The organism is Streptomyces sp. NBC_01013 (assembly GCF_045162765.1).
In the GTDB taxonomy this organism is placed as follows: domain Bacteria; phylum Actinomycetota; class Actinomycetes; order Streptomycetales; family Streptomycetaceae; genus Streptomyces.
In genome coordinates, this window is the sequence record NZ_CP108687.1 from 403,701 (window position 1) to 460,519 (window position 56,819).

50 protein-coding genes, 2 pseudogenes and 1 riboswitch (1 of these 53 only partly in view) are annotated in these 56,819 nt (G+C 70.4%); of the genes and pseudogenes, 19 read left to right on the plus strand and 33 right to left on the minus strand.

What is annotated here, in order from left to right; translation table 11 throughout:
* The 6 genes from OG538_RS01730 to OG538_RS01755 all read right to left on the minus strand — a co-directional run.
* Positions 1-973, minus strand: partial view of an alpha-galactosidase gene (locus OG538_RS01730; protein WP_406089399.1) — the 5' portion only. Its footprint begins 1,217 nt before the window's first position; only the first 973 of its 2,190 coding nucleotides appear in the window; it begins with the start codon at positions 971-973; its stop codon lies beyond the left edge, outside the window.
* A 57-nt stretch (positions 974-1,030) separates the two neighbouring features.
* Positions 1,031-1,798: an NPP1 family protein gene (locus OG538_RS01735; RefSeq protein ID WP_406089401.1), complete on the minus strand. Its 768-nt coding sequence runs from the start codon at positions 1,796-1,798 to the stop codon at positions 1,031-1,033.
* 319 nt (positions 1,799-2,117) lie between these two features.
* Positions 2,118-3,248: an XdhC family protein gene (locus tag OG538_RS01740; RefSeq protein ID WP_406089403.1), complete on the minus strand. Its 1,131-nt coding sequence runs from the start codon at positions 3,246-3,248 to the stop codon at positions 2,118-2,120.
* Positions 3,241-5,379, minus strand: a complete 2,139-nt coding sequence (locus OG538_RS01745; RefSeq protein ID WP_406089404.1) for a xanthine dehydrogenase family protein molybdopterin-binding subunit — start codon at positions 5,377-5,379, stop codon at positions 3,241-3,243. Before OG538_RS01745 ends, OG538_RS01740 begins: the two co-directional genes overlap by 8 nt.
* Positions 5,376-6,368, minus strand: a complete 993-nt coding sequence (locus OG538_RS01750; RefSeq protein ID WP_406089406.1) for an FAD binding domain-containing protein — start codon at positions 6,366-6,368, stop codon at positions 5,376-5,378. Before OG538_RS01750 ends, OG538_RS01745 begins: the two co-directional genes overlap by 4 nt.
* Entirely contained in the window at positions 6,365-6,922 is a 558-nt protein-coding gene (locus tag OG538_RS01755) for a (2Fe-2S)-binding protein (protein ID WP_406089408.1), read from the minus strand. Before OG538_RS01755 ends, OG538_RS01750 begins: the two co-directional genes overlap by 4 nt.
* Before the next feature lie 232 nt (positions 6,923-7,154).
* Between OG538_RS01755 and OG538_RS01760 the strand changes: the two genes are divergently transcribed.
* Positions 7,155-7,766: a TetR/AcrR family transcriptional regulator gene (locus OG538_RS01760; protein WP_406089410.1), complete on the plus strand. Its 612-nt coding sequence runs from the start codon at positions 7,155-7,157 to the stop codon at positions 7,764-7,766.
* Between the two features lie 241 nt (positions 7,767-8,007).
* Here OG538_RS01760 and OG538_RS01765 read toward each other — a convergent pair whose 3' ends face one another.
* The 9 genes from OG538_RS01765 to OG538_RS01805 all read right to left on the minus strand — a co-directional run bounded on the left by OG538_RS01765 (position 8,008) and on the right by OG538_RS01805 (position 17,414).
* Positions 8,008-8,535 (minus strand): GNAT family N-acetyltransferase, encoded by a 528-nt coding sequence (locus OG538_RS01765; RefSeq protein ID WP_406089412.1) that lies wholly within the window; start codon positions 8,533-8,535, stop codon positions 8,008-8,010.
* Between the two features lie 79 nt (positions 8,536-8,614).
* Positions 8,615-10,066, minus strand: a complete 1,452-nt coding sequence (locus tag OG538_RS01770) for a hypothetical protein (RefSeq protein WP_406089414.1) — start codon at positions 10,064-10,066, stop codon at positions 8,615-8,617.
* A gap of 136 nt (positions 10,067-10,202) precedes the next feature.
* A complete protein-coding gene (locus OG538_RS01775; RefSeq protein ID WP_406089416.1) occupies positions 10,203-11,606 on the minus strand; it encodes an NtaA/DmoA family FMN-dependent monooxygenase in 1,404 nt (467 codons plus the stop codon).
* Positions 11,607-11,624: 18 nt separating this feature from the next.
* Positions 11,625-12,851, minus strand: coding sequence for an LLM class flavin-dependent oxidoreductase (locus OG538_RS01780; RefSeq protein WP_406089418.1), 1,227 nt, complete (start codon positions 12,849-12,851; stop codon positions 11,625-11,627).
* Between the two features lie 73 nt (positions 12,852-12,924).
* On the minus strand, positions 12,925-13,041 hold the full coding sequence (locus OG538_RS01785; RefSeq protein ID WP_406089420.1) for a putative leader peptide: 117 nt from the start codon (positions 13,039-13,041) through the stop codon (positions 12,925-12,927).
* Positions 13,042-13,081: 40 nt separating this feature from the next.
* Positions 13,082-13,188, minus strand: a riboswitch (SAM riboswitch).
* A gap of 243 nt (positions 13,189-13,431) precedes the next feature.
* Entirely contained in the window at positions 13,432-14,703 is a 1,272-nt protein-coding gene (locus OG538_RS01790; RefSeq protein ID WP_406089422.1) for a sugar ABC transporter permease, read from the minus strand.
* Complete coding sequence (locus OG538_RS01795; RefSeq protein WP_406089424.1) at positions 14,700-15,479, minus strand: ATP-binding cassette domain-containing protein; 780 nt, start codon at positions 15,477-15,479, stop codon at positions 14,700-14,702. The genes OG538_RS01790 and OG538_RS01795 overlap by 4 nt, the downstream gene beginning before the upstream one ends.
* A gap of 100 nt (positions 15,480-15,579) precedes the next feature.
* A complete protein-coding gene (locus tag OG538_RS01800; RefSeq protein ID WP_406089426.1) occupies positions 15,580-16,668 on the minus strand; it encodes a substrate-binding domain-containing protein in 1,089 nt (362 codons plus the stop codon).
* A gap of 293 nt (positions 16,669-16,961) precedes the next feature.
* Positions 16,962-17,414, minus strand: coding sequence for a flavodoxin family protein (locus OG538_RS01805; RefSeq protein WP_406089428.1), 453 nt, complete (start codon positions 17,412-17,414; stop codon positions 16,962-16,964).
* Positions 17,415-17,774: 360 nt separating this feature from the next.
* On the opposite strand from OG538_RS01805, the gene OG538_RS01810 reads away from it, so the two are divergent.
* The gene (locus tag OG538_RS01810; RefSeq protein ID WP_406089430.1) at positions 17,775-18,962 is read left to right on the plus strand and encodes a four-carbon acid sugar kinase family protein; all 1,188 of its coding nucleotides are present in this window, start codon (positions 17,775-17,777) and stop codon (positions 18,960-18,962) included.
* 144 nt (positions 18,963-19,106) lie between these two features.
* Here OG538_RS01810 and OG538_RS01815 read toward each other — a convergent pair whose 3' ends face one another.
* The 4 genes from OG538_RS01815 to OG538_RS01830 form a co-directional block, all read right to left on the minus strand.
* The gene (locus tag OG538_RS01815) at positions 19,107-19,550 is read right to left on the minus strand and encodes an ester cyclase (protein ID WP_406089432.1); all 444 of its coding nucleotides are present in this window, start codon (positions 19,548-19,550) and stop codon (positions 19,107-19,109) included.
* Between the two features lie 16 nt (positions 19,551-19,566).
* Entirely contained in the window at positions 19,567-20,127 is a 561-nt protein-coding gene (locus OG538_RS01820; protein ID WP_406089434.1) for a YceI family protein, read from the minus strand.
* 74 nt (positions 20,128-20,201) lie between these two features.
* A complete protein-coding gene (locus tag OG538_RS01825; protein ID WP_406099947.1) occupies positions 20,202-21,365 on the minus strand; it encodes an RNA polymerase sigma factor in 1,164 nt (387 codons plus the stop codon).
* Positions 21,362-21,733, minus strand: coding sequence for a YciI family protein (locus tag OG538_RS01830; protein WP_406089436.1), 372 nt, complete (start codon positions 21,731-21,733; stop codon positions 21,362-21,364). The genes OG538_RS01825 and OG538_RS01830 overlap by 4 nt, the downstream gene beginning before the upstream one ends.
* A gap of 185 nt (positions 21,734-21,918) precedes the next feature.
* Between OG538_RS01830 and OG538_RS01835 the strand changes: the two genes are divergently transcribed.
* The 3 genes from OG538_RS01835 to OG538_RS01845 all read left to right on the plus strand — a co-directional run bounded on the left by OG538_RS01835 (position 21,919) and on the right by OG538_RS01845 (position 25,829).
* The gene (locus tag OG538_RS01835) at positions 21,919-23,370 is read left to right on the plus strand and encodes a Gfo/Idh/MocA family protein (protein WP_406089438.1); all 1,452 of its coding nucleotides are present in this window, start codon (positions 21,919-21,921) and stop codon (positions 23,368-23,370) included.
* Positions 23,371-23,396: 26 nt separating this feature from the next.
* A complete protein-coding gene (locus tag OG538_RS01840) occupies positions 23,397-24,398 on the plus strand; it encodes an NEW3 domain-containing protein (RefSeq protein WP_406089440.1) in 1,002 nt (333 codons plus the stop codon).
* Positions 24,399-24,629: 231 nt separating this feature from the next.
* Positions 24,630-25,829, plus strand: coding sequence for a cytochrome P450 (locus OG538_RS01845; RefSeq protein WP_406099949.1), 1,200 nt, complete (start codon positions 24,630-24,632; stop codon positions 25,827-25,829).
* A 55-nt stretch (positions 25,830-25,884) separates the two neighbouring features.
* On the opposite strand, the gene gap is transcribed toward OG538_RS01845, so the two are convergent.
* From gap to OG538_RS01860, 3 genes are all read right to left on the minus strand, one after another.
* A complete protein-coding gene (gap, locus tag OG538_RS01850; protein WP_406089442.1) occupies positions 25,885-26,883 on the minus strand; it encodes a type I glyceraldehyde-3-phosphate dehydrogenase in 999 nt (332 codons plus the stop codon).
* A gap of 112 nt (positions 26,884-26,995) precedes the next feature.
* Positions 26,996-27,952 (minus strand): GlxA family transcriptional regulator, encoded by a 957-nt coding sequence (locus tag OG538_RS01855; RefSeq protein WP_406089444.1) that lies wholly within the window; start codon positions 27,950-27,952, stop codon positions 26,996-26,998.
* A gap of 71 nt (positions 27,953-28,023) precedes the next feature.
* Positions 28,024-29,436, minus strand: a complete 1,413-nt coding sequence (locus tag OG538_RS01860) for an aminopeptidase P family protein (protein WP_406089446.1) — start codon at positions 29,434-29,436, stop codon at positions 28,024-28,026.
* A 199-nt stretch (positions 29,437-29,635) separates the two neighbouring features.
* Between OG538_RS01860 and OG538_RS01865 the strand changes: the two genes are divergently transcribed.
* Positions 29,636-30,619 (plus strand): LuxR family transcriptional regulator, encoded by a 984-nt coding sequence (locus OG538_RS01865; RefSeq protein WP_406089448.1) that lies wholly within the window; start codon positions 29,636-29,638, stop codon positions 30,617-30,619.
* 36 nt (positions 30,620-30,655) lie between these two features.
* On the opposite strand, the gene OG538_RS01870 is transcribed toward OG538_RS01865, so the two are convergent.
* Positions 30,656-32,470 carry an ABC transporter ATP-binding protein gene (locus OG538_RS01870; RefSeq protein ID WP_406089450.1) on the minus strand — a complete coding sequence of 605 codons (1,815 nt, stop codon included), beginning with the start codon at positions 32,468-32,470 and terminating at the stop codon, positions 30,656-30,658.
* A 491-nt stretch (positions 32,471-32,961) separates the two neighbouring features.
* Here OG538_RS01870 and OG538_RS01875 point away from each other — a divergent pair, with 491 nt between their 5' ends.
* Entirely contained in the window at positions 32,962-33,249 is a 288-nt protein-coding gene (locus tag OG538_RS01875) for a DUF1905 domain-containing protein (RefSeq protein ID WP_406089452.1), read from the plus strand.
* A gap of 249 nt (positions 33,250-33,498) precedes the next feature.
* Here the strand turns inward: OG538_RS01875 and OG538_RS01880 are convergent, their stop codons facing one another.
* Both OG538_RS01880 and OG538_RS01885 read right to left on the minus strand, forming a co-directional pair.
* The gene (locus OG538_RS01880; RefSeq protein ID WP_406099951.1) at positions 33,499-34,947 is read right to left on the minus strand and encodes an MFS transporter; all 1,449 of its coding nucleotides are present in this window, start codon (positions 34,945-34,947) and stop codon (positions 33,499-33,501) included.
* A 50-nt stretch (positions 34,948-34,997) separates the two neighbouring features.
* Positions 34,998-35,639 carry a TetR/AcrR family transcriptional regulator gene (locus tag OG538_RS01885; protein ID WP_406089454.1) on the minus strand — a complete coding sequence of 214 codons (642 nt, stop codon included), beginning with the start codon at positions 35,637-35,639 and terminating at the stop codon, positions 34,998-35,000.
* Positions 35,640-35,766: 127 nt separating this feature from the next.
* Between OG538_RS01885 and OG538_RS01890 the strand changes: the two genes are divergently transcribed.
* On the plus strand, positions 35,767-36,333 hold the full coding sequence (locus OG538_RS01890) for a DinB family protein (RefSeq protein ID WP_406089456.1): 567 nt from the start codon (positions 35,767-35,769) through the stop codon (positions 36,331-36,333).
* Between the two features lie 132 nt (positions 36,334-36,465).
* Here the strand turns inward: OG538_RS01890 and OG538_RS01895 are convergent, their stop codons facing one another.
* Both OG538_RS01895 and OG538_RS01900 read right to left on the minus strand, forming a co-directional pair.
* Entirely contained in the window at positions 36,466-36,732 is a 267-nt protein-coding gene (locus OG538_RS01895) for a CDGSH iron-sulfur domain-containing protein (RefSeq protein ID WP_406089458.1), read from the minus strand.
* The gene (locus OG538_RS01900; protein WP_406089459.1) at positions 36,716-37,396 is read right to left on the minus strand and encodes a HemK2/MTQ2 family protein methyltransferase; all 681 of its coding nucleotides are present in this window, start codon (positions 37,394-37,396) and stop codon (positions 36,716-36,718) included. The genes OG538_RS01895 and OG538_RS01900 overlap by 17 nt, the downstream gene beginning before the upstream one ends.
* A gap of 380 nt (positions 37,397-37,776) precedes the next feature.
* Between OG538_RS01900 and OG538_RS01905 the strand changes: the two genes are divergently transcribed.
* Together OG538_RS01905 and OG538_RS01910 are read left to right on the plus strand one after the other, a co-directional pair.
* On the plus strand, positions 37,777-38,382 hold the full coding sequence (locus OG538_RS01905; protein WP_406089461.1) for a flavodoxin family protein: 606 nt from the start codon (positions 37,777-37,779) through the stop codon (positions 38,380-38,382).
* 407 nt (positions 38,383-38,789) lie between these two features.
* Positions 38,790-39,617, plus strand: coding sequence for an MBL fold metallo-hydrolase (locus OG538_RS01910; protein ID WP_406089463.1), 828 nt, complete (start codon positions 38,790-38,792; stop codon positions 39,615-39,617).
* 279 nt (positions 39,618-39,896) lie between these two features.
* Here OG538_RS01910 and OG538_RS01915 read toward each other — a convergent pair whose 3' ends face one another.
* The gene (locus tag OG538_RS01915; RefSeq protein ID WP_406089465.1) at positions 39,897-40,193 is read right to left on the minus strand and encodes a winged helix-turn-helix transcriptional regulator; all 297 of its coding nucleotides are present in this window, start codon (positions 40,191-40,193) and stop codon (positions 39,897-39,899) included.
* A gap of 211 nt (positions 40,194-40,404) precedes the next feature.
* Here OG538_RS01915 and OG538_RS01920 point away from each other — a divergent pair, with 211 nt between their 5' ends.
* The gene (locus OG538_RS01920; protein WP_406089467.1) at positions 40,405-40,716 is read left to right on the plus strand and encodes an EthD family reductase; all 312 of its coding nucleotides are present in this window, start codon (positions 40,405-40,407) and stop codon (positions 40,714-40,716) included.
* A 109-nt stretch (positions 40,717-40,825) separates the two neighbouring features.
* Positions 40,826-41,713: a PhzF family phenazine biosynthesis protein gene (locus OG538_RS01925; RefSeq protein WP_406089469.1), complete on the plus strand. Its 888-nt coding sequence runs from the start codon at positions 40,826-40,828 to the stop codon at positions 41,711-41,713.
* 88 nt (positions 41,714-41,801) lie between these two features.
* On the opposite strand, the pseudogene OG538_RS01930 reads toward OG538_RS01925, so the two are convergent.
* Together OG538_RS01930 and OG538_RS01935 are read right to left on the minus strand one after the other, a co-directional pair.
* Positions 41,802-42,104, minus strand: a pseudogene (locus OG538_RS01930) (recombinase family protein); the annotation flags it as partial.
* Positions 42,105-42,197: 93 nt separating this feature from the next.
* Positions 42,198-43,082: an alpha/beta fold hydrolase gene (locus OG538_RS01935; RefSeq protein ID WP_406089471.1), complete on the minus strand. Its 885-nt coding sequence runs from the start codon at positions 43,080-43,082 to the stop codon at positions 42,198-42,200.
* Between the two features lie 107 nt (positions 43,083-43,189).
* On the opposite strand from OG538_RS01935, the gene OG538_RS01940 reads away from it, so the two are divergent.
* On the plus strand, positions 43,190-43,597 hold the full coding sequence (locus OG538_RS01940) for a winged helix-turn-helix transcriptional regulator (protein ID WP_406099952.1): 408 nt from the start codon (positions 43,190-43,192) through the stop codon (positions 43,595-43,597).
* 358 nt (positions 43,598-43,955) lie between these two features.
* Here OG538_RS01940 and OG538_RS01945 read toward each other — a convergent pair whose 3' ends face one another.
* Positions 43,956-45,332 carry a cellulase family glycosylhydrolase gene (locus OG538_RS01945; RefSeq protein ID WP_406089473.1) on the minus strand — a complete coding sequence of 459 codons (1,377 nt, stop codon included), beginning with the start codon at positions 45,330-45,332 and terminating at the stop codon, positions 43,956-43,958.
* Positions 45,333-45,855: 523 nt separating this feature from the next.
* On the opposite strand from OG538_RS01945, the gene OG538_RS01950 reads away from it, so the two are divergent.
* The 4 genes from OG538_RS01950 (at position 45,856) to OG538_RS01965 (ending at position 52,489) form a co-directional block, all read left to right on the plus strand.
* Positions 45,856-46,878: a LacI family DNA-binding transcriptional regulator gene (locus OG538_RS01950; protein ID WP_406089475.1), complete on the plus strand. Its 1,023-nt coding sequence runs from the start codon at positions 45,856-45,858 to the stop codon at positions 46,876-46,878.
* A gap of 855 nt (positions 46,879-47,733) precedes the next feature.
* A complete protein-coding gene (locus OG538_RS01955) occupies positions 47,734-48,822 on the plus strand; it encodes a lytic polysaccharide monooxygenase (RefSeq protein ID WP_406089476.1) in 1,089 nt (362 codons plus the stop codon).
* 548 nt (positions 48,823-49,370) lie between these two features.
* The gene (locus tag OG538_RS01960; protein ID WP_406089478.1) at positions 49,371-50,276 is read left to right on the plus strand and encodes an aldo/keto reductase; all 906 of its coding nucleotides are present in this window, start codon (positions 49,371-49,373) and stop codon (positions 50,274-50,276) included.
* A gap of 1,136 nt (positions 50,277-51,412) precedes the next feature.
* Complete coding sequence (locus OG538_RS01965) at positions 51,413-52,489, plus strand: hypothetical protein (protein WP_406089480.1); 1,077 nt, start codon at positions 51,413-51,415, stop codon at positions 52,487-52,489.
* 6 nt (positions 52,490-52,495) lie between these two features.
* Here OG538_RS01965 and OG538_RS01970 read toward each other — a convergent pair.
* Positions 52,496-52,928, minus strand: a pseudogene (locus tag OG538_RS01970) (transposase family protein); the annotation flags it as partial.
* Positions 52,929-53,084: 156 nt separating this feature from the next.
* On the opposite strand from OG538_RS01970, the gene OG538_RS01975 reads away from it, so the two are divergent.
* The gene (locus tag OG538_RS01975) at positions 53,085-53,522 is read left to right on the plus strand and encodes a VOC family protein (protein WP_406089481.1); all 438 of its coding nucleotides are present in this window, start codon (positions 53,085-53,087) and stop codon (positions 53,520-53,522) included.
* A gap of 294 nt (positions 53,523-53,816) precedes the next feature.
* Positions 53,817-54,401: a hypothetical protein gene (locus OG538_RS01980; protein WP_406089483.1), complete on the plus strand. Its 585-nt coding sequence runs from the start codon at positions 53,817-53,819 to the stop codon at positions 54,399-54,401.
* Between the two features lie 211 nt (positions 54,402-54,612).
* Here OG538_RS01980 and OG538_RS01985 read toward each other — a convergent pair whose 3' ends face one another.
* The gene (locus OG538_RS01985) at positions 54,613-56,574 is read right to left on the minus strand and encodes a sigma factor-like helix-turn-helix DNA-binding protein (protein ID WP_406089485.1); all 1,962 of its coding nucleotides are present in this window, start codon (positions 56,572-56,574) and stop codon (positions 54,613-54,615) included.
* Positions 56,575-56,819: the final 245 nt, after the last annotated feature.

Below are 56,819 nucleotides of genomic sequence, written 5' to 3' on the forward strand. Positions count from 1 at the left end.
GCCGTTCGGGGCGGTGGTCGAAGTAGACCGCCTCCCAGGTGTTCAGCGTCAGCGGACGCGGTGACGAGGGGTGCCCGGGGCGGGAGCGGAGCAGGGTGTGGAAGCGGCCCGCGAGACCGTCCAGGCCGTCTGCGGACCAGGCGAAGTAGCACTCGGGCGAGGTGTAGCTGTCGCCGGGGGCGAGCCGGATCTCGCCGGGCGTGAGCAGTTCGCCGCCGCCGAGGACGCCGCCGTGCACCCCGGCGCCCTCCGGCAGCCGCTCGGCGAGCCAGCGCTGGTTGCCGCTCCAGCCGACGTGCAGGGCCCAGACCTCTCCTGTACGGAATCCGAATCCGGGTACGCCGACCGTCAGCAGATGGGGTGCGTCCAGTCCGGGGCGTCCCCTGCGGATCTCGCGGACGTGGCCGGCGAAGGCGAGGCGGCCTCGCTGCGGGGAGCGTTCGCGGCACCACTTGCCGGTGAAGTCCAGGATCTCCTGGGCCCGGTTGGGCAACGGGAGCAGCGTGGTGGTCGCGGCGAGGTCGTACGGGGCGGGGCCCGGGGCATCGGCCGGGGAGGACATCCGGGTGCGCACGCACAGGACGCCGGACGGGTCGAGCCGGTAGGTGAGGGTGAGGTCGAGGCCGCCGTCGGCGTCCCGGAGCGCGATGACGAGCGCGTCCGGGCTCACCTCCGCGCCGGTCAGCGTGACGCGGGGCGTGGTGGCCGTCCCGGCCCGGTGCCCCTCCTGGGCGGGGGTGCCCGACCAGCCATCCGCCTGGGTGGGCCACAGGGTGAACTGGCGTGGCTCGTCGAGCGCGCAGTGGAGGGAGGCGGCGTCCGCCGTCAGTGCGAGGGCCGCGACACCGTCGTCGGTCAGCTCCCCGAGATCCTCGCCCCAGTGCAGGACGCGGGGCAACGGAGTGCGGAGCTCGACGACGAAACTCACTCCGGCCGCGCGCAGGTGTGCGATGCGGGTGGTGCTGCGGGGCATGCGTGTCCTCTCGGAACCGGTGGGGCGGCGCTCGACTCCGCCGCCCGTTCGCGGCTGTCAGGCGTATGGGTCGAAGGGGATGCCGGCGGGCTTGGCCTTGGCGAGGTGGCCGGCGAAGTTGCCGTCCTTCAGGCCGAAGACGGCACTGCCGAAGTCGGCCTGGACCAGCTTCTCCCGGATGCCGGCGGAGTAGCCGTTCCAGCCGACCAGGTCGGGGAACTGCCACTGGTGGTAGTGGTTCTCCGGTGGCTCGTCGCCGCTGGTCGCGCGGCGGAAGCAGTGGGTCCCGATTCCGTCCTTGTGGTAGACGACCTTGGGATGCGTCCCGTCCCACAGCATCCCGTCCCGGCCGTACACGTTGAAGTCGCCGTGGGCGGAGGTGGACACGTACTTCGCCTCGTTGTCCTGTACCCACACCACGACGTGCTCCCAGTCGTGCCGGTGCCCGCCGAGACCGCTTCCGGCCACGGCTTGGTCCTTCTCGAAGTAGAGGCCGTACATGATGGCGCACCAGCCGTTGTTGCAGAGGGAGCGCGCGTATCCGTTGGTGTTGTCGAGGTCCCATGCGTCGTGGCAGCTGCCGTTGACGGCGCCCGTGGTCTTCAGCCCGGGCGCCACTCCCCCGTCGGCACCGATGGCCGGTGTCGGATAGCAGCCGTCGCCGTCGTAGTCGAAGGCGGGCTGGAACGTCTGCTCCAGCCCGTCCGCGTTCGCGGGCAGGGCGCCCGGCACGCCGGCGAAGGCGCTGCCGGACGCTGCGACGACCAGCACCGCGGCCGCGGCGAGGGTGAGTGTTGTCCTACGGAGTCGTCCTGTGTTCCGCACTGCGTCCTCCTGGTTCACGCCTGCCGGACCCGGCCATGTCATGGCATGCCCATGTCCAAGCGTGCGGAACCCCGCGATACCCGGCTTCGCCCGCCGTCAGGCGTCCGTCACGCGTAGCCGGGAAAGCAGTGGGCCGCTGTTCGGCTGGTGGGACGGCGGAGCCGAAGATTTGTGAGCAGCGACGAACTCGCCCGAACACCGTCCCGTCCGGCGCGTCCAGGAGGACGGCCGGACGGGGTGCGGACGGCGGGGGGCGGGGCCGAGCACGGGACGGAGGCGGGCCGGGCATGACCAGCAGTCAGTCCCGGCCCGCTGGCAGTCAGGGCAGCGCCTGAAGGGTCCCGGCGACGTCATGGTGGATGGGCGTCCGCGATCCGGTCAACGGACCACCCGTGCCGCCCCGGCGCTCGGCCACGATCTCCGCGGCGATGGACAGGGCGGTCTCCTCCGGCGTACGGGCGCCGAGATCGAGGCCTATCGGCGAGCGCAGACGGCCCAACTCGGCCTCGCTCACCCCGGCTTCGCGCAGCTTGTGGTTACGTTCCGCGTGGGTGCGGCGCGAACCCATGGCCCCGACGTACGCGACCGGCAGCCGCAATGCCGTCTCCAGCAGGGGGATATCGAACCTGGCGTCATGGGTGAGCACGCACAGGACGGTCCGTTCGTCGGTGGTGGTGCTGCCCAGGTACCGGTGCGGCCAGTCGACCACCACCTCGTCCGCCTCGGGGAAGCGGGCGCGGGTGGCGAAGACGGGCCGGGCGTCGCACACCGTCACATGGTGGCCGAGGAACTTGCCCACCCTCACCAGCGCCGTGGCGAAGTCCACCGCGCCGAACACGATCATCCGGGGCGGCGGCACACTCGACTCGACGAAGAGCGTCAGACCGCCCGGGCAACTGGTCCCGTCCTCCGCGATCTCCACCGTGCCGGTGCGCCCGGCGTCCAGTAGTGCTTGGGCTTCGGCTGCCGCCCTCCGGTCCAGGGACGGACGTCCGTCGAGGCTGCCCTCGTACGATCCGTCCCCCCGGACCAGCAGCGGCCGGCCGAGCAGTCCGCCCGGCCCCCGGACCACCCGGGTGAGCGCTGCCGGCTCGTCGCGGCCGGCCGCGGACAACGCCGCCCGGAGCACCGGCTCTTCGGAGCGCACCGGCACGACGAGGACGTCGATGACGCCACCGCAGGTGAGCCCCACGGCGAAGGCGTCCTCGTCGCTGTACCCGAACCGCTCCCGCACCGCCCGGCCGTCCTGGAGGGCCTGGACGCACAGCTCGTACACGGCACCCTCCACGCATCCGCCGGAGACCGAACCGATGGCTGTGCCTTCGCTGTCGACGGCCAAGGCCGCGCCCGGGGCCCTTGGTGCGCTGCCGTCGACCGCGACCACGGTGGCGACGGCGAAGTCGCGCCCCTCCTCGGACCAGCGGTGCAGGGCCTCGGCGATGTCAAGCACCCCGGGCTTCCTCCGCAGCCGTGAGGACGCGGTCGGGACGGATCGGCAGGCGCCGGTGACGAACACCGGTCGCGTGCCACACCGCGTTGGCGATCGCGGCGGCAACACCCACGATGCCGATCTCACCGATGCCCTTGATCCCGACCGGGTCGTCGGGGTCGTGGTCGTCCACCCAGTCCGCCTCGATGTGCGGCACGTCGGCGTGTGCGGCGACGTGATAGCCGGCCAGGTCGGCGTTGACGTAGCCGCCGGACGCCGCGTCGCGGACCGCTTCCTCGTGCAGAGCCATGGACAGCCCCCAGGTCATGCCGCCGACGAGCTGGCTGCGGGCGGTGAGCGGGTTGACGATGGTCCCGGCTGCGAAGATGCCCAGCAGTCTGCGTACGCGCACCTCTCCGGTGCTGGTGTCCACGGCGGCCTCGGCGAACTGCGCCCCGTAGGCGTGCCGTTCCTTCTGCGCGAGGGCGCCGATGGCCTCGGTGGTGTCCGACCGGGTGGTGAGGCCCTCCGGCGGGACGGAACTGCCGAGCGCGAGCAGTTCGCGCAGCTCGTCCGCCGCCATCCGCACCGCCCAGGCCCAGGAACGGGTGCCCATGGACCCGCCGGCGATCCATGCCGGGCCGAGGTCGCTGTCCCCGAGGCGTACCCGGATCCGGGCCGGGTCCACCCGCAGCGCGTCCGCGGCGACGGAGAGCATGGCGGTCCTCGCCCCGGTCCCGATGTCCGCGGCGTTGATCCGTACGGTGAAGCTTCCGTCCTCCTGCGCGGTGACGGCCGCCGTGGACGGGCCGACACCCGCGGGGAAGGACGCCGCCGCCATGCCGGTCCCGATGAGCCAGCGCCCGTCGCGGCGGAGCCCGGGACGGGGGTCCCGGCCGGCCCAGCCGAAGCGGCGCGCGCCTTCCTCGAAGCAGGCGAGCTGATTGCGGCGGCTGAAGGGCAGCCCCGACACGGGGCCCACCGTGGGCTGGTTGCGCGTTCGCAGCTCGACCGGGTCCAGACCGCACTTCTCGGCCAGTTCGTCGATGGCCGATTCGAGGGCGAAGGATCCCGGCGTCTCACCCGGCGCCCGCATCCAGGTCGGGGTCGGCACATCGAGCCGTACCAACCGGTGCCCGGTGCGATGAGCGTCGGCGTCGTACATGGTGCGTCCCACGTTGGCGCCCGGTTCGACGAACTCGTGCACGGTCGACGTGAGACTCAGCGACTGGTGGTCGAAGGCCCGCAGACGGCCGCCGGCGTCGGCTCCGAGCGTGACCCGCTGAGAGGTGGGGCTGCGGAAGCCGACCAGCGAGAACATCTGGCGGCGCGTCAGTACGACGCGGACAGGGCGGTGGAGAAGGGTGGTCGCCATCACGGCGGCCACCTGGTGCGGGGACAGGCCCTTCGATCCGAAGCCGCCACCGACGTGCTCGGACCGCACCCGGACGGAGGCCGGGTCGAGGGAGAAGATCGAGGCGAGTTCGCTCGCCACCCAGGTGGTGCCCTGATTGGAGTCGAGGACATCCAGCCGGCCCCCCTCCCAACGGGCCGTAGCGGCGTGCGGCTCCATGGAGTTGTGGTGCTCCTCCGGGGTGGAGTACTCCTCGTCCACGACGAAGGCCGCCTCCCGGAGCCGGGCCTCCAGGTCCCCCTTCTGCGTCTGGGCCTGGGCCATCGTTCGGGGGCCGGGGGTGTACGCACCGGAGTGGCCGGCGAAGAAGCCCACGTCGTGCGGCTCCTCGTCGTAGCGCACCACCAGCGCCTCGGCGGCCTCCCGAGCCTGCTCGGACGTCTCGGCGACGACCAGCGCCACGGGCCAGCCCATGAAGGGCACCCGGTCGTGCTGGAAGATACCGACGACCGGATTGGGCGGTCCCAGCATGCCCATGTACGCGGTGTCGACCCGTGGCGCGTTCTCGTGGTGGAGCACGGTGAGCACCCCGGGCATGGCCCGGACGGGGGCGTCCTCCACGGACCGGATCCGTCCGCGGGCGACGGTCGACAGCACCAGCCAGCCGTGGGCGAGTTCGGCGAAGGGGATCTCGCCGGCGTAGCGGGCCGCGCCGGTGACCTTGTCCCTGCCCTCCACACGGGTACGGGCGGTGCCGACCGCTCCCGTCACGTTGCTGTTCTCGGTCGTGGTGGTCATCGGGCGGACTCCTCGGCGAGTTCGGTGAGCACGGTCGTGACGAGGTTGCGCATCAAGGTCACCTTGTATCCGTTCTCCGCAAGGGGCTCGGCCGCCGCCAGCTCGGCGTCCGCGGCGGCGGCGAAGGCCGCCGCGTTCGCGGGGCCGCCGGTCAGGGCCTGTTCGGCCGCGCGGGCCCGCCAGGGCCTGGACGCCACCGCTCCGAAGGCCAGGCGCACTTCGCGTACGACACCGTCCTCGACGTCGAGCGCGGCGGCAACGGAGCCGATCGCGAACGCGAAGGAGGCGCGTTCGCGCACCTTCCGGTAGCGGGAATGCGCGGCGACGGCGGCCGGCGGCACGGTGACGCCGGTGATCAGCGCCCCGGAGGGAAGGGCTGTTTCCAGGTGCGGGGTCTCCCCCACCGGCAGATAGAAGTCGGCGATCGGCAACTCACCCGGTCCGTCGGCCGTTTCGTACGAGATGACGGCGTCGAAGGCCGCGAGCGCGACCCCCATGTCCGAGGGATGCGTCGCCACGCAGTGCTCGGAGGCGCCGAGGATCGCATGGTTGTGGTGCTCGCCCACCCGTGCGGGGCAACCGCTGCCGGGGGTGCGCTTGTTGCACGGCTTGGCGATGTCGCCGAAGTAGCCGCAGCGGGTTCGCTGGAGCAGGTTTCCGCCGACGGTCGCCATGTTGCGCAGCTGCCCGGAGGCGCCGGCCAGAAGGGCTTGCGAGAGGGCCGGGTAGTGCCTGCGGACTTCGGCATGGGCGGCGAGATCGCTGTTGGTGACTGTCGCACCGATGCGGAGCCCGCCACCGGGCGTGAACTCGACTGTGCCGAGGGGGAGCTCCTGGACGTCGACGAGGAGCGTCGGCCGTTCCACCCCGGTCTTCATCAGGTCGACGAGATTGGTGCCGCCGCCGAGGAGACGCGCTCCGGGGTCCTCCGCGAGCAGGGCCACGGCTCCGGAGACGTCAAGAGCGCGTTCGTATCGGAATTCCCTCATGCCACGGTCTCCTTGATGTCGGCCGCGGGCACCTCGGCCGCGCGCGCCACGGCCTGCACGATCGACATGTAGGCCCCGCAGCGGCAGAGGTTGCCGCTCATCCGCTCACGGATCTCCTCCGCGGTGAGAGCGGGTGCCCCGGCTTCCGGCCGGACGTCCTCGGTCACGGCGCTCGGCCAGCCCGCCGCGTGTTCCTCGATCACCGCGATCGCCGAACAGATCTGACCGGGGGTGCAGTAGCCGCACTGGTAGCCGTCGAGGTCGAGGAAGGCCTGCTGCACCGGATGCAGCCGGTCGCCGTCGGCGACGCCCTCGATGGTGGTGATCGCGCGCCCCTCGGCCGCGACCGCGAGCTGCAGACAGGAGACGGTCCGCCGCCCGTCGAGCAGCACCGTGCAGGCACCGCACTGCCCCTGGTCGCAGCCCTTCTTGGTACCGGTCAGATCAAGGCGCTCGCGCAGGGCGTCGAGCAGGGTGGTGCGGTGGTCCACGGGCAACGTGTATTTTTCGCCATTGATGTTCAGGGTGATGGCACTGGACGTCGATGGGGCCATGATCAGCCTTCTTTCGCATTGCTTATGCGCGTCGAACGAGACGAACCCGGCAGCCGTACCGGGAGGGAGAGAGCGGATGCGGGCAGGCAACTGGGCGCACTGGTCGGCCACGATGGCCGGATCTACCGCTATGGTGGAGCCAAGCGGACAGGTGTCCGCTTATCTGTCGAACCTAGCGGACAACTGTCCGCCCAGCAAGGTCGACTTGGCCGTGATTCCGGAAGGATGAGGCGTGGACGACGAGAAGAACGCGCCCCAACGTCCGGACGCGCAACGCAATCGCGAGCGCATCCTGGCTGTCGCACTTGAGGAACTGACGCGGTCCGCGGACGCCCCGGTGAGCACCATCGCCAAGAAGGCGGGTGTCGGCCAGGGCACGTTCTACCGCAACTTCCCCAACCGTGAGGCCCTAGTCCTGGAGGTGTACCGCTACGAGATGCAGCAGGTCGCCGACACCGCGGCCCAGCTGCTCAGGACCCGGACGCCCGACCGGGCCCTGCGGGAGTGGATGGACCGGCTGGCGCAGTACGCCATGGCGAAGGCCGGACTGGCCGACGCGCTGCGCACGACCGCCAGCAGGTGCGGCAGCCTGGCCCAGTTGGGCCACGACCCGGTGACCCGCGGCATCACGCTCCTGCTGAACGCGAACGAGGAGGCGGGCACCATTCGCCCGGGGGTGACCCCCGACGACTTCGTGCTCGCCATCGCCGGCCTGTGGCAGCTCGACCCGCACAGCGACTGGCAGCCGAGGGCCGCCCGGCTGCTCGACCTCGTGATGGATGGGCTGCGGGCGGGGGCGACCGGCGCGGGAGGCCCGGCGCCGGGCCAGGGCCTCGCGCGGTGAACGTCAATGCCCGCGGCAGCGCATGCCCCGCCGGTCGGCGACGGTCCCCCGACGAGCAGGCCCGGCTCACCGCCGACACCGGAGACGAGAAGTGGGTGACGGACGCGAGGACGGGGCACGCGCCGTCGCTCGTGAGCTTCGCAGCACAGGTGTTGAGACCTCGGCCGGCAACGGGCCGCGGGCAGGTGAGCCCGCACCGGCTGCCGCCGTGGATCAGTGACGGGCGCTGAAGACCTGCCCTTCAGTCGCCGAGGATCCGCTCCCACAGCAGCCCGTCACGCCAGCTCCCGTCGAGAAGGATCGAGGAGTGCGCGACGCCGTACGGGCTGAACCCGTTGCGGCGCAGTACCCGCTGCGACGGGAGATTCTCCAGATTGGTCGACGCCTCGGCGCGGTGCAGACCGAGCTCGTCCGTCATCGTCCGGAGCACAAGCCCGACGGCGCGCCCGGCGTGTCCCTGGTTCTGGGCGGCACCGGTGATCCAGTATCCGACGGAGCCGCGGCGCAGGTGCGGCTGCGGCAGGATGCCCCCGACGGTGATCTGCCCGATCACCTGGTCGTCGGCGAGCACCACGCCCGGCCAGACCGCGCCCGCCCGGTAGCCGGCCAGCAGGCTGTCGATCCGCTCGGCCTGGCCCTCCGGGGTGAAGTAGTCGGCCGGCTGAGCCGGTTCCCACGGCCGGAAGGCCTCGACGTCGCGCACCCGGTGCGCGGCGATCGGGGCGGCATCGACGGGGTCGATCAGGCGGATCCTGGTGCTGCTGCCCATGGGCTGATCCCCGTCACGCCGTGCGTCGAATGGAACGGCCATCCTAAGGGCTGTCCCCCGCACAGCCGGGCTGTCCCCCTCACAGCCCGGCCATGGCCCGTTTCGCCCGGGTGGACAGCGGGCTGAGCGCCTTGGCCGACTCCTTGGCGATCGTGTCCAGCAGGGCCTTCGCGTGCACCATGGTCGCGCGCGCGAGTGCCGTGTCGCCCGTCCCGGCCGCCGCGAGTACCAGTTCCAGGTGCTGTTCCGTGATGAGCCGGCCGAGCCCCCGCCTGTGCCACCCGGCCACGTCATCGTCCGGCACGGGACCGCCGAGGCCGACCGCCGCCCTCGCCCGCTCCAGAGCCCGGCCGGCAGCATCGAGGTCGCCCTTGCCGCGCTCCAGACGGGCGAGGACGTACGCCTCCGAGGCCCGTTCCCGTGCCGAGTCCTGGAGCGACAGCAGGTTGAACTGGGCCCGGGCCGCCTGCGCGTGATCGCCGATGCGTTCCAGTGCGCGGCTCAGCTCCCGGAGCCGCGCCGCGTCCGGTCCGGTGTCGTCCAGCATCCGGATGAGCGCCACCCGGGCGTGCTCGACGCGCCCTTGCCGGTGCGCCAGGTCGGTCCAGGTGAACTCGCTCTCGGACGCGATGTCCCGCCCGTACCGCCGCGCCTCCTCGGCGCGGGCCCACTCGACGGCTCCGGCGCTGTCGGTGACCACACCGGAAGTGGCCGACCGCAGCAGGGGGACGTCCTCGTCCTGCCCCCGCAGGGCGACGAGCACCGCGGCCAGCCGCCGCTCTTCGAACCGCTCGGTCCGCACGGCACATTCGGCCTCCAGCAGCAGCCGCAGCAGCGGCAGGTCTTCCTCACGGCGGTCGAACTGCGCAGCCCTCAGGACTCCCGCCCGCAGCACCGCATCCGCTGCCGCCTCCTCCCGCGCTCCGAGCTCGTCGGAGCGCATCCGCCGCAGCGCCTCCCGCCCCGGAACGAGGACGACGTCGCGCAGACACATCCGGTAGGAGTCGTGCAGCCGGTACGCGCACAACTCCGCCGAATTGAGCAGGAGATGGTCTGGTTCGGTGCGCCGGCCGGCCGACTCCGCCATCGCGAAGAGTTCGACCAGCGGCCGCTCCGGAAGACCCAGGCCACTGATCAACGCTGCCCGCTGTGCGTCCAGTTCGGGCGCGTAGTCCTCGCGTGCCTCGTCGTCGGACGCGCGCACCGCGGCACGCATCGCCTCCTCGTCCAGCTCCGCCGTGAGGTCCTCGCACCACTCGGGCAGCCGGATCTGCATCTCCAACGCCTCGCCGACGCTGTCGGCGATGAGCACCACGTCCCCTTCGGACGAGGCGTACAGCACGGCTGCCCCTCCGGAGAGGAAGAACGTGCCTCCGGTGTCGTCGCCGGCGATCGGCTCCAGCGACGCACCGGAGGCAAGGTGCACTTCCTCGACGTGAGAGGCCCGGCTCACATCGAAGTTGAAGGGGAAGGCCGCCGTCTCGGCCAGCTCGGGGCGGGTGCGCAGGAGTTCCAGGAAGCGGTCGGTCATACGGCCGAAGCCTAACGACCTCAGCCGGGAGGGAGCGCTCCTCGGCTGATCGTCGGGGCGGATGCCGGGCGCCGCACGCTCACCGGCACCGAAGCGGGCTCGGCAGGCACCGGGAGGGCGTCGGGCCGGAGGGACGTCACGATGCCGCCCGCTCGGCCACCACGTCGCCGGGGTGGGCCAGGCCGAGGTGGTCGCGCAGGGTCGTGCCCTCGTACTCCGTGCGGAACACACCGCGCTCCTGGAGGAGCGGAACCACCGTGTCGGCGAATGCGTCCAGCCCGCCGGGTGTGATGTGCGGGACGAGGATGAAACCGTCGGCGGCATCGGCCTGTACGAAGTCATCGATGGTCGCCGCGACGGTGGCCGCGGAGCCGACGAAGGCCTGGCGGTTGCCGGTCTCGATGACGAGGTCGCGGATCGACCAGTTCTTCGCAGCCGCGAGTTCACGCCACTCCCGGGCCGTGGTCAGCGGGTCCCGGTACATGCGCACTTGGGCGCGTCCGCGGGCGACCGTGTGTTCGCCGAGGTCGGGGTCGATCTCGGGAAGCGGGCCCTCGGGGTCGTACGAGGAGAGGTCGCGGTTCCAGACGAACTCGAGGTGCTTGATCGCGGTGGCACCGCTGACCTGCTGTCTGCGGACCTCGCGGGACAGTTCCTGCGCCTCGGCGTCCGTGTCGCCGAGGACGAAGGTCGCCGCGGGCAGGATCAGCAGCTGGTCAGGGGTGCGGCCGTGACGGGCGAGACGGCGCTTGACGTCCGTGTAGAACGCCTGTCCCTCCTTGAGGGTGCTGTAGCGGCTGAAGATCGCGTCGGCCCCCTCCGCCGCGAACTCGCGTCCGTCGTCGGAGTCCCCGGCCTGGAAGATCACCGGTCGGCCCTGCGGGCTGCGCGGGACGTTGAACTGCCCCTCGATGTCGAAGTGCTGCCCCCTGTGCACGAAGGACCCGGCGCGCGCGTCCCGGAGGAAGGTGCCGGTCCCCTGATCGGCCACGATCTCGTCGCCCCGCCATGAGTCGAACAGCTCGTTGGCGGTGGCGAGGAACTCCTTGGCCCGGGAGTACCGCTCCTCCTGCGGAAGGAATCCACCGCGCCGGAAGTTCTCGCCCGTGAAGGCGTCCCACGAGGTGACGACGTTCCACGCCGCCCGCCCGCCGGAGAGGTGATCGAGGCTGGCGAACTGCCGGGCCACCTCGTAGGGCTCGTTGAACGTGGAGTTGATCGTGCCGGTGAGGCCGAGGTGTTCGGTGACGGCGGCGAGTGCGGACAGCACGGTGAAGGTGTCGGGGCGACCCACGACATCCAAGTCATATATCTTGCCGCCCTGTTCGCGCAGGCGGAGCCCTTCGGCGAGGAACAGGAAGTCGAACTTGGCGCGTTCGGCGGTGCGGGCGAAGTGCGCGAACGAGCTGAACTCGACGTGACTTCCGGCCGCGGGATCGCTCCACACGGTGGTGTTGTTGACGCCTGGGAAGTGGGCGGCGAGATGGATCTGCTTGCTCGGCTTGCCGGTGTCGCGGCCGGCGCCAGTGCTGGTGCTCATGTCGGTGGTCCCTCCGGCTCAGACGGTTGCGTAGCGGTTGGCGGGGCGGGCGAGTCCGAGCAGCCCGCGCAAGGTGTCGGCTTCGTAGGCGGTCCGGAAGGCACCGCGGCGCTGCAGTTCGGGCACCAGCCGACGGGTGATCGCCGGGAGGTCGTGGCCGATCACGGCGGGGCGCAGCCGGAAACCGGAGAGCCCGGCCTCTTGCCAGTCCAGGAGCAGGTCCGCCAATTGCCCGGGGGTGCCGGTGAACACCTTCGCGTCGCTGGAGTAGGGGTGTCCCGCGAGGCCGTCGAGACGGTCGCGCCGGGCCGCCGCGGCCGCGGGGTCGTCGTCGAGGAAGACCACGAGGTCCCCGAAGACGTGGAGGGGGTCCGCCGCGCGTCCCGCCGCCGCCTGTTCGGCGCGTATCTCCTCGACGACGGTGCGGGCGTGGCCGGTGTCGTGCGGGGTGACGTATCCGATGTCCGTGGAACGGGCCACCAGCCGGAAGGGCACGCTCCGGTGCGCCAGCGCGCTCACGACCGGCTGCCCCTGCGGGGGCCGGGGTGTGATCGAGGGACCCTTGACGCTGAAGTGCCGCCCCGCGAAGTCGATGTAGTGCAGCTTGTCGCGGTCGATGAAGCGCCCCGTGGCCGCGTCGCGGATCTCCGCACCGTCCTCCCAGCTGTCCCACAGACGGCGCACCGCCTCGATGTAGTCTCCGGCTTCCTCGAAGAGTTCGGCGGTCAGCGCTTGCACGGCCGGGGTGTCCAGTTCGTCGACGCCGAAGCGCGGGAACGTACGGCGGCCGAAGTGGGCGGCTTCGTGCTGCCGGGCCGACACCTGGACGCGCACGCCTGCCCGGCCGGAGCTCACGTAGTCGAGGGTGGCGATCGCCTTGGAGAGGTGGAACGGCTCGGTGTGCGTGACGACCACGGTGGGGACGAGCCCGATGTGCCGGGTCAGCGGGGCCACCCGGGCGGCGATGAGCACCGCGTCGAGGCGCCCGCGCTCCTGGTCGGTACGGCCGTCGGGCTCGGTGGACAGCGAGGACTGGAGACCGAGCGCGTCCTCGATCGTCACGAAGTCGAGCAGACCCCGTTCGGCTTCGGTGACCGTGTCGGTCCAGTAGGCGGCGGTGAGCAGCTCGCCGGGCCGGGCCACCGGCTCACGCCAGGCGGCGGGGTGCCAGCCCGCGCCGTTGAGAGCGACGGCGAGGTGGAGGGAGGCGGGCAGGGGAGAGTGCGGGGATGACGATGCGGACACGAAAGGGTGCCTTCCTGATCGACCGTAGGTGGTCGCCGGGCCTCGTCGGGAGGTTCGGCGTCGCGGGTACGGGTCAGGAACAACAGAGCGCGCCGGCCACTCGCTGGAGGTCGATGTGGGGCCGGGAGTAGAGGTGGACGCGGCGCCGGGGGGCGAGCACCCTGACGAGCGGGCAGGACGTTCCTGGCATGACCCCCGCCTCCGCTCTTCCGGCTCGGCGGGGCCCGGAGGCCTCGCGCCTGCGGAACCCGGACGGGCCCCGCCTCGTCGTCATGCGGACCCCCGCGTGCGAGGGTTTCCGGTCAGCCCGACAGGACTTGACGCCGACGCATATCCACCGCGAACGCTACGCGCGACGGCCGCGCCGCGCAATGCCCCGTGGATCATGCTCCCGCTCGCCGCGCCGTGCTTCACGACGAGGCGGCTGCGCCGTCTGTTCCGCCCGGCGCCGCCTGTCACAGCACCCCGCCGACGACGCCCCGGCAGAAAAGCAACCCGCCTGCGCCCGCGCCATGGACCGACCGGAGGGGCTGCGGCGCCCCTGGGCTCCGGGTACGGCCCGGCCCGGGCGCGTACGGGATCACGCGCGTCCCGCGGCCTTCTGGCTCCGGCGGGAGACGGAGTCGACGACGACGGCCGCCAGCAGGACGGATCCCGTGATCATGAACTGGATCGCGTTGCTGACACCCATGATGTTCATCCCGGACTGGATCGACCCGATCACCAGGGCGCCCAGCAGGGCCGACCAGACCGAACCGCGCCCGCCGAACAGGCTCGTGCCGCCGATGACGGCGGCTGCGATGACGTTCATCAGCAGGTTGCCGCCTCCCGAGGTCTGGCTCGCCGACTGGATCTGCCCGGCGAGGAACAGGCCCCCGACCGCCGACATGGTGCCGGCGATCGAGAAGACGGTCATCCGGACGAACGGCACGCTGATGCCGGCGCGTCGCGCACCCTCGGAGTTGCCGCCGACCGCGAAGACCTTCCGGCCGTACGTGGTGCGACGGAGCACGAAGTCCAGAACCACCAGCACGATCAGGAAGATCAGGAGGGCCAGCGGGAGGCCCTGGTAGCGGTTGAGGATGTACGCGGTGACGAAGGCGATCGCGGCGATGACGACGGTACGCAGCACGATCTCGGCGATCGGTCGGGAGGGCACCCTGGCCGCCCTGCGACGCGCGGCGTCCAGGAGCGACGCCGTGAGGAAGAGCCCGACCCCGGCCGCCGCGGCCCCGTAGGCGGCGGCCTGACTGTGGTAGATGGTCGAGTAGAGCTCGGCCACGATGCTGTCGCCCGGGATGTTGACCGTGCCGCTGGACCCGAGCACCTGAAGCATCAATCCGTTCCAGGCGAGGTTGCCCGCAAGGGTGACCACGAAGGCGGGCACGCCGACCTTCGCGAAGAAGAAGCCCTGGATGAGGCCGACCGCCGCTCCGCCCAGGAGGGCGACCAGGAGCGCCAGCCATTCGTTCATGCCGTTCATGACGTTGAGAACGGCGAAGATCGCGGCGCACAGACCGCTCACGGATCCGACGGACAGGTCGATCTCGCCGAGGAGCAGCACGAAGACGATGCCGATGGCGATCATGCCGGTGCCGACGATCTGCTGGCTGAGGTCGGAGAGGTTCTGGGCCGAGAGGAACGTGCTGTTCAGGCTGCCGAACACCGTCCAGATGATGATCACGGCGATGACGACGGGCAGGGAGCCGAGTTCCCCGCTGCGCATCTTGCGCCAGAACTCCCTGGCGTAGCCGCGGATACCCTCCTCGCGCACGAGCAGGCGGGTGTCGATGGCGGGCATGGCGTCGTGTGCGGGCTCCTGGACATCGTCGCTTTCGGGTTCCCGGCTCATCGCTCCTCCTCCCGCTTACGGGCCTGACGTCGGGTGACCGCGCTGTCGGAGGCCCCGGTGATGGCGGAGATGATCTCCTCGGTGGTGGTGGAACGCCGGTCGAAGAAGCCGTTGTTGCGCCCCAGGCGCATCACCGCGATCCGGTCCGCGACCGCCATCACGTCCACCATGTTGTGGCTGACCAGGATGGTCCCGAGGCCGCGTTCCCTGAGCCGCTCGACCAGGTCGAGGACCTCCGCCGTCTGCTCCACGCCCAGCGCCGCGGTGGGCTCGTCGAGGATGACGACCTTCGGATCGCCGATCAGGGACCGGGCGATCGCCACCGTCTGGCGCTGTCCGCCGGAGAGCGAGGCGACGGGGATGCGGACGCTCGGGATGCGGATGGACAGGGTGTCGAGCAGTTCGCGCGAGCGCTGGTCCATGCGGACCTCGTCGAGCACGCCGAAGCGGCGCAGTTCGCGGCCGAGGAACAGGTTGCCGACCACGTCGAGGTTGTCGCACAGGGCCAGGTCCTGGTAGACGGTCGCGATGCCGAGGTTCTGGGCGTCGTGGGGCCTGCCGATGGCAACCCGCCGGCCCTGCCATTCGATGACACCCTGGTCCGGCGGGTTGACTCCCGCAATCGCCTTGACCGCGGTGGACTTGCCGGCACCGTTGTCGCCGACGAGCGCGACGACTTCACCGGGGTGGACCTCCAGGTCGAAGCCCGACAGTGCCTGGACGGCGCCGAAGCGCTTGGAGATGCCCCGCAGAGTGAGCACAGGTGCTTCCGGCAAAGGAACCGCCTCCTGAGTTGTCCGCGCGCACGGGCGGACGGTCTCGGCCCCCGCCGGACGAGCCGCTCGGGGCGGCTCGTCCGGATTCGTGGAGTCAGGACTACTGGAGGCCGGCCTTCTCACAGGCGTCGGAGTAGGCGGGAGTACAGATCTCCTCGATCGAGTACAGGCCGTCCTTGACCACCGTGTCCTTGATGTTGCCCTTGTCGACCACGACCGGTGTCAGCAGCTTGGCCGGGACCTTCTCGCCACTGCCGCTGGTGACGGTGGTCGGCGTCAGCGACTTGGGGACGTCCTTGCCCTGCGCGAGGTCGACCGCGATGGCGGCCGCGGTGTCCGCCTCCGGCTTGTACGGCTTCTCGACGGTGATGGTCTGGGTGCCGAGCAGAATCCTCTGGATCGCGTCGAGTTGGGCGTCCTGGCCCGTCAACGGCACGTTGATGCCCGCTGCCTTGAGGGCCGTGGCGATGCCGGCGGCCAGGCCGTCGTTGGCCGAGTAGACGCCGATGATCTTGTCCTTGCCGAGTGCGCTGATAGCACCCGACATCTGCTGGTTGGCGTTGTTCGGGTCCCAGTTCGGAGTGTCGTACTCCTTGCCGATCTTCACCTTCCCGTCGAGGACGGAGTGTGCGCCGGCCTTGAACTCGGCGGCGTTCGGGTCGGTCGGCGAACCGTTGTGCATCACGATCTCGCCGCTGCCGGCCTTGTTGCCCAGAGCGGCCAGCAGTGCCTTGCCCTGCAACTCGCCGACCTTGCGGTTGTCGTACGAGACGTACGCGTCGACGGGCCCTTGCGCGAGCCGGTCGTACGCCACGACCTTCACGCCCGCGTCCCGCGCCTTCTGCACGGAGGACTGGATCGACTTGGCGTCCACGGCGTCCAGGATGAGCACCTGGTCGCCCTTGGCGAGCGCCGTGTTCACCTGTTGCTGCTGAGTGGTGGCGCTCTCGGCGGCGTTGTAGTAGTCGATCTGGGCGCCCGGCGCCAGTTCCTTGATCTTGTCCTCGATGTACGGCCGGTCGAACTTCTCGTACCGCGTGGTCTTGCTCTCGGGCAGCAGCAGACCGATCTTCACCTGGTCGGCCGCGCGGCCCGTTCCCTGTGCCGCCGCACCGCTGGTCGCCACCGCGCCCATGGACAGGGCTGCCGCTCCAGCCAGAGCTATCGCACTCCGAAACGTACGGGTCATGGGAGGCTCCTTCTCGTACGGCGCCGCCCTTCCACCAGGAGAGCGCGCAGAAGAAAATGCACATTTGGCCTACATATCGACATTAGCGGTAACCCCCGGACCGGCAAGCGGGTGACATCACCGCACCTCAGAGCCCCGCAACGGGGCCTTCGTCCGTCTCGGAGCGGCGTTCGGTTTTCCGGGCGGCCGGACGGCGGGGCCGGGCGTTCGGGCTCTCCGGCAGCCCGAACGCGGAGCCGGGGAGAAGGGTGGCGGCGCTGTGCGACCCGGGCGCCGGGGCGCCCGGCGGCGGGTCAGTCCGTCAGTCCGACGGCGAGGGTCGCCCCCAGCTCCCAGCACGCCTGGATGTCGTCCTTGGACGGCTCCCCCGTCACCGTCACGGCTTCCGCCGCGCGCCGCCATCCCAGGCCCGTGGTGATCGACTCGATGGCCCGCACGGCCCCCGTGACGTCATTTCCTCCGTGCACGTAGTACCCGAAGGGACGGCCTCGCGTGGCGTCGAGGCAGGGGTAGTAGACCTGATCGAAGAAGTGCTTGAGGGCGCCCGACATGTAGCCGAGGTTCGCGGGTGTTCCGAGAAGAACGCCGTCGGCGGCGAGCACGTCGGACGACGCCGCGGCGAGCGCCGCGCGGCGCACGACCTGGACGCCCTCGATCTCGTCCGTCGTCGCACCGGCAACGACGGCTTCGAACAGTGCCTGGCAGTTCGGCGAGGGCGTGTGATGCACGATCAGCAAAGTGGCCACACCCCGGAACCCTGCCGTGCCCGCCCCTCGGCTGCAAGCGGGGCACACCGCACGCAGCTCGCGCTCCACACCCCCGATCAGGCACGGAGGGCTCCCTCCGCGGGCGCAACCGACGGACTGACGGACCCACTTGCTCCTGCGCAGAGCCCGGCGATCGCGCCTGGCCGGGATTAGTATCGGCTGTCCCGCAGGGGCGACGAGTGGCCCGGCGCCAGGTCGTCCGGGACGTGTGCGTACGGGACGGTCTCGGCCTTGACGGCGGCGGCCCAGGCCCTTCCCCGGGCGCACGCGCCCTGCACCGAAGGCGGTCACCGACCGGTGATGCGGTCGGGCTTGAGCTGATGGACGGAGAGGTGGGACATGAATTCCCGCGCGGCCGCGGGGCCGGCTGTAGGCATCCTGGCGGATGACCTGACCAGCGCCGGCGACGGGGCAGCACCGTTCCGCCGGGCCGGTCACGAGGCACGCATTCTCCTGTCCACCCCGGCGACGGCACCCCCGCACTTCCAGGGGGTGACCGCAGTCGACCTCGGGACCCGGCTGCTGCACGCGGAAGCCGCCGCCGCGCGCACACGGCAGGCAGCAGGTCTCTTCGCCGGCTCCGCGATCCTGCTCAAGACGGTGGACTCGACCTTGCGCGGCCATGTCGCGGCAGAGGTCCGGGCCGCGTGGGCCGGATCGCGTCGGCGTGCCGTCATCATCGCGCCCGCCTTTCCCGCGGAGGGCCGGGTCACGGTGGACGCAGTGCAGTACGTGCGCGGCGTCGCGGTCCACGAGAGTGACTTCGCCCACGATCCCGTACACCCCGTGGGGTGCTCGGACCTGGCGTCGTTGTTCCCGGACGCCGTCGCGGCCGGGCCCGACCGGACTGCCCACCTGCCCGGCCTGGTCGGCCGAGGCGGCCTGCTCGTCTGCTCCGCGGCTACGGACGGCGACCTCGACCGTCTGGTGGCAGCGATCCCGCGCCTCGACGACGTGCTGTGGGTGGGCTCCCCGGGGCTGGCTACCGCCCTGGCCCGGCGGTGCGCACGCGCCGATGGACGTGCAGCGCACACACCGGCCCGCCGACCGCTGGTCGTCGTCGGCAGTGCCAACCCGGTGACCCGGCGACAGCTGACCGTGCTCCGGGCGCAGCTGGACGTCCAGGGCATCACCGTCGGCGACGATCCCGCCTCGGCAGTGGCGGCGGTACGCGGCCTGAAGGCCCCGGTCCTCACCCTGCAGACACCTGATGAACGCCATGCGCCGGACTCGGTGCGGGGCTTCGCCCACTCCTTGGCCGCGGTCGTACGTGCGGTAACCGAAGAACACCTGGCCGACGCTCTCGTCGTCACCGGTGGGGAGACCGCCGCGACCGTGCTCCACTCCCTCGGCATCCAAGGCATCGACCTGCTCGACGAACCCGAGCCCGGCGTCGCCCGCGGCACGCCCCTCGGGCGCCCGGCATTCCCCGTACTGATCAAAGCCGGTGGCTTCGGCGACGACGAGATGCTCCTGCGTCTGTGTCACCTGATCCGGCATCCCGGCGGCCGGAGAGACCTCGTGTGACCACGGTCGTGGTCGCTCTGCCGCGGCCGTCGGGACGTGGACGAAGTCCTCTGCCTGGCAGGGCAGTTGGGCTGGTGCCCTGGGCGGATGAGGCTGGCGACATGCCCCGTCCACCCACCGGGCTCGTCCGGTCCGCGGTCGCCGTCACGGACCGTGTCCGGGGATCATGCCGAGCTGGCGCAGCTGCGCGAAGACGTCGACGACTCCCCAGATCTCCGCGATGCGGCCGTTGTCGAAGCGGACGACGAAGATCTCGTCGTACCTGACGGACCTGCCGGTCGGCGGGTGGCCCCGGTACTCGCCGAGGTGGGTCCCCGTGACGGTCTGCCTGCTGACGAGCTTGTCTCCCTCCGCGATCACGTCCTCGACCGCGACACGAATGTCCGGGAACGCGCGCAGCAGCCCCGCCCACACTCCCTTGAGCGCCCCCACCCCCGTCTCGCCGCTCGGAACGGGTGCGTGGAACAGCACATCCGGGGCGACGACCTCGTCGACCGTTCTGGAGACGACGTCCAGGTCGCTGCTGTTCATCGCGTCGTGGAAGCGGCCGAACGCGGCTCTGTTGCGGGATTCCTGCTCTGTCGACATGGTGCTTCTCCTCGGGTCAGTGGTGGAGGACGGCTTGGATCGCCAGGCTGATCGACACCTTGTTGCCGACCAGGACACCGCCGCCGTCCGTCCTGGCGGTGATCCCGAAGTCGCGCCGGTCGATCTGCGCGGTCGCGGTGAAGGCGGCCCGCCGGCCGCCGGCCGGGCCCGGGCCAAAGCCGTTCACGTCGACGGCCAGGGACACCTTCCGGGTGACGCCGTGCAGGCTCAGCTCGCCGTCCACGGTCCATCCGCCGTCATCGCGCGGGCGGATGCCGGTGGAGCGATAGCCCATCGCCGGGTGGCTCTCCGCGTCGAGGTAGTCGGCGGAGCGCAGATGGGTGTCCCGCTTGTCGTTGCCGGTGTCGATGGACGCGACGTCGATCGACGCGGTCAGCGCCGAACCCTGCGGTTCCTCGCTCGTGGCGAGCGTGATGGAGCAGCCGGTGAACCGGCCGTGCACCGTGCCGACCGTGAGGAAGCGGACAGAGAAGGCGACCTCGCAGTCCTCCGGGCCGGCCTTCCAGGTACCGGCCTGATAGCCGGGAATCGTTGCGGTCGCTGGGGCGGAGCTCATGACGTCCTCCATGGATCGGGGTGGTCCCTCACACCCGGACGACGAATGGGACTCCGCCCGGGGGACAACCCGGATCAGGATTCTTCGAGCCGCCGGTTCAGGAAGCGGCGCTCAGGTGTCGAGGTGGCCAGTTCGGCGGCCCGGCGGTAGGCGGCCCGGGCCTCGTCCGTCCGGCCGAGGCGCCGCAGCAGTTCGCCACGCGTCGAGTGGTAGTAGAGGTAGCCGTCGAGGTCGAGGCCGTCGACGGCGCGCAGTGCCGCGTCGGGGTGGCCGGCCTGGGCGAGTGCTGCGGCGTGGTTGAGCTCGACGACCGGGGACCCGGTGAGTGCCACGAGCAGGCGGTAGAGTGCGGCGATCCGTGGCCAGTCGACCGGCTGCCGTGTCTGCATCGACGCGATCACCGCCTGTACGACATAGGCGCCTCGCCCGCCGAGTGCGAAGGCCCGATCGAGCACCGCCCGGCCGGCGGCGATCTGCCGCATGTCCCACAACGACCGGTCCTGGTCGTCGAGCAGCACCAGATCCTCGCCGGCGAAGCGGGCGTCCCGCCGGGCGTGGTGGATCATCATCAGCGCCAGCAGCCCGTGCGCCTCCGGCTCGTCCGGCATGAGACCGCAGAGCACCCGCCCCAGGCGGATGGCTTCGGCGCCGAGGTCGACCCGGCCCCGGTAGCCCTCGTTGTAGATCAGGTAGAGGACGGCCAGGACAGCATCGAGCCGGTCGGGCAACAGATGCGCTCCGGGCACGGCGAACGGGATTCCGGTCGCCTTGATCTTCGCCTTGGCGCGTGACAGACGCCGCTTCATGGTCTCCTCGGAGACCACGAAGGCCCGGGCGATCTCGGCGGTCTCCAGACCTCCGAGGGCCCGCAGGGTGAGCGCGACCTGTCCCTCCGGCGGCAGCGCCGGATGGCAGCAGGTGAAGATCAGCTCCAGGCGTTCGTCCTTGATCAGGGTGTCGTCGAACTCGTCCACGGCGGCCTCCGGTGCGGGCAGGAGGTGGATCTTCTCGGCCAGGGTGCGCTCCCGGCGGATGCGGTCGATCGCCCGGTTGCGGGCCGTCGTCACCAGCCAGGCGCCCGGCCTGTCCGGCATGCCGGACGTCGGCCAGCGCTCGGCCGCGATCGTGAAGGCCTCCTGGGTGGCGTCCTCGGCCTTGTCGAAGTCACCGAGATACCCGACGAGTGCGGCGAGCACCCGGCCCCACTCCTCCCGGAAGACCTCCTCCAGCGCGCTCAGTGCCGTCCCACCGGCCGGATCTCCACCATGCCGCCGTACCGGGCGGCCGGAATGCGCGACGCCACCTCGATCGCCTCGTCCAGATCCGCCGCCTCGATCAGGCAGACACCGCCGAGCACCTCCTTGGTGTCCGCGAAGGGGCCGTCCGTCACCAGCGTCCGGCCACCGGCGACGCGTACACCCGTCGTCATGTGGACGGGCTGCAACTGCGCCGCCGCGACGCACCGCGTGTCCTCGGCGAGCGTCAGGTACTCGGCATAGGCCGCCTCGCGTTCCGCGTCCGACAGCGCTTCCTCCTGGTCGGGCGCCGCGTAGATCAGCAGGGCGTACTGCATCGCATCCTCCGGGGTGAGTGGGCTCTCACCCACACGACGAACGAGCAGCAGCGTAGGGGACAGGGCTCGTGCATGCGCGCGGAACGTCCGGCGACGCACCCGTGCTCGCTCATGCTCGAAAACTGGCAGTCTTGAACAACTCTTGACATGCCATCGTCACTCCCGCGAGAGTCGTCCTCGCCCGTGATGCCCGGTCGCGCAGCAAGGAGTGTTGTCGCATGCCTGAAATCCCCGCAGTCTCACGCCGTCTGGTCCTGGGAGGAACGCTGGCAACGGGGGCGCTCGCCGTCGGGATCGGATCGGCCGCACCCGCTTCGGCATCCCCCGGTTCCACCGCAGCCTCCACACTCACCTCGGCAGCCGCTCCCCGGCGGCGAGCGGGGCAGAAATCAATGGTCAACGTTCCCTTCGAGCCTCACACGACGGTCCGGGTCGGTGTGATCGGGCTCGGCAACCGGGGCTCCGGGATGACCACGGGCTGGTCGGTCATCCCCGGCTGCGTCGTGACCGCGGTCTGCGACATCCGCGCCGACCGCGCCAAGCGCACCGCCGACCGGCTGGTGACGGCCGGAAAGCCGCGCCCCGCGGAGTTCGGCGGTTCCGCCGACAGCTATGCCGAGATGCTCAAGCGCGACGACATCGACCTGGTCTACATAGCGACGCCCTGGGAGTTCCATTACGAGCAGGGCAAGGCCTCGCTCCTGGCCGGCAAGCACGTGGTCGTCGAGCTGCCCATCGCGACCGAGCTCGACGAGCTCTGGGACCTCGTGGACACCTCGGAGCGAACCCGCAAGAACCTGATGCTGTCCGAGAACTGCAGTTACGGCCGCAATGAGCTGGCCATGCTCAAGATGGGCCACGAGGGCGTGTTCGGCGACCTCACCAACGGTCACGGCGGCTACCTCCACGACCTGCGCTCCCTGCTGTTCTCCGACACCTACTACACCGACTCCTGGCGCCGTCTGTGGCACACCCGCTCCACCGCGTCCTTCTACGCCATGCACGGTCTGGCCCCCATCGCCGCCGCGATGGACATCAACCGCGGCGACCGGATGACCACGCTGACGGCCACCGCGACGGCGCCCAAGGGGCTCGCGGACTACCGCGAGCGCTTCATGCCGAAGTCGCACCCGTCCTGGAACGAGACGTACATCAACGGCGACCTCGTCACCTGCCAGATACGAACGGCGAACGGCCGGACGATCCGGGCCGAACACGCGGTGAGCGCGCCCCGCCCGTACAGCCGGATCAACTCGCTCGTCGGCAGCCGCGGCATCTTCGAGGACTACGCCGGAACCTCGTCGACCGACGCACGCGTCTACTTCGAGCCGGACCACAGCGGTGACACCTGGCGGGACTTCGAGACGTATCGCAAGGAGTTCGACCACTGGCTGTGGAAGAAGATCGGTGACGACGCCGAGAACAACGGCGGTCACGGCGGCATGGACTACGTCCTGCAGTGGCGCACCGTCCAGCTGATGCGGGCCGGGCTGGTCCCCGACATCGACGTGTACGACTCCGCCTCGTGGTGCGCGCCGGTCCCGCTGAGCGTCATGTCCCTCGCCGCCAAGGGGCGTCCGGTGGAGATCCCGGACTTCACCCGTGGCTCCTGGGTCAACCTGCGCATGGGACTCGACTCGCGCACCACCGAGATGCCCCCCGTCGCCTGATGACCTCCCTCTCCAAGGAGCACGCCATGAGATCGGCCCGACTGATCAACCCGCTCAGAGCCGCCGCCGTGGCGGCAGTGGTCCTGCTCGTTCCCGCGCAGGCCGCCTCGGCAGCACCCGCACCTCCGGCCGCGGCCGCCGAATCGCAGACCGCGGTGACCGTCTCGCCCGTGGACCTCGACGGGCCGGTCATCTCGACGGTGGAGGTCACGGTGAAGAACTCCGCGCCGCAGCGCCTGCGTTCACTCAAGGTGTCCTTCGCCGGGCCCGTCGGGTGGGCGGTACAGCCTTCCGTCCAGAGCGTTTCCGGTTCCTTCGCGACAGGCACCTCGGCCTCCGCGACGTTCCGGATCCAGGTGCCGGAGAAGCGGTCCGGCTTCGTGGTCCGTACGTTCACGGCGATCGCGACGTACCAGGGAGGCGACGGCCTCGGCACGGCCACCGGCACCCGGACCGACCGCTCCGGATCGCCGCAGGCGAACCTCGCGGCGGCGTACAACGGGGTGGCGATCACCGACGAGTCCGCGACCACGGCCGGAGACTACGACGGCGAGGGCAACAGCTTCTCGGCGCAGAAGCTCGCCGCGGTCGGTTTGACTCCCGGAGCGAAGGTCGACGCGCTGGGCGCCACCCTGACGTGGCCGGACGTGCCGGCGGGCACGAAGGACAACGTGGCGAGTGCCGGGCAGGCCGTCACACTGAGCGGCAAGGGGTCCAAGCTGGTGTTCCTCGGCTCCGGAGTCGGCAGCGGCGCCACGGGCAAGGCCACCGTGTTCTACACCGACGGTACGTCCGCCACGGGGTCGTTCGGCTTCCCCAACTGGTCGTTCGACCCTGCCGACGCCCATGGCGCGACGCTGGTCAGGTCGACGGACGGCCGCAACCGTCCCGACGGGTACGGCAACGCCACAGTGCAGTACCGCGTGTTCGCCCACTCGATCCCGCTGGATCCGTCCAGGACCGTGGACTTCGTGGTCCTGCCGGCGAACGGGAACGTCCACCTCTTCGACATGGCGATCGCTTCCTGACTCCCCACGCCGTCCGGCATCTCTCCCGGGCCCGTCGCCCTGTGCGGCGGGCCCGGTCATGTTTTCCGCCGGTCCCGTCGACCACGCCTCTGCATACTCTGTCTGTCGCAAGGAAGTTCGGCGTGCCCCGCAGGCTCCTCCTCCGTGGCTCCGCGCATCATCCACCCGACCGACTGGAGAACCCTGTTGAACACACCACCGGTGGACTCCGCAGCAGGTGCACCGCACCGCATGGACCCGGCAGGCGGCTGCCCGCACGCGGCCAATGCCAGGCTGCTGACCCGGGGGGCCGTCACCTCGGTGATCCTCCCGGGCGAGGTGGAGGGCATGGCGGTCCTGGGTCATGACGCGCTGAAGGAATTCCTCTCGCACCCCGATGTCGCCAAGAACGCCCGTCACTTCACGGCGCTCCGGACGGGCACGATCGCCGACGGCTGGCCATTGAAGACGTTCGCCACGGTGCCGGGGATGACCACCGCCGACGGGGCCGACCACCGGCGCCTGCGGTCCCTGATGAGCAAGGCGTTCACGGCGCGGCGGGTCGAGGAACTCCGGCCACGCGTCCTGGCGTTGACGACATCGCTCCTGGACGGCCTCGAAGACGCGGCTGTCGACGGTGTCGTCGATCTGCGTGCGCGCTTCGCGCTGCCGTTGCCGATGGGCGTCATCTGCGAACTGCTGGGCGTGGATGAGGAGCAGCAGGACCGGCTGCACCAGCTGTCCAACCGGATCGTCTCGACGGACATCGCCCCCGCCGAGGCGATGGCGGCCAACAAGGAGATGGTGGAGGTGCTGGGCACGCTCGCCGCCACCCGGGCGGAGTGTCCCGGGGACGATCTCACCAGCGCGCTGACAGCGGCCCGTGAGGAGGACGGTGACCGGCTCGGCCCGCACGAACTGATCGGCACCCTGATGCTCACGATCATCGCCGGGCACGAGACGACGCTCAACCTGATCACCAACGCGGTCCGTGCCCTGTGCGCCCACCGGGACCAACTCGCCCTGGTCCGATCGGGCGGAGCGACCTGGGCGGACGTGGTCGAGGAGACGCTCCGCTGGGACAGCCCGGTGAGCTACTTCCCGTTCCGCTACCCGACCGCCGACCTGACGCTCGACGGGACGGTGATCCCCAAGGGGACTCCGGTGCTTGCGGGCTATTCCGCGGCAGGCCGCGACACAAAGGCCCACGGCCCCGACGCCGAACGCTTCGACATCACCCGCGAAGGCGGCGCCCGGCACCTCTCGCTCGGACACGGCGCGCACTACTGCATGGGCGCGCCACTGGCCCGGATGGAAGCCACTCTCGCGCTCGAGCAGTTGTTCGCGCGCTTCCCCGGCCTCGATCTCGCCGTCCCGGAAGCCGACTTGCCACGACACGCCTCCTTCATCGGCAATGGCGTGGACAGGCTGCCCGTGCGACTGCACGGCTGAGGCAGGGTCACCCGGGGGCGGCACTCGGCAGCCGCCCCCGTGGGCCCGCGGCCGGTCAGCCGTTGGCGAGGAGCTGGAGCGTGTCGATGACACGGTTCGAGAAGCCCCACTCGTTGTCGTACCAGGCGACGACCTTGATGTGCCGGCCCTCGACCCGCGTCAGCTCCGAGTCGAAGATCGACGAGGCCGGGTTGCCCGTGATGTCGGACGAGACGAGTGCGTCCTCGGAGTACTCCAGGACCCCGGCGAGCGGCCCGTCCGCCGCGGCGCGGTAGGCCGCCAGCACGTCCTCACGCGAGACGTCGCGGGCCACGGTGGTGTTGAGCTCGACGATCGAGCCCACCGGCACGGGCACGCGGATCGAGTCGCCCGACAGCTTGCCTGCGAGGTTGGGCAGCACCAGGCCGATCGCCTTGGCGGCGCCGGTCGTGGTCGGCACGATGTTCACACCTGCGGCGCGGGCGCGGCGGGCGTCACGGTGCGGGCCGTCCTGCAGGTTCTGCTCCTGCGTGTAGGCGTGCACCGTCGTCATGAAACCGTGCTCGATACCGGCGAGTTCGTCGAGCACCTGGGCCAGCGGCGCAAGGGCGTTGGTCGTGCACGAGGCGTTCGAGACGATCGTGTGCAGGGCCGGGTCGTACGCGTCGGTGTTGACGCCGAACGCGAGCGTGACGTCGGCGCCGTCGGACGGCGCACTGACGAGCACCTTCTTCGCGCCCGCGTCGATGTGGGCGCGGGCGGCCTTCGCCGACGTGAAGCGGCCGGTGGCCTCCAGCACGATGTCGACCTCCAGCTCGGCCCACGGCAGTTTCGCCGGCTCGCGCTCGGCGACCACCTTGATACGGCGGCCGTCGACGACGAGGACGTCTCCGTCGAGTGTCACCGGGCGGCCCAGCCGGCCGGAGGTCGAGTCGAAGGCGAGCAGCCGCGCCAGAGCGGCGGGCTCGGTGAGGTCGTTGACGGCGACGACCTCGAGGCCGCTGTCGCGCTCCAGCAGTGCGCGCAGCACGTTGCGTCCGATGCGGCCGAATCCGTTGATGGCGATGCGAGTCATGTGGTGTCCCTTCGTCCCTGCGGTACGCCACCAAGGTTCGCTCGCCGCACCCCCGTCGTGGCAGCGGCGTGAGCGCCACGGTTCGAAAGGATCGCGCCACCGGATGCCCGGGCTACTCGGCTCTGGCGAAGGTGCGCCGGTACTCGCTCGGTGTGGTGCCGAGAATGCGCTGGAAGTGGAGCCGCAGATTGGTCCCCGTACCGAGCCCCGTCTCGGCTGCGATCTGCTCGATGCTCTGCTCCGACCGCTCCAGCAGCTCACGGGCCACATCGATGCGGGCCCGCATGACCCACTGCATCGGGGTGTAGCCGGTGTCCTCGACGAAGCGCCGCGACAGTGTGCGCGGTGAGACCGCCGCGTGCCGGGCGAGCGCGTCGAGGGTGAGCGGCTCACCGAGGCGGTGCAGCGCCCACTCGCGGGTGGCGGCGAACCGTTCGCCGAGCGGTTCGGGCACGCTGCGCGGCACGTACTGCGCCTGACCGCCACTGCGGTAGGGCGCCGCCACCAGCCGCCTGGCGGCGTGGTTGGCCGCCGCCACGCCGAGGTCGCCGCGCAGGACGTGCAGGCACAGGTCGATGCCGGAGGCGGCCCCTGCCGAGGTCAGGACGCTGCCCTCGTCCACGAACAGCACGTTCTCGTCGACCCGGACGAGAGGGTGCTTGGCCGCGAGTGCCCGCGCGTAGTGCCAGTGCGTCGTCGCACGCCTGCCGTCGAGCAGGCCCGTGGCGGCGAGCGCGAAGGCCCCGGTGGAGATGGCCGCGAGCCGGGCGCCCCGGTCGTGAGCGGCGACGAGCGCGTCGACGACGGCCTGCGGCGGGTCGTCGCGGTCCGGGAAGCGGTAGCCGGGGATGAAGACGATGTCGGCCCACTCCAGTGCGTCGAGGCCGTCGGCGACGTGGTAGGACAGCCCGTCACCACCCGTCACGAGGCCGGGAGCCGCGCCGCACACCCGTACCTCGTACGGCATGCTCGCGCGGGTCGTGAACACCTGCGCGGGGATCCCGACATCGAGCGGTTTCGCGCCCTCCAGGACGAGGACGGCGGTGCGGTGAAGACGGGAGGCTGACACGGGACACAGGGTACGAGGGGCCCGGCCGCTCCGGGGAACAGCTCCGTCGGAGCAGCCGGGTCGTGCCGTGCTCAGCCCGCGAACCGGGCCATCCACGCCTCGACGTCGTCGCCCGAGCGCGGCAGGCCCGCCGACAGGTTCTCGTGACCGTCGTCGGTCACGAGCAGGTCGTCCTCGATCCGGACACCGATGCCGCGCCACTCCTCGGGGACGGTGAGGTCGTCGGGCTGGAAGTACAGACCGGGCTCGACGGTGAGCACCATGCCCGGCTCCAGGGTGCCGCCCACGTACTCCTCATGCCGTGCCAGCGCACAGTCATGGACGTCCAGACCGAGCATGTGGCCGGTCCCCGCCATGGTGAAGCGGCGCTGCAGACCGAGTTCGTACGCACGGTCGGCCGGGCCCTCGATGAAGCCCCACTCGACGAGCCTGACGGCGAGGTGGCGTTGCGCCGCCTCGTGGAAGTCGCGGTACGCGGCGCCCGGCTTCACGGCGGCCATGCCGGCCTCCTGGGCCTCGTACACGGCGTCGTAGACCTTGCGCTGCACGGGAGTGAACGTACCGCTGATCGGCAGCGTGCGGGTGACGTCGGCGGTGTAGAGGGTGTGCGTCTCCACGCCGGCATCGAACAGGAGGAGTTCGCCGGGGCGCACCGGGCCGTCGTTGTCCGTCCAGTGCATGATCGTGGCGTGGTCGCCCGCGGCGCAGATGGTGCCGTAGCCCACGGAGTTGCCCTCCAGACGCGCGCGCCGCAGGAACGTGCCCTCGATCCAGCGCTCGGACGACGCGACCGCTCCGGAGAGCTCGCCGACCGCGTCGGTGAACCCGCGCACGGTGGAGTCGACCGCCTTGCGGAGTTCGCCGATCTCCCAGTCGTCCTTGACGAGGCGGAGGTCGCCGAGCGCTTCTTCGAGGTCGCTGTCGCGCTCCTCGTCGGTGCTGACGGCGGCCTCCAGGGACGGGTCGACACCGCGCACGATCCGGGTCGGCACGCCGGCTGCGGCCGCCAGGTCCACGGCTGCCGTGCGGACGTCGCGGCAGGGCAGTCCGAGCACGCGTTCCGACTCGGCGAGGGAAGGGCGCCGGCCCATCCAGAGCTCCGCCGTCGGACCGGTCCAGAACTCGTCGTTGTCCCTGCTGTCCCGGGGCAGCTGGAAGCAGTAGGCGTCGTGACCGCCGTCCGGGCGCGGTTCGAGGACGAGTGCGCCGTCCCGGGCCCGGTCGCCCGTCATGTGTACGTACCCGGAGTACGGACGGAAGGGATAGGTGTCGTCGTTCGACCGGACCTTGAGGTTGCCTGAGGGGATCACGAGGCGTTCGCCGGGGAAGCGCGCGGAGAGCGCGTCGCGGCGGCGGGCCGCGTACGGCGCCTGCTCGTCGGGCGGCAGATCATGCTGCTCGGTGTCGGCCCACCCGGTCCGCATCAGGGCGGACAGTTCCTCGGAGATCCCTGAGTAGAGACCGTTCTTTCGGCCTTTCGCCACGTCATGCTCCTTCTTGGGGTACTTCGGGAGGGTTCCTTGGTGGCGGGAGCCGGAGGGAGACCTCCGGACGCGCGCCCTCGCCGCCGCCGGCCGCCGGCAGATTTCGGACGGTATCCCGCAGGACGGGCGCGCGGCGCCCAGGACCGCCATTGGCACAGATCGGCCAAAGCAAGGGGTAGGGCCGTCGATAATGACGGGTATGACGAACGTGAGACTCGGGGAAGCCCTTCGGCTTCTGGGCATCGACCGGACGGCGGGCGAGGTCTATCTGGCGCTGCTGGAGCTGGCCCCCGCCCCGCTGGACGCGATCGGATCAGCGGCCGGCCTCGACCGTTCGGAGCTCGCCACGGCGTACGCGGCCCTCGTGGACGCCGGTCTGGCCAGTGCCGCCGAGGAGGGCGACGAGGTCGTGGCCCCGGTCCCGCCCGCCGCGGGGCTGGAGATCCTGGCCCGGCACCGGGCGGCCGAGGTCGAGGAGTCACGCATCGCGGTCGGGGGTGCGTTCGAGTCGTTCCGGCGGCAGCGGCTCGCCGCGTACAACGACCATCTCGTCGAGGTCGTGACCGGTGACGCCGTCGGCCCCAGGATCCGTCAGGCCTGGGCGAGTGCCCGCAGCCAGATCCGGCAGTTCGAGTCGCCCCCGTACTTCCCGCTGCCCGGGGCGACGGACGACGCGCTGGCCACCCTCGCCCGAGGGGTGACGCAGCGCGTCGTGTACTCGCGGGAGTCACTGGAGCATCCGGGTCACCTGAGGGACGTCATCGAACCCTGCGTCAAGGCCGGCGAGCAGGCCAGGGTACTGCCCTCGGTACCGGTCAAACTCGTGATCATCGACGACGCGTACGCGCTCGTTTCGTTGTCGATCATAGAGGCGGACGTGCACAACACGATGCTGGTCGTGCAGCCGTGCGGTCTGCTCTCGGCGCTCGTGGCCCTGTTCGAGCAGTCCTGGCAGAACGCCCTGCCGTTCCACGGTGCCGCCACCCGGCCGGGCGGTCTGCCACCCGGCGACCGCCGGCTCCTGTGGCTCCTCGCCGGGGGCGCGAGCGACGACGTGATCGCCCGCGAGATGGGCATCAGCCGGCGGACGCTGTTCCGCCGCCTGTCGATCCTGATGGCGCGGCTGGGCGCCGCGAACCGCTTCCAGATGGCCTTGCAGGCGCAGCGCTCGGGGTGGCTGTGAGCGGGCGCGGCCCGGTCCCGGCCGTGCCCGCCCAGATCAGATGAGGTCGGCCTGCGGCTGGGCCGGATCGTCGAGGAAGCCACCGGACTGGTGCTGCCACAGCTTCGCGTAGGCCCCGTCCGAGGCGAGCAGTTCGTGGTGCGTACCCTGCTCGATGATCCGGCCGCGGTCCAGGACCACGAGCCGGTCCATGGTGGCGACCGTACTCAGCCGGTGTGCCACCACGAGCGCCGTCCGCCCGTCCATGAGCCGCCACAGCGCCTCCTGGACGAGGATCTCGCTCTCCGAGTCCAGAGCGCTGGTCGCCTCGTCGAGCAGCAGGATCGGGGCGTCACGCAGGATCGCCCTGGCGAGGGCGACACGCTGGCGCTGCCCGCCGGACAGTTTCACACCCCGCTCCCCCACCATCGTGTCGAAGCCTTCAGGGAGTGCGTCGGCGAACTCCGTCACGTGAGCGGCCTTGGCCGCGCGACGGATCTCGGCGTCGGAGGCGTCGGGCCGGGCGAACGCGATGTTGTCCCGCAGCGTGCGGTGGAACATCGCCGGGTCCTGCGGTACGTACGCGATCATGCCGCGCACGTCGGCCTGGCGCAGTCTGCTGATGTCCTGACCGCCGATCAGAATCCGCCCGCCGTCGATGTCCGACATCCGCAGCAGCAGCCGGCTGAGCGTGGTCTTGCCGCCCCCGGACCGGCCGACCAGGCCGATCTTCGCCCCACTGTGCACGGACAGGTCGAGTGACTCGAAGAGCGGTGGCGCCCCCGTGTGGGCGAACGTCACCTGCTCGAAGCGGACATCGGCGTCCCGGGAGAGCAGCGGCTCCGGCGACTCCGGATCGCGCAGGGCGGGCGGCGTCAGCAGCAGTTCGGTGAACTGCGCGGCCTCCGTCATCGAGCTCTCCAGCCGCCGGTAGATCTGGTTGAACTCGAACATGATCCGGGTCGCGTTGGAGTAGTACATGAAGGCGACGACGACCGCCTCCACGCCGTTCCCGCCCCCGCCGAGAGCCACCGCGAGCAGCAGCCCCAGGGCATTGGTCAGCACGGACAAGGGCGCGACCAGTGTGTCGATGCGGAGGTTGCCGTAGTCCCAGGAGCGCAATGTGAGCCGCCGCGACTCCGCGACGCGCGAGCGGTGCTCGGCGGCCTCCCGCTGCTCGGCGGCGAACGCCCGGACCGTGTCCATGTTCATCAGGCTGTCGGCGACGTGGCCGGACACCCTGGCGATGGCCTCCTCGCGCTCCCCGACGAGGGCCTGGCGGCGACGGATGAGGGGGGCCACGCACAGTGCCGTGATCAGGATCATCGTCAACAGGGCGACGACGAGCAGTGGTTCGTAGCGCCACAGCACCACCGATCCGAAGATCAGCGGTACGAAGCTGCCCACGACGGAGAACGTCAGTGTGTCGACGAACTCCTCGAAGCGAGAGGCGAAGCTGAGGACCCTCTTGGTGAGCGACCCGGCGAAGTTGTCGTGGAAGAACGAGGCGTCCTTCGCGTACAGCTCGTCCATGCCCTGCACGTAGAGGTGCTCGATGCCCAGGGCGTCGAGGCGGTTCAGGAAGTGCAGTCCGATGCGCCAGAACGTCTCGGCGAGCAACAGCACGCCGGCGAAGCCGAGGACGTAGGGAAGCATCGAGCCGATCGACGTGTCGTTGTCTCCGGCGATACGGCCGACGAGCTTCGCGACGACCAGCGGCGCGACGTAGTTGATGCCGATGTTGCCCAGTGCGGGCAGCAGCATCGCAGGCAACGTCAGCCGTTTTCGGCGGGTCAACTCCCGTCCGTAGTAACGAAGTGCGAGGAGCACGGAGCCCCTGCCCGGGGGTTCGTGCGATTCAGGCGATCCCATATCAACCCTGTGTGGTCGTGCGGCCGGCCGCCACGTGCTGCGACGGGGAGAGGCGCGTGCCTCACCGGCCGCGCGGAGTTTCGGTCTTGGGGTGGAAAGCCCTCGCCGGGGTGGTCCGGCGACACACGGCAGCGCGGCGGTGCGTCGGGGTGAGTACGAGCAGGGGTCGGGCGAGGGCTTCCAGTGTCCCGCCCCGGCACCGGCCGAGTCCAAGCGTTTTTCCCGACCGGCCGCCCACCGATGATTTCCCGGCCCGGCCTCGGACTCCAGTGCGAGAGACGTCGGATCGCCCCGCCGAGTGAATGCGGGGAAGTACGTCCGCCGCCCTCACCACACCGCCCCAGTGGATTCGACGACGAGTCCTCGCGCGCGGACATCGAAGCGCGCGACTTCGCCTGGGGCCCGGGCCGGATAGCCGCCGCGCACGGGCCGGTCGACGCACCCGCTGTACGCTGCCCGGGCCCGGACCGCCCCGACGAACGGATCGATCCATGCACGTCGAGTTCACCGGCCGCGTCATCGAATGGCGCGGGCCCTCACCGTTCTACTTCGCCGCGGTTCCCGAGGAACAGGCCGCCGACATCCACGAGGTGGCCGCGATGGCCACGTACGGCTGGGGCGCGGTCCCGGTCGAGGCCCGCGTCGGGGAGATCGCGTTCACCACGTCGCTCTTCCCCAGGAACGGCGGCTATCTGCTGCCGCTCAAGACCGCAGTACGCGAGCCGCAGGACCTCGCGGCGGGTGACGACGTGAGGGTGAGCATGACCGTGCGCCTCTGACGTGCCCACCCGCCGTCCGGAAAGTCGGCGCGCGCTGCCGGTGCGATCGTTCGGCTGCTCGTCCCGCCCCAGCCGTTCTCCGCCCGCTGCGGGTGCCACCCTCCGGAAGCTGGGCTCGTGGGTCGTCGAGTGCGCTCGCCTGCTCGCCGCGTTCCCATCTGGGCGCCGCGGGCCACGTACGAGTCGGCCGGCGTCATGCAGCGACCCTGAGGGCCGCGTCCCGCAACACCTGGACTTGCTGTTGGACCATCAGTTCTGTTGGCCTGCACCGAGGTTGCGCCCGTCTTCGTCTCTCCTCTCCGACGGCGAGGCCCTTCGCCCCCGGTGCGCCGGGTCCTGTGTCCTGCCGTGCCGTCGTCCCGTGTCACCAGCATGTCGCGACGGCAGGAGCCACGCGGGCAGCAGGCCGAGAGCGGCGAGAGCGGCCAGGACCAGCAGGGCGGTATCCATGGCCGGACCGGACACGGCCGGCCCCGCGCCCAGGGGCGGAGCGGTGGACGACCCCAGCGGCGTCATGCCGGCGGCGACGGCGATGCCGAGTGTCGGGCCGACGTTCATGGCGGTCTGCTTGAGCCCGCCGACGGCTCCCGCGTATCCAGGTGGCGCGTCACCGACGACGGTTCCGGTGGCGGTGACCATCACGACGGCGAAACCGGCACCGAGCGCGGCGAACGTCGCGCTCCACGTCGGCCAGGGGCTGGTGGGGCCCAGCCGGGACAGGCTCACGATAGCCAGGACCACGAGGACCTGACCGGCTGTCGCGGCGCGACGGGCACCGTACCGGCGGAGCCCCGCATGGGCGACGGGCGCCCCGAGGACCATGAGCACGGTCAGCGGGAGAACGCGCACGCCGCCGGCAAGCGGGTCCAGCCCGAGGTCGTTCTGCAGGACGAACGTGGTCACGAACAGCGCACCGAACATCCCACCGGAGGTGACCAGCAGGATGGCCATCGAGGCGACCACCGGCACCGACCGCGCCACGGCAGGCGGCACGAAGGGCTGTGCGGCACGACGTTCACGCACGACCAGGACCACTGCGAGAGCCACTACGAGAAGAAGTCCGAGGAGCGTCCGCGAGGCGGTCCACCCCCGTTCCGGTACGCCGGCCAGCGTGTGGACCAGGGCTGCGAGCTCCGCCGCGAAGAGGGCCGCGGTGATGAGGTCGATCCTCCCGCTTCCGGTCCGTGGCGGCGCCGGAACCCGCGCCGCACGAGTGAGCGCGGCGATGGTGAGGGCGACGGGAACGTTTATCAGGAACACGGCGCGCCAGCCCAGTTGCTGGACGAGGAAGCCGCCCAACAACGGTCCGCTGCCCGCCGCCACCCCGATCGCGCTGGTACGAAGGGCGACCGCCGCACCGAGCCGGTCGGGCGGGAACACGAGTCTGAGCAGTGCGAGCGTGGCCGGTTGCAGGAGTGCGCCGAACAAGCCCTGGGCGATGCGCAGGGTGATCACCCAGCCGACACCCGGCGCGACGGCGATGCCCGCCGACGCCGCCCCGAAGCCGAGCACTCCCACGCACAGGAGGCGCTGGTGCCCGTACCTGTCCCCCAGGCGCCCTGCGATGACGAGGAACGCGGCCACGGCAAGCAGGTATCCCGTGCTGGTCCACTGAACCTGCGTCACGCTCGCCCGCAGGTCACGCTGCAGGTCGGGTTGCGCCACGAGCAGCACGGTGCCGTCCAGTGCGACGATCATCGCGCCGGCGACTGCGGCCAGGAGCGCGATGCGCGGCCGTACGGCCCCGGTCACGCCCCCTCCGGACCGAGATGGGCGTCGAGCACCGCCATGACGAGTCGGTCGAGCGGTTCGGCCGGGTCGTCACCGGACACAGCCGGGGAAGCAGCCTCCAGGACGAGTTGCAGACTGCCCCACGCCCACAGCTGGGCGGTGCCGTGCAGGTTGGCCCACAGGGCCGCGGCCGTGACGGCCGGCGTCTCGAGGCTCCCGACCGCCCTGCGCTCCGCCGCGTGACACGCCACCAGCTCGACGAGGTGCGCGAACAGCGGGAGGGTCGAGTCGCGCAGCGGGGGCACGTCGGAGGGGGCCGCCTGACTGTCCAGCAGGTCATGGCGGAACATCAGCTCGAACATGCCGCGGTGCTCCGAGGCATAGCGCAGATACGTGCGCGCGAGCGCCTGCAACCGGTCCCGCGGTGATGCCTCTTCGTTCGCCGTCGCCTCGATGCGGGAGCCGAGCTCCGCGAAGCCCCGTCGCGCGATCGCGGAGAGCAGGGCGTGGTGGGTCGGGAAGTAGCGGCGGGGCGCCCCATGGGAGACACCCGCACGGCGAGCGATCTCGCGCAGTCCGAGCGACGCGGTCCCCTCCGTTGTGACGAGGTCCACGCCGACATCGATCAGCCGCTCCCGGAGGGAGCTTTCGAGTTCCATGGACAGTGTCTAACACCGCGGGGTAGACACTGTCTACTCCCCGCTCGGCGCCGGTCGTTGTGCCGGCTCCCCGCCTGCGGCAGAAAAGCAGTGGCGGGGCGGGGCCGCACGAACGACCATGACGCGCATGAGCGAGCAACCCGCACGATGGACCCGGGCCACCGTCTACCCCGACATGTGGACGGACCCTGACGACGACCCCCGCAACAGCAACGGAGGAGGGGCCGGCCCGGACGGCGAGCTTGCGACCCTGCAGGACTTCCTGCGGGACTACCGCCTGACGCTGCGGATGAAGTGCGAGGGGCTGAACCCGGAGCAGTTGGCCCGTCGGTCGGTTCCGCCGTCGACGATGTCACTGCTCGGGCTGCTGAGGCACCTGGCCGAGGTGGAGCGGGACTGGCGGAACTGGATCAGCGACGGGGATCCCCTGCCGAAGCTGTACGGCGGGAGCGACGCGGACTTCGACGGAGCTGTCGCCGATCAGACTCTGGTCGACGCGGCGTACACCGATCTGGCCCGCGAACAGGACGAGTTGGACGCCGCGCTGGCCGAGCACCCCGATCTGGGCGCGCGCCTGGGGAAGGACGGCATCGCCGTTCGGGAGCTGATGGTGCACCGGATCGACGAGTACGCCCGTCACTGCGGGCACGCCGACCTCTTGCGCGAGTGTGTCGACGGACGGGTGGGCCAGTAGTCCAGCAGCCCGAGCAGGCCCGAGGAGAGCGTGCCGCCCGGGCCCGGCTGTTCTCAGAATCCGCTGTCGGCAGGTCCTGCCGCCATACGCCGGCCGGCATCGCGACCGGGAGCGGGCCCGCACCGCCCGGGGTCAGCCCCGATCGCCGTCCGGACCGCTCCCGTGCGACGGGTCGCCGCTCTCACGGAAGCCGGTTTCGGGCGGTCGTGAGTGGCGGCGGTGGCTGGTGTCGCACCACGGGTAGATGCGGCTGCGTCGACAGGTGCACACGGCGACGACGAACCGGTCCGAGGTGGCGACCGTACCGTCCTCCTGGACGATCTCCACCGGTCCCTCGATCAGCGTCGGACCGTTGCGGTCGACGCTCATGCGCCTGGCGCGGTCAGATTCGTTCGGCACGAATGACCACCAGTTCTTCCGTGTCCTCGTCGGCGCCGATCAGACCGCGGGCACGCAGCCATGGCAACCGCTGGGTGAGGACGGGCCCGAACGGTACGTGGGAGCGTTCCCTCACCGAGCAGCGCAGACCGGTGGCGGTGAGCCGTGTCAGCGATTCCTCGATGCCGCACAGCCCGGAGTGCACCATGAGCAGCACGCCCTGCGGACGTAGCACATGGCGGGCATGGGCGCAGATCCTGTCGACGGCCTGCCGTCCGCCCTCCCCTGCGTCCCAGGCCACCGCGGACCGGTGGCTGCGGCGGGCGTGGGGAGCGGGAACGTACGGCGGATTGCTCACCACCACGTCGAAGCGGTGCCGGGCGACCGGGCCGGTGAGATCGCCGTGCAGGACCCGGACCCGTTGTCCGGCGCGTGCGGCGTTCATCCGTGCAGTGAGTACCGCCCGCCGGGAGATGTCGGTGGCCGCCACCCGGGCCCCCATCCTCGCGGCCAGCACAGCTAGCGCACCGCTTCCCGTGCAGACGTCCAGGACGTCCGTGTCAGCCGTGATCTCCTCGGCCTGGAGCGCCTGTGCCAGCAGGTAGGTGTCGGCCTGGGGCGCGTACACCCCCGGCAGGGTCCACAGCTTCCCGAGGTCGATGGGTGGTGCGGCAGCAGTCGTCATCCGGAGCCTCCACGTGGGTACGAACGGGAACAGGTCGTTGTCCGTCTCGCCAGGCGCGTGCCCACCTTTCCCAGACTCGGTGCGCCTGTGGTCCGCCGCCACTCGAGCGACGGCCCCCGGCCTCCTGCCCCATGTCCGCCCGCGCATGCAAAGACGCTGGTGACGCGACCGCGGGTTCTCTCATCTGCCCCGCTGGCGGGCATTCGGGGGATGCTCAGCCTGCCGGGCACCGCACCGGGTATACGGCACCACGTGAAGGGCGGCCAGGCTCTGCTCGGCCACTTCGGCGGACGGCGTGCGACGCGTCGCACGCCCCACCCGCCCCTCACGTTCAGGCGGGGCGACCGTCCCGTGTGCGGCATCCGAAGGAGTTCATCGACATGGCACGTGCTCTTGCTCTCGTCTGCACCTTGTCTCCGTCCCCGAAGCGTTCCAGCAGCCACTTGCTGGCGGACCAGATCATGGCTGAACTCGCCGGCCTCGGCGTGCAGGGCGAGACCGTGCGCGTGGTCGACCATGACGTACGGCCGGGGGTCGCGCAGGACATGGGCGAGGGAGACGCATGGCCCGAGCTGCGCCGGAAGGTGCTGGCCGCGGACATCGTGCTGGTGTCCACTCCCATCTGGCTGGGCCATCCCTCCAGCGTGTGCCAGCGCGTGCTGGAGCGTCTGAACGCCGACATCTCCGAAACCGATGACGAGGGCAGGCAGCTGACCTACGGCAAGGTGGGGCTCGCCGCCGTGGTCGGCAACGAGGACGGTGCGCACAAGGTCAGCGCCGATCTCTTCCAGGGCCTCAACGACCTGGGGTTCACCCTGGCGCCCGGAGCTGTGTCCTACTGGGTCGGCGAGGCGCAGCACGGTACCGACTACCAGGACCTGGACGGGACCCCCGAGGCGGTCGCCGCCACGACGCACACCCTGGCCGTCAACGCGGCGCACCTCGCCAGGGCTCTCGCCGAGAACCCCTACCCGTCCGTGTCGTAGCCGGGGGTCTCTCCGATGCCCTGCCCCACCATCGCCCACAGTGCCGCAAGGTGTCCATGAGGGGCGGCCCGCCCCATACGCGCTGCCGGGTTCGCGGACGGCCTTGGGCTGCCTGGCAGCCGAGAGGCACCGTTCCCGCCGAGGTGAACCGGTCAGGAGAGGAACGGGAGGACGACGGCATGCGGCGGCCATCGAGCGGGCCACCACCGAGGGCGGATACTGACGTCCTGCCATCCGGCGGCGTTGACCGGCCACTTGAACGAGGAGGGCGAGGCATGAACACCGGCACTGATCGCCACAGGCCGCGCGTGGCCGACGTGCTGCGGGGCTTGCGGGCGCCCAGCCTCGCCCCGTGGACACACCTGTACGAGCCCCCGGCTCCGCCTCTGCCAGGAGCTGCACGCGCCGTGTTCCTCGGGGTGTCCACGCTGCTGCTCGACGACGGTGAGACCGCGATCCTCACCGACGGATTCTTCAGCCGACCCGGCCTCCTGCGCGTGCGGTTCGGCCGTCTGCGACCGGATCGCGCCCGCATCGCCGCCGGCCTGCAGGGGGCCGGTATCGACCACCTCGACGCCGTGTTCGTCGTCCACTCGCACTACGACCACGCCCTGGACTCCCCCGTGGTCGCCGCCGCGACGGGCGCCCGGCTCATCGGCTCCGCGTCCACCCGCAACATCGCCCGCGGTCAGGGGTTTGCCGAGGACCGATTCCAACCGGCCGTCACCGGTGAGCCGTGCACGTTCGGACGTTTCACGCTCACCGCTCTGCCCGCCCGGCACAGCCCCGGCGACATCGCCCCCGGCCGGATCGACCGGCCCCTGCGGCCTCCGGCCCGTGTCACGGACTACCGGACCGGAGAGTGCTACACCCTCCACGTCCGGCACGGCGAGCGCCAACTCCTCGTCCACGCCAGCGCGCACAGCCTCCCCGGCGCCCTCGACGGCCACGTCGCCGACACCGTGTACCTGGGGATCGGCGCGCTCGGCAAGCAGGACGAGACGTTCCGGAACGAGTACTGGCACCGGCTGGTCACGGATACCGGCGCCCGCCGCGTCGTCCCCATCCACTGGGACGACTTCTTCCGCTCCCTCGACCGTCCCCTGAGACCGTTCCGCGCCTTTCTCGACGACTTCACGGCCACCATGGACTTCCTGACCCGAAAGGCCGAATCCGACGATGTCGCCCTGGCCCTGCCCATGCTGCGCCGCCGGGCCGATCCCTGGCCGTTCTGACTCGGACGAAGGTCATGAGGCCGTCGCCCGAGTGCTTCGTGCCGTGTGCAGACCCACCGCACACGTTCCGCCGAAGAGCGGACCCGCAGATCTGATCCATATCGGCCCGGGCGCTTTCGGTAGTGGACGGCTTCGGCGCGGGTTCGCAGGGTTCGCAGGGCAGTTTGAGCAGATCGAAATGGCTTCCGCGCACCACGGCGACTCTTCACGGGCCGCGTGAGCCCGTTTCCCGAGTCGGCGTCCGTCAGACCATCCGCTTCACCTGGTCGGGCGTGGTCTTCACGTCTCCGTGGGCTCCTGATCGTTGTGTTCTTGCTCCTGCGCCCAGGTGATCGCCCATTCGTCGAGCGGACGGAGGGCATGACCGAGTGCTGTCCCCAGCCGAGTGAGCTCGTAGCCATCGGCCGAGGGGGCGATGATCCCGCTCGATGTGAGCTCGCGAAGCCGCTGATAGAGGACGCTGGATGACAGCCCTTCGCACCGCGCCAGCAGCGCGCGGGCGCCGAGCGGGCCCCCACGCAGCTCCCAGAGAATGCGCAGCGCCCACCTACGGCCGAACAGGTCCATCGCGGCCATGAGAGGACGGCCGGTTGTCGATCCACGAACCGGTGTTCCTGGGCGCGGTGTCGGCATGATCCTCCTTGCGTTTCGTTATTCGAAACGCTAGCATCCACCCGGCGTTTCTGATTTCGAAACGAACCCGACACGCGGGAACGCGAGATCGATATGCATGAGTTGGTGGTGCTGCGTTCCAAGCCCGCCGGCCCTGATCCGGACGGAGGACGTCGTGCACAAGTTGGTGGTCCTGTATTCCGAGCCCGCCGATCCTGAGCACTTCCGCGACTACTACGTAACCAACCACCTTCCGTTGGTCATGAGTTGGCCGGGCCTGCTTGCGTGGCGCTACAGCTTCGACGTGACGGCGACCATGGGAGAGGCGTCGTATTTCGCGGTCTTCGAAGGCGACTTCGCCGACGCCGCGGCCATGACCGCGGCGCGGGCGTCGCCGCATGGCCGGCGGGTGGCGGCCGATGTCGCCAACTACGCCACCGGCGGTGCGGTCGTCATCCACTATCCGGTGCAGGACGGCACCGGTTGAGGCAGGCCGGTACGCCCCGGGACGCGTTCGGTCGGCCGTTGCGGCCACGTCCGGCCATGAGCGGACGCCGTCCGCGGTGGCCGTTTCGTTGAGCGTCGAAGGTGAGCCCATGTCCTGGCCGGGTGTCACAGTGGTTGATGCGTGCGTGCGGCGCGACGGCCGGGGCGGTAGCCCCACGGCCGTCGCCGACGACGATCCGGCGGCAACAAACGCGGACCGGCGTGCGGTCGCTGCCGCGGCCGGCACCTCGCACGCGGCGTTTCTCGGCCCGGGGCGGACGCCGGACGGTGGCCGGCCGGTCCGGTTCTTCACCGCCACCGCCGAACTGTCCGGCTGCGGCCACGGCACCGTCGCCGCGCAGGCCGTCCGGTTGGCCCGCACCGCGCTGGGCGAGCTGAACGACCGCCAACACACCGGCGGGCGCACGTTCGACACCGTCGCGATCCGCCGCCCCGCCGGCATCGAGGTGTGGTTCGACCAGGGCCTCGTCGCGCTGCGTCACCCCGCCCCGGACGAGCGTGCCGCGGTCGTCGCCGCGCTCGGGCTCACCGCGGACGATCCGCATCCGACCGACGCGCCACGCATCGCCGCACCCGGCGCACCCGGCGCACCCGGCGCACCACGCATGCTGGTACCGGTCCGCGACCGGTCGGCGCTGCTCCGAGTCTGCCCACACCCCGGCAGGCTGACGGCGGCGTGCCTGCGGTACGGGCTCCTCGGCTGCTTCGTGTACGTACCGCCGGTGGGCGACCGGCCGGGTGCGGCGCGGATGTTCGCGCCGGCGATCGGTGTCCACGAGGACGTCGCCAACGCCAACAGCACCGGCTGCCTGGCCGCCCACCTGCTCGACACGACCGGGGCGCAGGCGGTCGCGATCGAGGTGGAGCAGGGCGACGCCCTCGGTCGACCGGCCGGCGTGCTTGCGTCGGCCCGACGCGGGCCGACGGGCATCACGACCCGGGTCGGCGGGTTAGCGGTGGTCCGCGACGGACACTGAGGCAACGACTGGACCGTCCTCTTCTGCGATCCGCGCATGGGGCCGGAGCTGTCCGCTGCGGTCAGGCGTCGGCCCCGGTGGGCGGCCATCAGCGGGACGCGGGGCCGAGGGCTCGGCTGAGCGTCCATCGGGAGACGCGCCGCTTGGCGGCGACGGCGGCTCGGGTTTGTCCGGCGCCGAGCAGGATGCGGGCGTCGGCGATCCGTTCGGAGGTCAGGGCGCGAGGACGGTCGCCGACGCGGCCCCGGGCGCGGGCAGCGTCGAGGCCTTCGCGGGCGCCTTTGACGATCTGCTGACGTTGGAGGCCGGCGATGGCGGCGAACACGGTGAAGATCAGTTCGCCGCACATGTCGTCGCTGGTGTCGACCACGTTGCCGTCGAGGGTGCGGAAGTACCGCTGCCGATCCGCACGGGGGCGAGAACGATCGTTACTGCCCCTGCTCTACGCCTCCGCTTTCCCCGAATCGTCGGCCTCACCCGCGCGCTACCCCCTGTCGGCATCGACTCCACCTTCCCCGAGCGTGCCGCCCGTGCCCCCATCCGCAAGGAACGGCCGCAGCAGCGAGAGCAGGGCGCGTGGCCGGTGCAGCGGGATGATGTGCCCGCAGTCCTCGATGACGTGTCCGGTCAGATCGTCGGTGAACGGGCGTAGTTGGCGTTCCAGCGCCGCACCGACAGGCTGGGCTCCCAGCGCCATCGTCGGCACTGTCAGGCGGGCGGTGCCGACCGCCTGCTCGATCTGTGCCGCGCTCTGGGGCAGGGCCCGATAGTACGAGAACGCGCAGCGCAACGCCTGGCGGCCGGTGTATGCGCGGACGAAGGCGTCCCGCACGGCGGGGAGCACCCCGTCGCCGAGTGTGCCGGTGCGCAGAAACCAGTCGACGTAAGCGGCCTCGTGGCCCTCCAGCACGGTCTCGGCGAGGTCGGGCGCGGCGGCGTGGAAGCCGAACCACCACGGTGGCCCGTCGGCCAGGAAGTCCTCGGCGCCGGGCAGCCTGCCCAGCAGGGACTCCATCACGACCAGGCGCCGGACGAGACGAGGACGGCGCAGGGCGAGGAGGAAGGCCGGCGCCGTGCCCGCGTCGATGGCCACCACCGCGGCCGAGGCCACGCCCAGTTCGAGAAGAAGCGCGGCCGCATCCTCGGCCAGGGTGGCCGCGTCGTACCCGGACGCGGCCCGGCTGCTTGCTCCGAACCCGCGCAGGTCCGGTGCGATGACGCGATGGCGGACGGCCAGATCGGCCATGACGTCCGTCCACAGCTCCCAGGTATGCGGGAAGCCATGGAGCAGCAGGACCGCCGGACCCGATCCGGCCAGGGCGACGTTCAGTTCGACACCGTTGACGGCAATGCGCCGCAGCTCGGGCATGGAAGGGCTCCCTTGGTGGTGAACAATGGTGACAACGTCACGTTAGGGAACTAGCCTGATCCGCCCAAGACAGCACTTTTCCTTCAGGTGGTGAGCCCCGGGTGACCATGTCGCTTCCCGGCGGACGTGACCAGCGGCCCGGTGAACGCGGTGACCTGCTGGATCCGCTCTGCCCGACCCGCCAACTGCTCGACCGCATCGGCACCAAATGGACGTCGATGGCAGTCAAAGTGCTGGCCGGGGCGGCTCCGGGCGAGGTCCGCTTCGCGGAGCTGCGACGCCGTATCCCGGGCATCTCGCAGAAGATGCTGTCCACCACACTGCAGAGCCTGGTGAGCGACGGTCTGGCCGCGCGCCGCGTGGAGCCCACCGTGCCGCCGGCCGTCCACTACCGGCTCACCGAGCTCGGCCTGTCCCTCGAAACCCCCCTCTCCGCCCTGCGGGCCTGGGCGGAGTCACACATGCCGGAGATCGACCGCAACAACCGGCTCGCTGACGAGTCGTCCCCACGATGAGGGGCCATCGTCGAATGTGACGGCCGCGGCGGCTCGTTGACGGCAGCGACAGGGACCGTCGCCGGGTACGGCGCCGACGTGTCGCGGACTGTCTGGGCGTAACTGCGGCCGCGCCCATGCGGTCCTCCCGCAGTCGAGGTCGCCCGCTGTCCGGCGCGAGCGGTGAGGCTGGTGCGCTCCCCCGCACGCCGCTGCCGAGAGCCGGGGTGCCGACGCCGGCGAGATCGGGCGCCGCGGAGCCCACTCGGACGCGCACGAGTCGGACCCACGCGGCCCTCGGTGATCAGCCTCGCAAGACGAGGCACGGGACCCTCCCCTGTCGGACGGGGCTCCGGCAAGGCCGGAGCCCCGTCACAGGTCAGCTGGTGGGGAAGTTGTCGGAGGTGCTGATCCGGCTCTTGAGCAGCGTCCCCGATTCGGTCAGCACGCCACTGCTGCTGTAGTCGCTGCCGTCGCAGGTGCCTGGATTGAGCGCCGCGCTGCTCTCGGGAGCGTCTGAGTAGGTCCAGTTCGCGTAGCCGATCTTCAGCTGATCGAGCAGGTCCAGCCAGGTCGTCGTGCTCGCCCGGTCCAACGCGCCCCCGCCGGTGGCACTCACCGTACCGAACTCAGTGACGAAGAGCGGCAGTTGAGAGGAGGCACGGCTCAGCGCGGCGCGATAGGAGTCCTTGTGGCTCGCGGCGTAGAAGTGGAACGTGTACATGATGTTCGAGGCATTGACGGGATTGTTGATGACCTCGCTCTCACTGGAGCCGTCCGAAACTCCCAGTGAGGACCAGCCGCGGGTGCCGACGATGACGACAGCGTCCGGGTCGGCGGCCCTGATCACGGGAATGACCTGCTCGGCATAGCTCTTGATCGCCGCCCAGCTCACTCCGTTGGGCTCGTTGGCGATCTCGTAGATCACGTTCTTCTTGTCGGCATTGCGGGCCGCGACGGACGCGAAGAACGTCTTCGCGCGCGCAAGGTTGTAGTTCGGGTCGCCCGGCGTCAGCGTGTGGAAGTCGATCATCGCGTACATGCCACGCGCTTCGGCCATGTCGACGAGGCTGTTCACGCGGCTGGTGAATCCTGCCGGGTCGGTCTCGTAGCCGTCCTCCTGCACGTACATGGCGACGCGCAGCAGGTCCGCCTTCCAGTCCTTCGCCAGCGCGTCCATGGACGCTGCGTTGTAGCACTGACTGAACCACTGGATGCCGTGCGTGCTCATCCCCCGAAGCTGTACGGGGCGGTTGTACTGATTGCACAGGTGCACGCCGCAGACGTGGACCTGGCCGTTGATGCCCACGGGGGTGCCGTCGCCCGGGTTGGGCGTCGTCGGGGTCTCATCGACGGATCCCGTACAGGCGACGCCGTTGAGCGTGAACGCCGTCGGCTTCGGGTTGGCGCCCGTGAAGGACCCCACCAATCCCACGTCGACCGCCGCACCGGTGTTCAGCGTGCGGTTCCAGTCGATTCCGCTGGCGGTGACCGTGGAACCGGACTGCGACCAGGTGGCGTTCCACCCCTGGACGAGCTTCTGCCCCGCGTCCGGCATGGCGATGGCGAGCGTCCAACCGGATATGGGTGCGCCCAGATTGGTGATCTTCACACCGGCCTGGAAGCCGCCCTGCCACTGGCTGGTGACCGTGTAGTCGACCTTGCATCCGGTGGCAGCAACTGCCTGGGGGCTGAACAGGGCCGTCAGGCCCAGGATCGTCGCGCAGGTCGCCAGTAGAGCCAAAAGGCGTTTCAAAGCAGTCCTCCTCGTACGAAGTGGAAACGACGCAATGGGAGCGCTCCCGAAGAGGGTCAGCCGTGGAACCGCCTGTCCGCCGACAGGTGGAGAAACAGCCTCGCCCCGGGTCGGGTCGACCACTCATCGTCGTGAGGTCTTCCCACGGTCCCGGACACTCCATGACGTTGGGCCCGAGAGGACGCAACGCGATTGGGAGCGCTCCCAATTTCGGGGGGCGCCAGACGCGCCGTCAAGCTGTTGGACAGGATTCGATGCCGTTGTTGCGTTCATGGCGAAAACGCCATCACGTGATGGCCGGCCGAACAGCCGATGACGTGGATGAGTCACATCCCGCCTACGCGGCCCACGACTTGACCCGGAAAAGCTCAGCCGCGGCCGCACCGGTGATCACGTCACCAGCGGCGCTTCACCGCGAGCACCCGTCGCTCCCCTCATCGATGCGCGGGGCTCGCCCTTCTTCGACATCTTCCAGGCCGAGCACCCGTACGGCCGTAAGATCGGACCTCTTGGGGGTGGGAGCATGCTGAAGCGAAGTTCCAGCACACCGACGCTGGAGGAAGTGGCCGCGCTTGCCGGCGTGGGGCGAGGCACGGTCTCCCGAGTGATCAACAACGCGTCGGGCGTCAAGGCGTCCACACGCCGTGCCGTGCAGCGCGCCATCGACGAGCTGGACTACGTTCCCAACCTGGCCGCACGCTCGCTCGCCGGGCGGCGCGCGGACGCCGTCGCGCTGGTGATGACGAAGACGGACTGGCGGCTCTTCGGGGAGCCGTTCTTCTCGGAAGTCGTGCGGGCGGTCGGGGATGCCCTGACCGAGGTGGACGTGCAACTGCTGCTTACGCTCGTCCGCACGGACGCCGAGCGGCAGCGCCTCGTGAAGTACGTGCGCGGCGGCCGGATCGACGGCGCTCTGCTCATGTCCCTGCGGGCCGAGGACCGGTTGCCCGACATGCTCGCCGACGCCGGACTGCCCACGGTGCTGCTCGGCAGGCGCTCCGACGAGGAGCGGGTGACGTACGTGGACGCGGACAACGTCGGCGGCGCGCGGGCCGCGGTCGCCCATCTGGCGCGCGGCGGACGCAGGGCCATCGCCGCGATCACGGGACCGTCCGAGATGTACGCCGCCCAGTGCAGACTGCGCGGCTACAGGGAAGCCCTGAGCGATGCCGGGCTCGACAACGTGCCGTCCCTGGTCGTACAGGGGGACTACACCGAGGCCAGTGGGCGGCGGGCGATGGCCGGGCTCATCAAGCGGCACCCGGAGGTCGACGGAGTCTTCGCCGCGTCGGACAGCATGGCCGCGGGGGCGCTGGCCGCCCTGCACACGGCGGGGCGCCGGGTACCGGAGGACGTGGCGGTGATCGGCTTCGACGACTTCGAGCTGGCCGAACAGACCGAGCCGCCGCTGACGACCGTCCGCCAGCCGATGGAGGAGATCGGCCGGACGATGGTGCGGCTGCTGTTGGAGGAGATGGACCAGCCGCAGGTGGCCTGGCGCCATGTGATCCTGCGGACGCAGTTGGTGGTGCGCGAGTCGACCTGAGGCGTCTTCACACGCCTCGGCAACCGCTGTACCGACCAGCCGGCTTCCGGCGGGGGCCGAGCGGCGCCGCCAGGACGCGGCAGGGATCCGGGCCTGCCGGGCGCAGTCCCCGGAATACGCCGGGGGCCGCGGGAGCGCTCCCGCACCAACGGCGCGACTTCTGGTCGCTGTTGTCTACTTCACCGCCTCTGACCTGTCCCTTCTGAATCCGTGCGACGCATTCCGTACCGATGGCTTGTCAGGGACACGCTGACACTTCTACAGTCCTTTACTGAGCAGTGCATGGGAGCGCTCCCACCAGGTCGGCGTGCACGCCCGGTTCACTGATCGCCCATCCGGTCGTCCCTCCCGGAGAGGTCCCGCATGCGAGCGTCACCGCACGGCCCGAACTACCGCCCGCAGTCTGCGCAGCGGCAGTACGGCGCTCACGCTACAGACGGGTTCGGCCCTCGTTCAACGCCTGACGGTTGCCCCGCCCCTCAGCCCCCGGCCTCGGATCAGGCGCACCGGAACGTGCGTCGGCCCTTCGCTCCCACGCACCGGCATCCGCGCGTGGACCCTGCGGCCGGGGCTCGACCCCGACGGCATTGGCATGGCCCGGTCCGATCCACAGACGACCCGGCGCCGGGGCCTCTCGTTCGGATCATGCCGGACTCGCGAGGTCCGACCTGATCCGAACGAGAGGCCCCGGTCAAGCCCGCCGGACTCGACCTGCCCCCCCTTGCCAGATCCGTCTCGTCCACCCGGCTCGCCGTGCCCGCCCTTGACGCGTCCGATGACTGCGGTCGCACCACTGCCACGACTCACACCCCCACCCAACCGAAAGATAATCCCCACACAGGCACAGGAGACACCATGACTCGACGCAGGAAAAAACTCGCCTCCCTGGTGACGGTGCTGGCGACTCTGCTCGCCGGAATCGCCTTGACGTTACTGGGCCAGGGCAACGCCCAGGCGCACGGCGTGACGATGACGCCGGGATCGCGTACCTACCTCTGCTGGCTGGACGCCAAGACCAGCACCGGCGCCCTGGACCCGACCAACCCGGCGTGCAAGGCCGCGCTCAACGAGAGCGGCGCGACAGCGCTGTACAACTGGTTCGCCGTGCTCGACTCCAACGCGGGTGGGCGAGGGCAGGGTTACGTCCCGGACGGGAAGCTGTGCAGCGCCGGCGACCGGTCGCCGTACAACTTCACCGGATACAACGCCGCGCGCTCCGACTGGCCCCGGACACACCTGACGTCCGGGAACACGATCCAGATCAAGCACAGCAACTGGGCCGCGCACCCGGGCTCCTTCCGGGTGTACCTGTCCAAGCCCGGCTACTCACCCAGCACCGAACTGGGCTGGGACGACCTGGAGTTGATCGACACCGTCACCAACCCTTCGCAGACGGGCTCGCCGGGCACGGACGGCGGTCACTACTACTGGGACACGGCCCTGCCCTCGGGGCGCTCGGGTGACGCGGTGATGTTCATCCAGTGGGTGCGCTCGGACAGCCAGGAGAACTTCTTCTCCTGCTCCGACATCGTCTTCGACGGCGGCAACGGTGAGGTGACCGGCATCCGCGGCTCGGGCAGCACTCCGACCCCGGACCCGACCCCCACACCGGACCCGACTCCGACCGATCCGCACACCGGGTGCATGGCTGTCTACAGCGTCACCAGTTCCTGGGGCGGCGGCTTCCAGGGTTCCGTCGAGGTCATGAACCACGGCACGGCGGCGCTCGACGGCTGGGCCGTGAAGTGGACGCCCGGCGCGGGCGCCAAGATCAGCAGCGTGTGGAACGGCGCGCTGACCACTGGGTCCGATGGCGCGCTGACAGTCAGGAACGTCGACTACAACCGGACCATCCCGCCTGACGGCAGCGTCACCTTCGGGTTCACCGCGACATCGACCGGCAACGACTTCCCGGTCGGCTCGATCGGCTGCGTCAACCCGTAGCAGACGACGCATGCGGTGCCGGTTCCCACACGGTGCGGGAACCGGCACCGTCACGCGTCAAGGCCCGGACCCCGCAGGCCAGAAGACCGGCCGCGGGCCCCGCCCGAGAACCGCTGCCGGTGGCAGCTCGTCATTCGGGAGCCGCCTCATCCACAGTTCTCCCTGCTCGCCGAGCGCGTCGATGCCAGACATCAGCCCGGCCATGGCCGGGCATGGCGCAGGATCCGGCGTCCGGCGTCCGGCGTCCGGCGTCCGGCGTCCGGCGTCCGGCGTCCGGCAACAGGTTGGAGCACCCACCCGCCTGCCCGGGCAGCACGCCGCAGCGCCCGGTCCGACCAGATCCCATCAGACCTGCTAACATACTGATCATCACGCGAGCCTTCCCATCCGGATTCCGATCCGCCGGGGAGGCTTTTTTTATGCCCGGGGCCGCCTGCCCCGGCGCTGGTGGGCCCGCCCACTTCGAGGCGCTCTCCCGCCCGGCGGGCCTGGATGTGCCGCGCCCACCCATCAGTCTGCCGTTCCCCACCGCAGGAGGAGACCCAGCCATGAACCCACAGCCCAACGCGGCAGCCCCAGAAACCTGGCAACTCGGTGACCTGACCGTCAATCGAGTCGGGTTCGGCGCGATGCGCCTGACGGGTACCTCGCCCTTCGACAGCGGCGTGCCACGTGACCGCGAGACCTCGATCGGCGTGCTCCGGCGCGCGGTCGAGCTCGGTGTGAATCACATCGACACCGCCGCGTTCTACTTCTCCGCGACACGCTCCGCCAACGAGCTGATCAACCGGGCGCTGGCGCCCTACCCGGAGGATCTCGTCATCACCACCAAGGTCTGGCCCGGGCGTGATTCCTCGGGCGCGTGGTGGTGGGCAACGCCGAAGCAGTTGCGCGGCCAGGTCGAGGAGAACCTTCGTCAACTCGGCCGCGATCACCTGGACGTGGTCAACCTACGCGTGCCGCCCAAGAACCGGAGCGGCTCGATCGGCGAGCACTTCGGCGTGTTGGCCGAGCTGCGCGAAGCCGGGCTGATCCGCCACCTCGGAATCTCCAACGCCACCTCCGACCACCTGGCCGAGGCCCGGGCCATCGCCCCGGTCGTCTGCGTGCAGAACCCTTACGGGATCGGCGCGTCGAGCGAGGACGGAGCACTCCTACGGCGCTGCGGTGAACTCGGCCTCGCCTTCGTCCCGTTCTTCGCGATCGCCGGTCGCGGGCGGGAGGCGGGCCCGGCGGCCGGTGACAGTGAGGCGGTGACGGCGGTCGCCCGCACGCACGGTGTGTCCGCCGCACAGGTCCGGTTGGCCTGGACCCTTCAGCAAGGGCCACACGTACTCGCGATCCCCGGGACGGGCGATCTGGACCACCTCGCCCAGAACGTGGCGGCAGGCGCGCTACGGCTCTCCGAGGATGAGATGCTGCGCCTCTCGTCTCCGAGTCCGGTCCGTGCATGAAGCCCCATCGTCATCCGTCCATGGGCGACCGGCCCGCATCTCAGAGCGTCCGCCGCTCGCCTGCCGACGGACCCTTCTGAGTCAGCCGGGTGAAAGGGCGTCGAGTCGCTCGTTCGCACCGCCGAGGACAACGACTCAGGGCACGCGTGCGACAGGTGTGGGCGGCGGGTAGCGGTGACGATGTCTGGACGGGGTCCGCACCTGCACGTTCCGCCGGGCTGGGCGACCACGGCCGCAGGCCGCAGGCCGCAGGCCGCAGGCCGCAGGCCGCAGGCCGCAGGCCGCAGGCCGCAGGCCGCAGGCCGCAGGCCGCAGGCCGCAGGCCGCAGGCCGCAGGCCGCAGGCCGCAGGCCGCAGGCCGCAGGCCGCAGGCCGCAGGCCGCAGGCCGCAGGCCGCAGGCCGCAGGCCGCAGGCCGCAGGCCGCAGGCCGCAGGCCGCAGGCCGCAGGCCGCAGGCCGCAGGCCGCAGGCCGCAGGCCGCAGGCCGCAGGCCGCAGGCCGCAGGCCGCAGGCCGCAGGCCGCAGGCCGCAGGCCGCAGGCCGCAGGCCGCAGGCCGCAGGAGAAGGGGACCTGCACGACCTCCTGCTGGTCAGCAGCCTGATCGTCACCTATGCGCCCCACCTCACCATATGCGTGGTCGACCGCTTCTCCGGTGGCGGTCCCGGCCGCGTGCGGGCCCTCCTGCCCGCGGCCGGAGCACAGTTCGCCGGCCGCGGGCCCGCCCCCGGGCCATGACCAACCGCTCCACGGACAAGACCGCCGGCTTGCTGGAGCAGGAGCTCCCCACGTGTTCACCGCACCCGGCTCGATGTCACCGCCCCCAGCGCCTTACGCCAACTGGGGGGGCGAAGCGTTCGCTGTCGGCCGTGTCGACGTCGTCGTCTCCATCGCCGGATACGCGCTGCTCGGTCCCACCGAGAACTCACCGCGGCGGGTCAACCATACGAAGGGCTCACCACATCCCGCAGGAAAGCGTAGGGAGTCCTTTCCGGAGTGGCCACTGATCGAGTGATGGCTGCGCCGGAACATGCTGGTTGTCACGTAGGCGGGCTTGCTGTCGCAGTGGCCGGGGCTGCGTGCGCCGGCCGGTTGAGGCGGCCAGGGGTTGTCAGTGGCTGGTGACAGGATCATCGGCATGGTTTTCGTACGCACTACTCCGCCACGGCGCGTGGACGTGGCCGCGGTCTTTCCTGAGCTGGCGCCGTTGGCGCGTGCTGCGATTCGGCTGCACCCTCGTCCCGGGTTGCCTTCCGTCGAGGAGAGCTCGGTCGGGGGGCCGTTGCTGTGGCCGGCTGAGGAGCCGTGGCCGCACTGTGAAGCCTCGCACCTGCACGTGGACAGCGGGTTCCGCCGGTCGCCGGCCGACGTGCGGCTCAAGAGACGCATGCAGGCCCGGTGGCACCGTGATCACAATGGCCGTGGGACAACACCCGAGGAGGCGGCGGTCAAGGAGCGGAACGCTGCGATGCTCGCGGAGCGATTCACCGTGGGCCCTCCTCCCGCGGACTGCCCTGTCCCCATGGTGCCCGTGGCCCAGCTGTATCTGCGTGACATCCCCCTGTTGCGGCCGCCCGGACAGGCCGATCTGCTCCAGGTTCTGTGGTGCCCCTACGACCACGATCCGCATCACAAGCCGTCAACCACACTGTTCTGGCGGTCCGCCGCCGAGGTCGTCGACATCCTCGCCACACCGCCCGAACCGTACGAGGTGAACGATGACGGCTATCTGCCGGAGCCGTGCGTGCTCGCACTGGAAGCGATCACCGAGTACCCCAACAGCCTCGATCTGAGCCCGCAGATGCAGTTGATGGTGGAGGACTGGGGCAGATGGCAGGCGGCCGACGTCGACGTGGACGGCTCCGAGCACGCGGACTGTCCGCGGGACTTCTACGATGTCCATCTGGCTGACGCGCCCGGCTGGAAGGTCGGCGGCTGGCCTCCGTGGGGCCGCACCGACCCCAATCCCCGGTACTGCACCGTCTGTGATGTGCAGATGGTCCCGCTGCTGACCATCGCCTCCTACGAATGGGACGGCGGTGAGGGACACAGCTGGGCACCTTACGAAGACCGGGCCGCCGCCAATGCCGCCGGGCGTTGCTGTGGCCAGAGCCCCTCACAGCCGACCAAGGTCGAAGTCGGCAGCACCGACAACATGCAGATCTACGTCTGCCCGGCCTCCCCCGAGCATCCGCACACCGACCTGATCCAGTGAGCGTTCTCAGTGTTGCTTCTCCAGGGTGAGGACAGTTTGGTGATGCCGCTCATGCGGTTGGGGCTGATGCGGGATCGGTGGAAGATCTGCCAGGACTTCAGCCGTGCCATGCGTCGTTCGACGGGTGCCCGGGCCTCGGACAGGGCCCGGTTCTGGGCTCGCTCGGTGAGGGTGAGTTCACCGCCTGGCGGGCGGCGCTCGGCGGTGGTGACCCGGTCGCCCGCACCGATGCAGGCCCTGTCGGCAAGGACCGGGACCCCCTGGCGTGCGCAGATCCGGAGGATCTTGTGGTGCAGGCGCCCGTCAGATCGTGGGTCCGGCCCGGCAGCGTTGGCGACAGCCACAGAATCTGCCCGGCCGGGTCCGTGACGACCTGCACGTTCACCCCGTGCCGTTTGTGTTTCGAAGAGTAGTCGGCACTGCCGTCGCCGACGCGGTCGCTGATCTCGCTGCTCTGGGCGGTGCTGCCGACACCGGCGTTCTCAGGGTGGCGGACAGACCGCGCAGACGTCCGTCCACGGCAGGCTCGGCGCTGGTATTCGGCCCCGTTCTCGCCTGAAGCGCCCGATCCGCCCGGCTCGGTAGCATGCGACACATGGCCATCAAACTTGAGAACGTCGGCATTGCCGTTCGCGACCTCGAAGCAACGATCTCCTTCTTCACCGACCTCGGCCTGACGGTCGTCGGCCGTGACACTGTCAGTGGTGAGTGGACCGACACCGCCGTCGGTCTTGATGGTAATCACGCCAACATTGCCATGCTTCAGACGCCGGACGGTCACGGTCGCCTCGAACTATTCGAGTACATCCACCCCGAAGCGATCGAGTCCGATCCCACTCTTCCCAACGAGATCGGCATGCATCGGGTCGCCTTCTCCGTCGACGACATCGACAAAGCCCTTGAGACAGCCGCAAAGCACGGATGCCATCCGCTTCGCGGTGTGGCTACCTACGAGGACGTCTACAAGCTCACCTACGTCCGCGGTCCCAGCGGCATCCTGGTGATGCTCGCCGAGGAACTGAAAAAGAACTGACGGCCGATCGGGTCACGTACTGACCTCGTGGCGGTGGGAGACGAGCCATGCCTGACAGCGCTCATGCCGCGTGGGCCAACCTCGGCGACGAGTTCAGTGATCACTTGGGGGGGGCCGACACGTAGTGCCGCGCAGGCGTCGGCAGGTGGACGCAGTACGGGACGGGAGGAGGTGGGGGGCGTTGACCGCTACTGAAGAGGCCGCGCCGAGCCACCTCGGTGAGGTGGTCGTGGACGACTTCAGCAGGCGGTTCGGCGTCGGACCGCGCAATGCCGCACTTGAGGCAGGGCCCCCGTGACCGGGATCGAGCAGGAGACGAATCGGATCTCGGACGGCCTGTCAGTCATGCACGCCCTTGCACGCGTTCTCGGCCGTAGGTATTCCGAAAAGACACCGCAGTGGTCAGAGCTCGGTTTCCCGGTGATCGACCGGGGCACATATGCGATCTTCCCGCTCGCGGTGGCCCGCACGCAGGAGGACGCCGATTCCGGAAGGGCCGAGCGCCTGTCCGACATAAGACGCGGCCTGCAGCGCAGTTGCGTCCACTTCTTCGGAGGCGACGACTTCCATGCGGAGATGGAGCTCGATGCCGAGGACGGGTACGGCCGGAAGCTCGCCGACTCCGGAGCCCTCATCACCGGGCCGCCCTGGGAATGCTTGTGGAGTATCCAGCGCTTTGCCGTGGTTCTCGTGCACTCGGTGGATGAGCGAAGCGCATGGGAAACCCTGGCCCTCCACATCATCCCGATGGACTGGGTCCGATACCGCCCGCTCAACTCGGGAACGAAACGCGAAGCATCACGCTACCGACGGATCATCCGAGAACGGGACGCCGCCGACGTGGTCTGGTCGTGGCCGCTCTCGGCTGCGGACACGTGAGAACTCCGGACCGCGAGTTCTCCGGCTCCTCGTCCGATGTTCGGCGTCGGCAACACCCGGCCGGGGTGAATCGAAGACTCGACCGCCACGACCGGGTCCGCCACAGCGCCGACGTACTGACGCCGTGGCGTGAAGTGAGCGCCCCACATGCGACGTCCCCTTTTCCGCGAGCAAGCACCGGCAGCGGTCCGGGCCGGACCGGATTGAGCCCTTAATCGGCTTCCCACCGGGTGATGAGGTGCTTCTTCCAGCCCTTGGGCGGAGGCCAGGGGACGCCCCAGACGGCGAGCTGCTCCCGGGTCCAGCCGCCGGCAGGAGTACGGGCAAGCTCGATGTCCTCCGGGGAGGGGGCGATGCATGGGGCGACGGGTGCGGGACCGGACGCGCCAGGAAGACGGTGGGGTGCGGGCACGACCGGGTCCTTCGCAGTGCTGGGACCGTTGGACGGCAGGGCCGGGCGGAGCCGGTAGGGGCGGCTGTGCCATGTCCAGCCGTGCTTGAGGATCAAGGAACACAGGCCCAACGTGTCCAGGGGCAGCGAATCGGCCGCAGCTACGACCTGCGGCCAGGTGAGCTCTCCCTGCGCATCGAGGGCGGCAGCCAGCGCCGACTCCAGGCGTGAGTCGACCGTGCGGTGTTCGAGCAGTCGGCGGGTGCGGTAGCCATCCGTGGCCACGAGTCCCCAGCCCCGGGGCCGGCAGAACTCCTCGGTGGCCCGATACTTGGCGACGTTGACGGCCATCGCCATTTCGTAGACCGGTTTGACCTCGATGAGGATGCAACGGCCGTCCACCGTCGCAGCCAGGAGATCCGGGTAGTAGGTGCGCTGCTGCCCCGCGAACTCGTAGCTGATGGCCAGGGGTTGTTCCTGGTAGTAGGCGATCTGCGGCGCGAAGCTCAGCAGTTGGATCACCCTCAGCTCTGCATCTGACTCGTACGACACATCGCGGTCCGACTTCGGGCAATGCCACACCCCGAAGCGTCCCCGGTCGGCGCTCTCCTCCTCGCGAAGGGTTTCCAACTCAGCTCGGGGCGGGGCCGGTTCGGGCTCGCCGAACCAGGTGACCTCGTCGGTCAGCGCCTTCCAGCGTCGGCCGGCACGTTCGACACGTCGCTCCCGTGTCGCGTCACGACGAGCCGACTCGTGCCGCAGGATGCGTATCGTCGACGCCTCTGCAGCCAGGTTGTCCGCACGGACCTTGTTCGCGCCGGCCAACCGTGCCAGAAGGGGTATGGCCTGCCGGGGCGTGACCGAGGGCAGCAGCACGTCTGCCAGGTCGAGTAACCGTTCCGCCGCCGATGGCCCGGTCTCCGGGGGCACCCGTTGCACACAGCTCAGGTCGGCCAGAACCTCTCGGAGCTTTCGCGAAGCCGGCGCGTCGGTATGCGCCAGGCGGCGGATCGCCCTCGTCTGCAGTTGCCGGACCCGCTCGCGCGACACGCCGCAGGTCTCCGCGACCTGCTCCAGGGTATGGGCGGGTTGATCGTCAAGTCCCAGGCGGCGGGAGAGGACGTCCCGGTCCCGCTCCGCGGGCATCTCACCCACAGCTGTGGTGAGCAGCTCTCTCAGGACAAGCACCGTGTCGGCATCGCGCTCGGCGATCAGTGCCCAGTCGGCTGTCAGACCCACGGCGCCCGGGCACACACACTCAAGCAGCCAGTGATCCAGCAGCAGCACCTGTCCGTGGTGCCACAACCTCCGGGCCGCAGTGCGCCGTACAGCCTCGGGTCTGGCCGCCAAGGCGTGAGTTGTTCGTCGGGCAAGGAAGACCTCACGGCGCTCGGAGCGCAGGACATGGCCGGTCACGTGCTCCCAGTCCGCCAGCACCTCGGCCGCCGAACTCGCCTCAGCGGCCCCCAGGGGCTCGGTGGACGCGTACCCCCTGTGGCGCTCACGCCGTTCGCTGAGACGCCGCTCGGCAGCCACCTCCCGCCATGCGTAGCCAGGATCCGCGGCCAGCCGAGACCTCAGCCAGTCCAGTGGATCATCGACGGCCGAACCGGACTGTGACACGAACCGGTCCAGACGCGCATGGACACCGCCCGTCGTACGGCCGTGCCGCTCAGCGAGCTCGGCCAGAGCAAGCCCTTCGCGCACACCTTCGACGAGCTCAACGTCCTCCTCGTCGCTCCAGGCACGGCCACGCCGTGCCCCGGCCGTCTGATCTGGCACGCTTTCTCCCCCTCGGCTCCGGCCGTTGTGGGGCAGTATGACTGCTGCCGACAGCACGCCGCTACAGAATCGGAGCTGCTCCGAGCCGACTGTTTGGGGGACTCGTCCACGTTCGCACTTCGAGGCCAGGACTACCTTCCAGACTCCTGGGGCGGTCTTCGATTCCGGCGATGGCGCAGCTGACCCGCTGCACTGGGCGCTGCTTCCCGGATTCCCTGACCGGCCAAGGGTGGTGGGGTCAGGCC

Bases quoted from the DNA above. Each gene is read 5' to 3' on its own strand.
- OG538_RS01975 (WP_406089481.1), top strand. From the start codon at position 53,085: ATGGCCATCAAACTTGAGAACGTCGGCATTGCCGTTCGCGACCTCGAA.
- OG538_RS01840 (WP_406089440.1), top strand. From the start codon at position 23,397: ATGAGATCGGCCCGACTGATCAACCCGCTCAGAGCCGCCGCCGTGGCG.
- OG538_RS01875 (WP_406089452.1), top strand. From the start codon at position 32,962: ATGCACGTCGAGTTCACCGGCCGCGTCATCGAATGGCGCGGGCCCTCA.
- OG538_RS01745 (WP_406089404.1), bottom strand. From the start codon at position 5,379: ATGACCACCACGACCGAGAACAGCAACGTGACGGGAGCGGTCGGCACC.
- OG538_RS01885 (WP_406089454.1), bottom strand. From the start codon at position 35,639: ATGGAACTCGAAAGCTCCCTCCGGGAGCGGCTGATCGATGTCGGCGTG.
- OG538_RS01800 (WP_406089426.1), bottom strand. From the start codon at position 16,668: ATGACCCGTACGTTTCGGAGTGCGATAGCTCTGGCTGGAGCGGCAGCC.
- OG538_RS01955 (WP_406089476.1), top strand. From the start codon at position 47,734: ATGACTCGACGCAGGAAAAAACTCGCCTCCCTGGTGACGGTGCTGGCG.
- OG538_RS01775 (WP_406089416.1), bottom strand. From the start codon at position 11,606: ATGAGCACCAGCACTGGCGCCGGCCGCGACACCGGCAAGCCGAGCAAG.
- OG538_RS01750 (WP_406089406.1), bottom strand. From the start codon at position 6,368: ATGAGGGAATTCCGATACGAACGCGCTCTTGACGTCTCCGGAGCCGTG.
- OG538_RS01925 (WP_406089469.1), top strand. From the start codon at position 40,826: ATGTCCTGGCCGGGTGTCACAGTGGTTGATGCGTGCGTGCGGCGCGAC.
- OG538_RS01770 (WP_406089414.1), bottom strand. From the start codon at position 10,066: ATGACCGACCGCTTCCTGGAACTCCTGCGCACCCGCCCCGAGCTGGCC.
- OG538_RS01810 (WP_406089430.1), top strand. From the start codon at position 17,775: ATGAATTCCCGCGCGGCCGCGGGGCCGGCTGTAGGCATCCTGGCGGAT.
- OG538_RS01900 (WP_406089459.1), bottom strand. From the start codon at position 37,396: ATGACGACTGCTGCCGCACCACCCATCGACCTCGGGAAGCTGTGGACC.
- OG538_RS01790 (WP_406089422.1), bottom strand. From the start codon at position 14,703: ATGAGCCGGGAACCCGAAAGCGACGATGTCCAGGAGCCCGCACACGAC.
- OG538_RS01765 (WP_406089412.1), bottom strand. From the start codon at position 8,535: ATGGGCAGCAGCACCAGGATCCGCCTGATCGACCCCGTCGATGCCGCC.
- OG538_RS01905 (WP_406089461.1), top strand. From the start codon at position 37,777: ATGGCACGTGCTCTTGCTCTCGTCTGCACCTTGTCTCCGTCCCCGAAG.
- OG538_RS01815 (WP_406089432.1), bottom strand. From the start codon at position 19,550: ATGTCGACAGAGCAGGAATCCCGCAACAGAGCCGCGTTCGGCCGCTTC.
- OG538_RS01845 (WP_406099949.1), top strand. From the start codon at position 24,630: ATGGACCCGGCAGGCGGCTGCCCGCACGCGGCCAATGCCAGGCTGCTG.
- OG538_RS01940 (WP_406099952.1), top strand. From the start codon at position 43,190: ATGTCGCTTCCCGGCGGACGTGACCAGCGGCCCGGTGAACGCGGTGAC.
- OG538_RS01755 (WP_406089408.1), bottom strand. From the start codon at position 6,922: ATGGCCCCATCGACGTCCAGTGCCATCACCCTGAACATCAATGGCGAA.
- OG538_RS01880 (WP_406099951.1), bottom strand. From the start codon at position 34,947: ATGATCGTCGCACTGGACGGCACCGTGCTGCTCGTGGCGCAACCCGAC.
- OG538_RS01950 (WP_406089475.1), top strand. From the start codon at position 45,856: ATGCTGAAGCGAAGTTCCAGCACACCGACGCTGGAGGAAGTGGCCGCG.
- OG538_RS01820 (WP_406089434.1), bottom strand. From the start codon at position 20,127: ATGAGCTCCGCCCCAGCGACCGCAACGATTCCCGGCTATCAGGCCGGT.
- gap (WP_406089442.1), bottom strand. From the start codon at position 26,883: ATGACTCGCATCGCCATCAACGGATTCGGCCGCATCGGACGCAACGTG.
- OG538_RS01960 (WP_406089478.1), top strand. From the start codon at position 49,371: ATGAACCCACAGCCCAACGCGGCAGCCCCAGAAACCTGGCAACTCGGT.
- OG538_RS01890 (WP_406089456.1), top strand. From the start codon at position 35,767: ATGAGCGAGCAACCCGCACGATGGACCCGGGCCACCGTCTACCCCGAC.
- OG538_RS01915 (WP_406089465.1), bottom strand. From the start codon at position 40,193: ATGGCCGCGATGGACCTGTTCGGCCGTAGGTGGGCGCTGCGCATTCTC.
- OG538_RS01835 (WP_406089438.1), top strand. From the start codon at position 21,919: ATGCCTGAAATCCCCGCAGTCTCACGCCGTCTGGTCCTGGGAGGAACG.
- OG538_RS01870 (WP_406089450.1), bottom strand. From the start codon at position 32,470: ATGGGATCGCCTGAATCGCACGAACCCCCGGGCAGGGGCTCCGTGCTC.
- OG538_RS01935 (WP_406089471.1), bottom strand. From the start codon at position 43,082: ATGCCCGAGCTGCGGCGCATTGCCGTCAACGGTGTCGAACTGAACGTC.
- OG538_RS01965 (WP_406089480.1), top strand. From the start codon at position 51,413: ATGGTTTTCGTACGCACTACTCCGCCACGGCGCGTGGACGTGGCCGCG.
- OG538_RS01785 (WP_406089420.1), bottom strand. From the start codon at position 13,041: ATGCCAGGAACGTCCTGCCCGCTCGTCAGGGTGCTCGCCCCCCGGCGC.
- OG538_RS01865 (WP_406089448.1), top strand. From the start codon at position 29,636: ATGACGAACGTGAGACTCGGGGAAGCCCTTCGGCTTCTGGGCATCGAC.